The 48,114-nt window shown below is 60.0% G+C and carries 48 protein-coding genes; 18 read left to right on the top strand and 30 right to left on the bottom strand.

Translation table 11 applies throughout. From position 1 onward, the window contains the following. Positions 1-114: 114 nt before the first annotated feature. A complete protein-coding gene (locus tag AC07Y2_RS11310) occupies positions 115-1,179 on the bottom strand; it encodes an ABC transporter substrate-binding protein (RefSeq protein WP_039769868.1) in 1,065 nt (354 codons plus the stop codon). A gap of 352 nt (positions 1,180-1,531) precedes the next feature. On the opposite strand from AC07Y2_RS11310, the gene AC07Y2_RS11305 reads away from it, so the two are divergent. Then, the gene (locus AC07Y2_RS11305) at positions 1,532-2,245 is read left to right on the top strand and encodes a UTRA domain-containing protein (RefSeq protein WP_011333178.1); all 714 of its coding nucleotides are present in this window, start codon (positions 1,532-1,534) and stop codon (positions 2,243-2,245) included. A 408-nt stretch (positions 2,246-2,653) separates the two neighbouring features. On the opposite strand, the gene AC07Y2_RS11300 is transcribed toward AC07Y2_RS11305, so the two are convergent. The 8 genes from AC07Y2_RS11300 to minC form a co-directional block, all read right to left on the bottom strand. Next, a complete protein-coding gene (locus tag AC07Y2_RS11300; protein ID WP_039769872.1) occupies positions 2,654-4,813 on the bottom strand; it encodes a mechanosensitive ion channel family protein in 2,160 nt (719 codons plus the stop codon). 76 nt (positions 4,814-4,889) lie between these two features. Continuing rightward, positions 4,890-5,066, bottom strand: a complete 177-nt coding sequence (locus tag AC07Y2_RS11295) for a hypothetical protein (protein ID WP_165369545.1) — start codon at positions 5,064-5,066, stop codon at positions 4,890-4,892. A 131-nt stretch (positions 5,067-5,197) separates the two neighbouring features. Then, positions 5,198-6,487: a M18 family aminopeptidase gene (locus AC07Y2_RS11290; RefSeq protein ID WP_103387061.1), complete on the bottom strand. Its 1,290-nt coding sequence runs from the start codon at positions 6,485-6,487 to the stop codon at positions 5,198-5,200. A 76-nt stretch (positions 6,488-6,563) separates the two neighbouring features. After that, positions 6,564-7,664, bottom strand: coding sequence for a hypothetical protein (locus tag AC07Y2_RS11285; RefSeq protein ID WP_103387060.1), 1,101 nt, complete (start codon positions 7,662-7,664; stop codon positions 6,564-6,566). 46 nt (positions 7,665-7,710) lie between these two features. Continuing rightward, a complete protein-coding gene (locus AC07Y2_RS11280; RefSeq protein WP_039769876.1) occupies positions 7,711-8,346 on the bottom strand; it encodes an RluA family pseudouridine synthase in 636 nt (211 codons plus the stop codon). 91 nt (positions 8,347-8,437) lie between these two features. Next, on the bottom strand, positions 8,438-8,692 hold the full coding sequence (gene minE / locus AC07Y2_RS11275) for a cell division topological specificity factor MinE (RefSeq protein ID WP_007960071.1): 255 nt from the start codon (positions 8,690-8,692) through the stop codon (positions 8,438-8,440). Next, positions 8,692-9,504, bottom strand: a complete 813-nt coding sequence (minD, locus tag AC07Y2_RS11270; protein ID WP_039769880.1) for a septum site-determining protein MinD — start codon at positions 9,502-9,504, stop codon at positions 8,692-8,694. Before minD ends, minE begins: the two co-directional genes overlap by 1 nt. Positions 9,505-9,673: 169 nt before the next feature. Then, complete coding sequence (gene minC, locus AC07Y2_RS11265) at positions 9,674-10,411, bottom strand: septum site-determining protein MinC (RefSeq protein ID WP_039769884.1); 738 nt, start codon at positions 10,409-10,411, stop codon at positions 9,674-9,676. A 117-nt stretch (positions 10,412-10,528) separates the two neighbouring features. Between minC and AC07Y2_RS11260 the strand changes: the two genes are divergently transcribed. Together AC07Y2_RS11260 and AC07Y2_RS11255 are read left to right on the top strand one after the other, a co-directional pair. Then, on the top strand, positions 10,529-11,461 hold the full coding sequence (locus AC07Y2_RS11260; protein ID WP_007960061.1) for a lipid A biosynthesis lauroyl acyltransferase: 933 nt from the start codon (positions 10,529-10,531) through the stop codon (positions 11,459-11,461). 36 nt (positions 11,462-11,497) lie between these two features. Beyond that, a complete protein-coding gene (locus AC07Y2_RS11255) occupies positions 11,498-12,670 on the top strand; it encodes a patatin-like phospholipase family protein (protein ID WP_103387059.1) in 1,173 nt (390 codons plus the stop codon). Positions 12,671-12,784: 114 nt separating this feature from the next. On the opposite strand, the gene AC07Y2_RS11250 is transcribed toward AC07Y2_RS11255, so the two are convergent. The 8 genes from AC07Y2_RS11250 to puuE all read right to left on the bottom strand — a co-directional run bounded on the left by AC07Y2_RS11250 (position 12,785) and on the right by puuE (position 20,877). Next, positions 12,785-13,570: an outer membrane protein OmpK gene (locus tag AC07Y2_RS11250; RefSeq protein WP_103387058.1), complete on the bottom strand. Its 786-nt coding sequence runs from the start codon at positions 13,568-13,570 to the stop codon at positions 12,785-12,787. A gap of 372 nt (positions 13,571-13,942) precedes the next feature. Then, positions 13,943-14,728 carry an outer membrane protein OmpK gene (locus tag AC07Y2_RS11245; protein ID WP_103387057.1) on the bottom strand — a complete coding sequence of 262 codons (786 nt, stop codon included), beginning with the start codon at positions 14,726-14,728 and terminating at the stop codon, positions 13,943-13,945. Between the two features lie 86 nt (positions 14,729-14,814). Beyond that, the gene (locus AC07Y2_RS11240; protein WP_039769891.1) at positions 14,815-16,173 is read right to left on the bottom strand and encodes a nucleobase:cation symporter-2 family protein; all 1,359 of its coding nucleotides are present in this window, start codon (positions 16,171-16,173) and stop codon (positions 14,815-14,817) included. A 169-nt stretch (positions 16,174-16,342) separates the two neighbouring features. After that, positions 16,343-17,656: a urate hydroxylase PuuD gene (locus AC07Y2_RS11235; RefSeq protein ID WP_074687595.1), complete on the bottom strand. Its 1,314-nt coding sequence runs from the start codon at positions 17,654-17,656 to the stop codon at positions 16,343-16,345. Between the two features lie 51 nt (positions 17,657-17,707). Beyond that, positions 17,708-18,211 (bottom strand): ureidoglycolate lyase, encoded by a 504-nt coding sequence (locus AC07Y2_RS11230; RefSeq protein WP_103387056.1) that lies wholly within the window; start codon positions 18,209-18,211, stop codon positions 17,708-17,710. A gap of 141 nt (positions 18,212-18,352) precedes the next feature. Then, positions 18,353-19,348, bottom strand: coding sequence for an allantoicase (gene alc / locus AC07Y2_RS11225; protein ID WP_007960036.1), 996 nt, complete (start codon positions 19,346-19,348; stop codon positions 18,353-18,355). Positions 19,349-19,438: 90 nt separating this feature from the next. Further along, positions 19,439-19,954 (bottom strand): 2-oxo-4-hydroxy-4-carboxy-5-ureidoimidazoline decarboxylase, encoded by a 516-nt coding sequence (uraD, locus tag AC07Y2_RS11220; protein WP_064594598.1) that lies wholly within the window; start codon positions 19,952-19,954, stop codon positions 19,439-19,441. After that, positions 19,951-20,877: an allantoinase PuuE gene (gene puuE, locus AC07Y2_RS11215; RefSeq protein ID WP_039769896.1), complete on the bottom strand. Its 927-nt coding sequence runs from the start codon at positions 20,875-20,877 to the stop codon at positions 19,951-19,953. Before puuE ends, uraD begins: the two co-directional genes overlap by 4 nt. Positions 20,878-21,306: 429 nt before the next feature. Here puuE and uraH point away from each other — a divergent pair, with 429 nt between their 5' ends. Next, the gene (gene uraH / locus AC07Y2_RS11210) at positions 21,307-21,660 is read left to right on the top strand and encodes a hydroxyisourate hydrolase (RefSeq protein ID WP_011333195.1); all 354 of its coding nucleotides are present in this window, start codon (positions 21,307-21,309) and stop codon (positions 21,658-21,660) included. Positions 21,661-21,791: 131 nt separating this feature from the next. Here uraH and AC07Y2_RS11205 read toward each other — a convergent pair whose 3' ends face one another. From AC07Y2_RS11205 to AC07Y2_RS11185, 5 genes are all read right to left on the bottom strand, one after another. Beyond that, on the bottom strand, positions 21,792-23,189 hold the full coding sequence (locus tag AC07Y2_RS11205; protein ID WP_103387054.1) for a hypothetical protein: 1,398 nt from the start codon (positions 23,187-23,189) through the stop codon (positions 21,792-21,794). Between the two features lie 483 nt (positions 23,190-23,672). Then, complete coding sequence (locus tag AC07Y2_RS11200; RefSeq protein WP_103387053.1) at positions 23,673-27,350, bottom strand: hypothetical protein; 3,678 nt, start codon at positions 27,348-27,350, stop codon at positions 23,673-23,675. Positions 27,351-27,546: 196 nt separating this feature from the next. Continuing rightward, positions 27,547-28,176, bottom strand: a complete 630-nt coding sequence (locus tag AC07Y2_RS11195) for a LysE family translocator (protein ID WP_074687599.1) — start codon at positions 28,174-28,176, stop codon at positions 27,547-27,549. Positions 28,177-28,263: 87 nt separating this feature from the next. Beyond that, on the bottom strand, positions 28,264-29,613 hold the full coding sequence (locus tag AC07Y2_RS11190; RefSeq protein WP_039769903.1) for an NCS2 family permease: 1,350 nt from the start codon (positions 29,611-29,613) through the stop codon (positions 28,264-28,266). A 196-nt stretch (positions 29,614-29,809) separates the two neighbouring features. Next, positions 29,810-30,253, bottom strand: a complete 444-nt coding sequence (locus AC07Y2_RS11185; protein WP_039769905.1) for a MarR family winged helix-turn-helix transcriptional regulator — start codon at positions 30,251-30,253, stop codon at positions 29,810-29,812. A gap of 82 nt (positions 30,254-30,335) precedes the next feature. Between AC07Y2_RS11185 and AC07Y2_RS11180 the strand changes: the two genes are divergently transcribed. After that, positions 30,336-31,502 carry an aminotransferase-like domain-containing protein gene (locus AC07Y2_RS11180; RefSeq protein WP_103387052.1) on the top strand — a complete coding sequence of 389 codons (1,167 nt, stop codon included), beginning with the start codon at positions 30,336-30,338 and terminating at the stop codon, positions 31,500-31,502. 32 nt (positions 31,503-31,534) lie between these two features. On the opposite strand, the gene AC07Y2_RS11175 is transcribed toward AC07Y2_RS11180, so the two are convergent. From AC07Y2_RS11175 to AC07Y2_RS11155, 5 genes are all read right to left on the bottom strand, one after another. Continuing rightward, a complete protein-coding gene (locus AC07Y2_RS11175; RefSeq protein ID WP_064594616.1) occupies positions 31,535-31,906 on the bottom strand; it encodes a glutaredoxin family protein in 372 nt (123 codons plus the stop codon). 101 nt (positions 31,907-32,007) lie between these two features. Then, positions 32,008-32,553, bottom strand: coding sequence for a GTP cyclohydrolase I FolE (gene folE / locus AC07Y2_RS11170; RefSeq protein ID WP_003204506.1), 546 nt, complete (start codon positions 32,551-32,553; stop codon positions 32,008-32,010). A 77-nt stretch (positions 32,554-32,630) separates the two neighbouring features. Next, entirely contained in the window at positions 32,631-33,188 is a 558-nt protein-coding gene (locus tag AC07Y2_RS11165) for a Smr/MutS family protein (protein WP_039769915.1), read from the bottom strand. Between the two features lie 73 nt (positions 33,189-33,261). Then, positions 33,262-33,582, bottom strand: a complete 321-nt coding sequence (locus tag AC07Y2_RS11160) for a hypothetical protein (RefSeq protein WP_007960009.1) — start codon at positions 33,580-33,582, stop codon at positions 33,262-33,264. A 131-nt stretch (positions 33,583-33,713) separates the two neighbouring features. Next, on the bottom strand, positions 33,714-34,304 hold the full coding sequence (locus tag AC07Y2_RS11155) for a cysteine hydrolase family protein (protein WP_011333204.1): 591 nt from the start codon (positions 34,302-34,304) through the stop codon (positions 33,714-33,716). A gap of 239 nt (positions 34,305-34,543) precedes the next feature. On the opposite strand from AC07Y2_RS11155, the gene prmB reads away from it, so the two are divergent. Beyond that, positions 34,544-35,452, top strand: a complete 909-nt coding sequence (gene prmB / locus AC07Y2_RS11150; RefSeq protein ID WP_103387051.1) for a 50S ribosomal protein L3 N(5)-glutamine methyltransferase — start codon at positions 34,544-34,546, stop codon at positions 35,450-35,452. 42 nt (positions 35,453-35,494) lie between these two features. On the opposite strand, the gene AC07Y2_RS11145 is transcribed toward prmB, so the two are convergent. Together AC07Y2_RS11145 and AC07Y2_RS11140 are read right to left on the bottom strand one after the other, a co-directional pair. Continuing rightward, the gene (locus AC07Y2_RS11145) at positions 35,495-36,286 is read right to left on the bottom strand and encodes a hypothetical protein (protein ID WP_039769917.1); all 792 of its coding nucleotides are present in this window, start codon (positions 36,284-36,286) and stop codon (positions 35,495-35,497) included. Positions 36,287-36,382: 96 nt separating this feature from the next. Beyond that, a complete protein-coding gene (locus tag AC07Y2_RS11140) occupies positions 36,383-37,336 on the bottom strand; it encodes an alpha/beta hydrolase (protein ID WP_039769918.1) in 954 nt (317 codons plus the stop codon). A gap of 130 nt (positions 37,337-37,466) precedes the next feature. Between AC07Y2_RS11140 and aroC the strand changes: the two genes are divergently transcribed. From aroC to mtnC, 5 genes are all read left to right on the top strand, one after another. Then, positions 37,467-38,558 (top strand): chorismate synthase, encoded by a 1,092-nt coding sequence (gene aroC / locus AC07Y2_RS11135; RefSeq protein WP_103387050.1) that lies wholly within the window; start codon positions 37,467-37,469, stop codon positions 38,556-38,558. A 31-nt stretch (positions 38,559-38,589) separates the two neighbouring features. Then, entirely contained in the window at positions 38,590-39,735 is a 1,146-nt protein-coding gene (locus tag AC07Y2_RS11130; RefSeq protein ID WP_011333208.1) for an MFS transporter, read from the top strand. Beyond that, complete coding sequence (locus AC07Y2_RS11125; RefSeq protein ID WP_007959997.1) at positions 39,732-40,358, top strand: methylthioribulose 1-phosphate dehydratase; 627 nt, start codon at positions 39,732-39,734, stop codon at positions 40,356-40,358. The genes AC07Y2_RS11130 and AC07Y2_RS11125 overlap by 4 nt, the downstream gene beginning before the upstream one ends. 91 nt (positions 40,359-40,449) lie before the next feature. After that, the gene (locus tag AC07Y2_RS11120) at positions 40,450-40,995 is read left to right on the top strand and encodes a 1,2-dihydroxy-3-keto-5-methylthiopentene dioxygenase (RefSeq protein WP_039770173.1); all 546 of its coding nucleotides are present in this window, start codon (positions 40,450-40,452) and stop codon (positions 40,993-40,995) included. A gap of 4 nt (positions 40,996-40,999) precedes the next feature. Beyond that, positions 41,000-41,683 (top strand): acireductone synthase, encoded by a 684-nt coding sequence (gene mtnC / locus AC07Y2_RS11115; protein ID WP_103387049.1) that lies wholly within the window; start codon positions 41,000-41,002, stop codon positions 41,681-41,683. Between the two features lie 78 nt (positions 41,684-41,761). Here mtnC and AC07Y2_RS11110 read toward each other — a convergent pair whose 3' ends face one another. Continuing rightward, complete coding sequence (locus tag AC07Y2_RS11110) at positions 41,762-42,040, bottom strand: DUF3509 domain-containing protein (protein WP_039769924.1); 279 nt, start codon at positions 42,038-42,040, stop codon at positions 41,762-41,764. 389 nt (positions 42,041-42,429) lie between these two features. Here AC07Y2_RS11110 and AC07Y2_RS11105 point away from each other — a divergent pair, with 389 nt between their 5' ends. The 7 genes from AC07Y2_RS11105 to AC07Y2_RS11075 all read left to right on the top strand — a co-directional run bounded on the left by AC07Y2_RS11105 (position 42,430) and on the right by AC07Y2_RS11075 (position 47,724). Next, positions 42,430-44,268, top strand: coding sequence for a long-chain-acyl-CoA synthetase (locus AC07Y2_RS11105; protein WP_103387048.1), 1,839 nt, complete (start codon positions 42,430-42,432; stop codon positions 44,266-44,268). Positions 44,269-44,364: 96 nt separating this feature from the next. Continuing rightward, positions 44,365-44,883 (top strand): ankyrin repeat domain-containing protein, encoded by a 519-nt coding sequence (locus AC07Y2_RS11100; protein WP_039769928.1) that lies wholly within the window; start codon positions 44,365-44,367, stop codon positions 44,881-44,883. Between the two features lie 90 nt (positions 44,884-44,973). Then, a complete protein-coding gene (locus tag AC07Y2_RS11095; protein WP_039769929.1) occupies positions 44,974-45,504 on the top strand; it encodes a hypothetical protein in 531 nt (176 codons plus the stop codon). Between the two features lie 70 nt (positions 45,505-45,574). Next, positions 45,575-45,766 (top strand): PLDc N-terminal domain-containing protein, encoded by a 192-nt coding sequence (locus tag AC07Y2_RS11090; protein ID WP_007959984.1) that lies wholly within the window; start codon positions 45,575-45,577, stop codon positions 45,764-45,766. Positions 45,767-45,900: 134 nt separating this feature from the next. After that, positions 45,901-46,776, top strand: coding sequence for a polyamine aminopropyltransferase (speE, locus tag AC07Y2_RS11085; protein ID WP_103387047.1), 876 nt, complete (start codon positions 45,901-45,903; stop codon positions 46,774-46,776). Positions 46,777-46,932: 156 nt separating this feature from the next. Beyond that, entirely contained in the window at positions 46,933-47,166 is a 234-nt protein-coding gene (locus AC07Y2_RS11080) for a hypothetical protein (RefSeq protein ID WP_074687606.1), read from the top strand. Positions 47,167-47,376: 210 nt separating this feature from the next. Then, positions 47,377-47,724: a ribonuclease E inhibitor RraB gene (locus tag AC07Y2_RS11075; RefSeq protein WP_007959978.1), complete on the top strand. Its 348-nt coding sequence runs from the start codon at positions 47,377-47,379 to the stop codon at positions 47,722-47,724. The last annotated feature ends 390 nt before the right edge of the window (positions 47,725-48,114 follow it).

Below are 48,114 nucleotides of genomic sequence, written 5' to 3'. Positions count from 1 at the left end.
CTCATGAAGAACCAGAGCGAATACCAACCGAATCTAAGATTGCAGGGTTCCCCTGCAACATAGAATCTCCCACATTTGGATCTCCAACAAATCACACAGCGGTGATTCGCCGGCTTACTTCATCTCGACGATGACTTCTTCATTCCACTTCTGCGGCAGGGCCTTGGAGGTTTTTTCCCAGGCATCGGCGTCCTTGATCGGCGTGACCTTTTTGTACTGCTCGTTCGGCAGCAGCTTGGCCTTCACGTCTTCCGGCAGTTGCAGGTGCTCGGCGCGGATCGGGCGAGCGTTGCCGCGGGCGAGGTTGGTCTGGCCGGCGTCGCTGAAGATGTATTCGCGAGTCAGCTTGGCGGCGTTCGGGTTCTTCGCGTATTTGTTGATGATTGTGGTGTAGCCGGAAATCACCGAGCCATCGGACGGGATCAGCACCACGTAGTCATCCGGGTTGGCCATCTTGGCCTTGTAGCTCAGACCGTTGAAGTCCCAGACCACGCCGACTTCAATCTCGCCTTTTTCCATGGTGGCGATGGTCGGGTTGGCCATCGACAGGCGCCCCTGCTTGGCGATGTCCGCGAACAGCAGCAGGGCCGGCTGGATGTTCTTCTCGTCGCCGCCGTTGGCCAGTGCAGCGGCGAGTACGCCGTTGGCAGCTTGCGCGGCAGTGCTCACGTCACCGATGGAAACCTTGTATTTGCCGCCCTTGAGGTCAGCCCATTTGGTCGGCACTTCGGAGCCGTGCAGCAGCTTCTTGTTGACGATGAAGGCGATGGTGCCGGTGTAGGCCAGTGCCCAGTTGCCGTCCTTGTCCTTGGCCCAGTCCGGCACTTGATCCCAGGTGCTCGGCTTGTACGGTTGCACCACGCCTTGCTTGACCGCGATCGGGCCGAAGGCCGCGCCGACGTCGCCGATGTCGGCGGTGGCGTTGTCTTTCTCGGCAGCGAACTTGGCGATTTCCTGGGCCGAGCTCATGTCGGTGTCGATGTGTTTCAGGCCGTATTTCCTGGCCAGGTCTTCCCAGGTGCCTTTCCAGTTGGCCCAGTCATCGGGCATGCCGACACTGTTGACGGCGCCTTCCGCTTTCGCAGCGGCTTCGAGGGTTTTCAGATCGTCAGCCGCCATGGCGGCGGTGCACATGGCAATGGTCGAGCCTAACAGTGATGCCAGGAAAAACTGTTTCATTCCAAAGCTCCTTGGGTCGTGTTCAACGCTGCGATTGCGGTTTGTGTTGGTCTAGGTCAGCAATACCTGAGCCAATTTAAGGGGACTCGATGACACTTTGATGTCGGCGATGGCTCACCCAGCCTTTTCTATCTCCGGTATCGGCGAGTGCCCGGTAAGCGTAGACCACCCGCCAAGTCCCGGTGGGCAAGGGACTTGGCCGATGTATTGCAAGTTGTCAGGGCGACCGTTCGGTAGTTTTGTCATCTCTCGGTCATCTGCACTGCCTAGGCTTGCAAAACGACCGGACGGCACGATTGCTGTGCGGTTTTGCCCCGAAACAGTGCTGGTCTAGTCCAGATAGGTAACGTTGATGCGCGATGAGGCAACAAAAGCGGTGACAGCGATTGGCCAGATCCTTCAGGAGCAACTCGACCATGGGTTGCTGGCGGCGGGGAGCAAGTTGCCGGCCGAGCGCAAGCTCAGTGAGCTGTTCGGCACGACGCGAATTACGGTACGCGAAGCCTTGTTGCAGCTGGAGGCGCAAGGGCAGATTTATCGCGAGGAGCGGCGTGGCTGGTTCGTGTCGCCACCGCGTCTGGCTTACAACCTGATGCAGCGCAGTCACTTTCACGCGATGGTCAGTGCGCAGGGGCGGGTGCCGTCGACCGAGGTGATTTCGGCGCGGTTGCAGCCGGCTTCAGCGGCGGTCTGTGCGTGGTTGCAGTTGCCGGCGTTGTCGAGCGTGATCCAGATTTGCCGGTCGCGGCGGATCGATGGGCGGCTGGTGTTGTATGTGGAGCATTATCTGAATCCGCAGTTTTTTCCGGGGATTCTGGAGTTTGATCTGAATCAGTCGATTACCGAGCTGTATGCGCGGCATTACGATTTGCACTATGGGCGGGTGCGGTTCGAGATTGTGCCTACGTCTTTATCGGTCGATGCGGCGGCGGCGTTGCGGGTTTCGGTGGGGAGTCCGGGGTTGAGGATTGCTCGGGTTAATTATGATCAGTTTGGGCGGTTGATTGATTGTGATCTGGAGTTTTGGCGGCATGATGCGATTCACGTTGGGGTTGATGTTGTTTGACCTTGGCGGCCGCTGGGCCGACCAGGTTTTGGGTTGACTGTGTACATATCCGTTTCTTCGGGTGCTGCCGCTGACGGTTTCGCCCTTACGGCGAGTCACTTTGGCAAACGCCCCAAAGTAACCAAAACGCTGGGCCCCGGCGTTCGGCCCCTCGCTTTGGCTCGGGGTTCCTTCGTTCCGGGATTGATCCGGGGGCATCGCCTACGGTTTGCTTCGCTGCACCTCCTCTCGATGCATGCGGCTTCGCCGCACGGTCGCTGCGCTCCCACCCCCGGATAAATCCCTCCACTCAGCCTTCCGATGGGGCCAAAAGATCAAAAGCTTTACTCGAGCTAACGCTCATCGTGGTGAGTGGTGGGAGTTGGCTTGCCAGCGATGGTGGCCTGAAGTCGGTCAGATTCTTCGGGTCTATTCTTGAGTTTGGCCGCCACCGCCTGCGGTGATCACTTGCACATTCATCCTTGGCGTCGCCAGGTCCAGGCCGGCTTCATCCAGATGTCGTTTGAGCGACAAATTGAACGCCCGTGAAACTTCCCACTGTTTGATCGGTGCTGTCTTGAATCTTGCTCGCAATATCGCGTTGCCGGATTCAAAGCTTTCCACGCCCTGAAATTCCAGGGGTGACCAGATGTTGCGCCGCTGCAGCGGGTCGGTGCGCATTTTCTGGCCGACGTCGCGCATCAGTTTGATCGCTTCGTCGATGCTCATGTTGAACGGCACGGCCACGCGGAAGATCGCGTAGCCGAATTCGCGGGAGTAGTTTTTGATGCTTTTGATTTCGCTGAACGGGATGGTGTGGACGATGCCGTCGATGTCCCGCAGGCGTACGGTGCGGATGGTCAGGCCTTCGACGGTGCCCAGGTGCCCGCCGACGTCGACGTAGTCGTCGATGGCCAGGGAGTCTTCGATGATGATGAACAGGCCGGTGATGAGGTCGGCCACGAGCGACTGGGCGCCGAAGCCGATGGCCAGGCCGATCACGCCGGCACCGGCCAGCAGGGGCGTGACGTTCATGCCCATGTTTGCCAGGGCGACGATCAGGGCGATGATGAAGATCGCCACGAACAGCACGTTGCGGATCAGCGGCATCATGGTTTGTGCGCGGGCGTTGGCCAGGCCTTTGCGTGAGCGGGTGAGGGCGTGGTGCACGGCGGTGTCGCTGAGGATCCAGATCAGCCAGGCGAAGATCAGCGTGCCGATCAGGCTGAACAGTTTGACGCTGACGTCGTGGCCTTCGCCTTCGGTGAAGCCGATCAGTGACATGCCCCAGACCCGCAGGCCGAGTTCGATGAAGGCCAGCCACACCAGCAAATGGGCGAGGGTGTAGAAGAAGCTTTTCAGGCGTTCGGAATACAGCGCGTGGCGTTTCGGGCCGCGTTGGGGTTTGAGGGCGTGGCGGCGGACGAGGCCGTTGATGACCATGCACAACACCAGCAGCACGGTGCAGATCAGCGACTGGCGCAGGGCGGTGCTGGTGTCGCCGGCGGAGACGAAGGTGGCGAACAGCGAAATGCCCACCAGCACCAGCGCCGGGACGTACCAGAAGGTGCCGAGGATTTCGATGGTGTCGCTGAGGGCGCGGCGGGTCAGGCGGCGGGACAATGGCTGGTTGCGGATCAGGTGGGCGATCGGCCGGCGGAAACGCAGGATGAACAGACCGGTCGACAGCGCCGCGAGGACGTTGGCGACGGTGGCGGCGGTGTGGGCCAGGTGTACGCCGAGGCCGGCTATCAGTCGCGGATCGCTCAGGGCTTCCCCGAACGCGGCGAAGCTGCCGATCAGCCACAGCGGGCGGAAGGCCTGGTGGCGCAGGATGTACAGCGCCCGGTGGCGGTGCGGGCCGTCGAGTACGGAAAAGGCAATCACGCAGATGGCCGAGAAGCAGGTGCCGACCACCAGCGCATAGGCCAACACCATCGCCAGGCTTTTGCCCAGCGACGATGGCAGCGCGTAACTCATGTACACGGTGATGACCAGGGCGATCATCCACGGCCCGAGCTTGCGCAGGGCGAAGCGCAGCATGTCGAGGGCTCGGGGATGTTGCGGCAGTTCTTCGGTCAGACCGAAGCGCATGCGTACCCGATGACCAAGCCAGATCAGCGCGGCGGCGAGCAGGCTCCAGACCGCGAGGATCACGGCGAAGGCGAAGATGATCGGCAGCCATTCGCTGGCCGGCAGCATCAGGCCTTTGAGCTCGTCCTTGGCCATGTCGAATTCGGCGGACCAGCGATTGAGTGGGCTGTCGGCACCGGAGAACTGTTTTTCGAAAGTGGCGAGGGTGCCGCCGATCAGTCCCAGCACCCCTTCTTCCGGGGTGGCCTGGGCTTTTTTCGTGGCGTCGCGCAGTTTTTTCAGGTCGGTCAGCAACTGGGCACGTTGCTTGTCGTTTTCCAGCGACTTGATGACTTCGTCCAGGGACTGGCCGAGCGGTTCCTGAGCTTCGGGCTGAGCCTTGCCGGCGCCCGTGAGCAATCCCGGCAGACCGGCGGCGTCGGCAGGCGCCGGCGACACCAGGATCATCAGGCAAACGAGAAACAGGCAGGGCAGGGCAAAAAGACGAGCAAACACTAGGCGGTCAACCTCGCAAGGGGCGGATCGGGCGAGTGTACGAGCCCGCCAGATTCAATGCGAGCCGGGCGCGGATTTATTCGTTGAGTTTGGCGAGGATCTTGTAGACCACGGTGGCCAGGATCATCAGCATGCCGATCCACATGGCGAACACACCGGCGTTCTTGTCACGGAAGTTGAAACCGATGGCCAGCAGAATCATTCCGCCGAGGATGGGAATGAGCATGGAGTGAAACGCAGACATCGAGATCATGGCGACAGCCTTGTCGAAGGGGATTATTCAAGTCTAGGTGGGTTTTCGATGGACGGTGCTGATGTGTATCAGAAATGAGCCGGTTCTAAAGGCCGGGGATCGCAGCTCGACGCTGCGATCCCGGCTGTTTCCTATGGCAGTTCGCGACTGGCGTAGAACGCGCTCAGCACTTTGACCAGGTGAGCCAGGTCGTGGCTGCCGCACAGTTCGCGGATCGAGTGCATGGCGAACGTTGGCAGGCCGATGTCGACGGTGCGCACGCCCAGGTGGCTGGCGGTGATCGGGCCGATGGTCGAGCCGCAGCCCATGTCGCTGCGCACCACGAAGCTTTGCACCGGCACTTCTTCGGCCATGCACAGATGGCGGAAGAACCCGGCGGTTTCGCTGTTGGTGGCGTAGCGCTGGTTGCTGTTGACCTTGATCACCGGGCCGGCGTTGAGTTTCGGGCCGTGGTTGGCGTCGTGCTTGTCGGCGTAGTTCGGGTGTACGCCGTGGGCGTTGTCGGCCGAGACCAGCAGGGATTTCTGGATGGTGCGTACGAACTCTTCACCTTCCGGCAGCAGGCGGCGCAGGGTCTGTTCCAGCATCGGGCCATCAGCGCCACACGCCGAGCAGGAGCCGACTTCTTCGTGGTCGTTGCACACCAGCACGCAGGTTTCTTCGGTGTCGGCGGTCAGCAGGGCTTGCAGGCCGGCGTAACACGACAGCAGGTTGTCCAGGCGCGCGCCGGCGATGAAGTCGCCATGCAGGCCGATGACCGCAGCGCTTTGGGTGTCGTAGAAACTCAGTTCGTAATCCAGCACCACGTCAGCATTCAGGCCGTGCTCGCGGGCCAGTTGATCGGTCAGCACCGCGCGGAAGTCCACACGCTCGTCACCGGCGAACTGCGCGAGAATCGGCGGCAGTTCGGTCTGGGCATTGATCGCCCAGCCCTGATTGGCTTCACGGTTGAGGTGGATCGCGAGGTTGGGAAGGATCGCGATCGGGGCCTTGAAGTCGATCAGCTGGCTTTCAACCTTGCCGTCGCGGCGGAAGGTGACGCGGCCGGCCAGTGACAGGTCGCGGTCGAACCACGGCGCCAGCAGCGCGCCGCCGTAGACTTCGACGCCGAGCTGCCAGAAGCCCTGGCGCTGCAATTCAGGTTGTGGCTTGACCCGCAGGCACGGGCTGTCGGTGTGGGCTCCGACCAGACGGATGCCGTCGTGCAGCGGCGAGTTGCGGCCCATCTTGATCGCGACAATCGAGGAATCGTTACGGGTGACGTAGTAACGACCATTGGCTTCGGTGTGCCAGGTTTCGCGCTCGTCGAGGCGCACATAACCGGCGGCCTCAAGGCGTTGAACAAGGCTGGCGGTGGCGTGGAACGGGGTAGGGGAGGCCTTGAGGAAGTCGATCAGGCCTTGGTTCAACTCTTCGCGCATAAGAAGCTCCAGACAGCAATGGGCGGGAGTTTAACGCATCGGCCTGATGCTTGGGACATGACATGTGCCGCTCGCGTCAACGAGCGGCGGCCACGCGTTTTTTCAGGTAGTTCATGATCGCTTTTTCGTCTTCAGGCTTGTCCGGGCGAGGCAACTGTTTTGGCCAGCGACTCTGTTCCAGAAGCTTTTTCTGACGGCTCTCGTCCCAGCGCAGAATCTCCCGCGAGGCGCATTCCCACCACTCATGACGACAGGCGCTGTAGTACGGGTGATCCGGCGCGGCGCTGCCGTACAACAGATCCCGACCCACCTTGCGCATGGCGCCGCTCTGGTTGCGCAGCTTCCACTTGATCTTCAGACGCTGCCAGGCGGACGGAAAGGGTTTGACGCGCGGCACATCGGCACACAGGTCCACCAGTCGCTGGCTGAATTTCTCGCCGTGCTGGGCGAAGAAAAACGCCTGCATCGCGTGGAAGAAACGTTTTTCCGCGAAGTAGTGGTAGATGTGTTTGCGCGCTTCCACCACCGGCCGTTCGCGCATCGCGTAGGACAGGGCGATCTGCTCGATGGTGTGAATCTCGAATCCGCCGGCCGTCCACTCGTCGATCAGCCTGATCGACTCTTCGAACAATGCCGAGTCGCGGTCGGTGATACCGCACAGGCCGCTGTTGTAGAGCTTGAAACCGTTCTGTGGGGAAACACCGTGGACACTGAGGTCGCGAGCGAGCTTCAGGTAGTCCGGCCGTTCGAAGACGTCTTTCCAGTCGTATTCGAAGCGATCCATCACCGACCGATTTGCATCGATGTATTGGAACAGGCTGTTCGGGTGGCTGGTGAACAGTGTGTCGGTGTCGACGAACAGGGTTTTCTCGGCCAGTTGCAAACCGGCGGCAATCGCGCAGGCCTTGCGCCGGTGGTGGTAACCGTTCTGTCCTTGCCAGCGGGTCAGGGTCGCTTCGTCGAGCAGTACGGTGTCGACTGGCCAGCCTTCGTAGTCTTGCGGCCGGTCGGTGAGAATCCTGATCGCCGGGCGTTTGCCGTTCTTGGCCTGGGACAGGACGGTCAGGATGCTGAACTTGGCTTCGCGCCGGTAGACATCCTGATTGCCGTAAATCAGGTAGAGCAGTTGATGACGGGTCTTCTTGACGGGTGTTGCAAGGGAATCAGTACAACTCATCCGGAACAAAATCCTATAAATCGGGCAGCTGTCGGTCCAACAGTGCTTAAAACGGTGCCGGGCATTCGAAGCGCAAGCGTTCGCCGGACTGTGGATGGGTGAAGCTGAGCATGCTCGCGTGCAGGCACAGGCGTGGCCAGGCCGCCAGGGCTTGCTCGTGGGCATAGAGACCGTCACCGAGCAACGGATGACCGATCGACAGCATGTGCACCCGCAACTGGTGCGAACGACCAGTGATTGGTGTCAGTTCGACGCGGCACCAGTCGCCGCAGCGCTCCAGCACACGCCAGAAGGTCAGGGCGTGCTTGCCGTGTTCGTGATCGACCACGTGGCGCGGTTTGGTCGGCGGGTCGTAGCGCAACGGCAGATCGATGCTGCCGCTGTCCAGTTCCGGCTGACCCCAGCAGAGCGCAGTGTAGGCTTTCTCTGTTTCACGATCGTGAAACTGGCGCGACAGTTCGCGGTGGGTGTCGGCGTCGCGGGCCAGCAGAATGATCCCCGAGGTTTCCCAGTCCAGGCGATGGACGATGCGTGCTTCCGGGTAGCCGTTTTCCTGCAGACGGGTGATCAGACAGTCCTTGTTGTCATCGGCCCGGCCGGGGACGGAGAGCAACAGGGTCGGTTTGTTCACCACCAGAACGGCGGCGTCCTGATGAATGATTTGGACGTTGGACAACGGCATTAAAACAGCCTCGTAACAAATGCCAACGGCGGCTCAGGGCCCCTCCGGTGTCGGAAGGGCCCTGAGCCGCCGTCGTTCCTGCCGGATCGACTCAGCGGTCTGGCAGGGTGATGTTGAGTTCCAGAATCGAGCAGCTGCCCTGGCTCTCCAGTGCCACATGCACGTCGTCGTTGCCGATGTTGACGTACTTGCGGATCACTTCCACCAGTTCCTTCTGCAAGGAGGGCAGGTAGTCCGGGGTGCTGCGCTGGCCGCGTTCATGCGCCACGATGATCTGTAGACGCTCTTTCGCGACCGAGGCGGTACTTGGCTTTTTGTTGGCACGAAAGAAGTCAAAAAGGTTCATTACCTACCTCCAAACAGACGCTCGAAGAATCCCTTCTTCTCGACATTCAGGAACCGGTGTTCTTTTTCCTTGCCCAGCAGGCGATCAACAGTATCGCTGTAGGCCTGGCCGGCGTCGCTTTGATCATCGAGGATCACAGGTACGCCCTGGTTGGAGGCCTTGAGTACGGCCTGGGATTCCGGGATGACGCCCAGCAGGCGTACGGCGAGGATTTCCTTGACGTCTTCGACGCCGAGCATTTCGCCTTTTTCGACGCGCTCCGGGTGATAGCGGGTGATCAGCAGGTGTTCCTGGATCGGCTCTTCGCCGCGTTCGGCGCGACGGGACTTGCTGGCCAGCAGGCCGAGCATGCGGTCCGAGTCACGTACCGAGGAGACTTCCGGGTTGGTCACGACGATCGCTTCGTCAGCGAAGTACATGGCCAGGTGCGCGCCTTTCTCGATACCCGCCGGGGAGTCGCAGACGACGAAGTCGAATTGTTCCTTGAGCTCCATCAGGACTTTTTCCACGCCTTCGACGGTCAGCGCGTCTTTGTCGCGGGTCTGGCTGGCGGCCAGTACATAGAGGTTTTCCAGGCGTTTGTCTTTGATCAGGGCCTGTTGCAGGTTGGCTTCGCCGTTCACGACGTTGACGAAGTCATACACCACGCGGCGCTCGCAACCCATGATCAGGTCGAGGTTACGCAAGCCCACGTCGAAGTCGACGATCACTGTTTTGTGGCCGCGCAGAGCGAGGCCGGTACCGATAGCGGCGCTGGTGGTGGTCTTACCCACACCACCCTTGCCGGATGTAACCACGAGAATCTTGGCCAAGGTGTTTCACCCCTAAGGAAGAAGGACTGTTCAGCCCCTGAAAAACATCTCTAGAAAACTACTGCAGTCGGACAGCCTTGGCTGGAATCCGGCTTTTGGCCTTTTTCCTACTTCGTTTGAGCCGTTTTCGCTACGTTTTAGAGATGCTTGGAAAATGCGGCAGTATCCGTTAAAGCCGAATGATGTTCAACACGTCGCCCGACAGGCTGACCTGTACGCCCGAACCCCACATCGGATCGCGACGCAGGTCTTCGGAAACCTTGTAATGGCCTGCGATGGAGATCAGTTCAGCGCTCAATTGCTGACAGAAAATCCGCGCCTTGGTGTCGCCCTTGACCCCGGCCAGCGCACGACCGCGCATCGGGCCGTATACATGGATGTTGCCATCGGCGAGAAGTTCCGCCCCCGGGCTGACCGAGGAAACCACCACCAGATCGCCACCTTGCGCATATATCTGTTGGCCACCACGTACTGGCGTGGTGATGACGCGGGTCGGTTTGACGGCCGGCTCCGACGGCTTTTCCGGCTTTTTCGGGGCGACGGGTTCGGCTGCTTCCAGCGGTCGTTCGCGGGCGCCGGACGGCGGCAGCACCGGGATGTCGATGGCGATGGCGGCAGCGATGTCTTCGATGCGGCTGGCGCGGATCGCCAGGGTGCGCAGGCCGTGCTGACGGCACACGCGCATCAGGCCCGGCAGATCGACGGCGCCTTCGCTTGGCGGCAGTTTGTCCAGCGCCAGAACCAGCGGCGCGTTGCTGAAGAAATTCGGTGCCTGGGCGACTTTGGCGGCCAATTGCCGATCGAGGCTGTCCAGGTCGTTGCGGGACAGCTCCAGCACTGTAATGGCAAGCATGCTGCCCTTCAGCTGGAACACGGGATCTTGGTCTTTCGGTTCGGTTTGGCTCATGTCGGCATACAACGGCTTGTCACTAAAAGTGCCGAGACTTATAACGAGAACGCCCGCAGGCCGCAAGCCGGGTCGAACGATGTAGAATGCGCGGCCACTGTATTTACGGAAGCTTTAATGGATCGCCCGCGTTTTCGAAAAGCATTTCTTGCCCCACGCTTCTGGCCGCTCTGGTGCGGCCTCGGGCTGTTGTGGCTGATCGTGCAGCTGCCGTATCCGGCATTGCTGGCCATCGGTCGTTTTCTCGGTGCCCTGATGTATCGCTTCGCCGGCGACCGACGGCGCATCGCCAAGCGCAATCTGGAACTGTGTTTCCCGGAAAAGTCCGCCGCCGAGCGCAAGCGTCTGCTCAAGGAAAACTTCGCCTCCACCGGCATCGCTTTTTTTGAGATGGCGATGAGCTGGTGGTGGTCGCGTCAGCGTCTGGCGAAACTGGCCCACGTCGAAGGCCTGGAGCATTTGCAAAAGGCCCAGCGCGAAGGCAAGGGCGTGATTCTGATGGCGGTGCATTTCACCACCCTGGAAATCGGCGCGGCGCTGCTCGGCCAGCAGCACACCATCGACGGCATGTACCGCGAACACAAGAACCCGCTGTTCGACTTCGTCCAGCGTCAGGGCCGCGAGCGGCACAATCTTGATTCGCTGGCGGTGGAGCGTGACGACGTGCGCGGCATGCTCAAGCTGCTGCGCGCAGGCCGGGCAATCTGGTACGCACCGGATCAGGACTACGGCGCCAAGCAAAGCATCTTCGTGCCGCTATTCGGCATTCAGGCCGCAACGGTCACCGCCACCAGCAAGTTCGCCCGGCTGGGCAAGGCGCTGGTGGTGCCGTTCACCCAGGAGCGTCTGGCGGACGGCAGCGGTTATCGTCTGGTGATTCATCCGCCGCTGGAAGGTTTCCCGGGCGAGACCGAAGAAGAAGATTGCATCCGCATCAATCAGTGGGTCGAAGGCGTGTTGCGGGAGTGCCCCGAGCAATACCTGTGGGCACACCGGCGTTTCAAGAGCCGGCCACCGGGCGAGCCGAAGCTGTACGCCAAACGCGGTTGATTCGACCCATTTCCATAAGCACCACGGAGCGTTGCGATGAGCCCAGCTGAACCGGTCACAGGTTTGATTCTTTCCGGCGGCGGGGCTCGGGCGGCGTATCAGGTGGGGGTGCTGGCGGCGATTGCCGAATTGTTGCCGCTGGGGGCGGACAATCCGTTTCCGGTGATTGTCGGCACGTCGGCCGGGGCGATCAACGCGGTCAGTCTGGCCAGCGGTGCGACGGATTTTCGCGCTGCCATCGAACGCCTGACCCTGTTCTGGCAAGGCTTTCGCAGCCATCGGGTGTTGCGCAGCGACTGGCCGGGGGTGATCCGTCAGGCCAGTCGTTTCGTCAGTCACAGCCTGCTGGGCATGGGCCGGCAGCTGCCGGTAGCGCTGCTCGACAGCTCGCCGCTGCGTCATCTTCTCAACGAAAAACTGCACCTGCCCGGCATCGCCGAGTCCATCGCGCGCAAGCAATTGCACGCGGTGGCAGTGACGGCGTTCGGCTACGAGTCCGGGCAAGCCGTGACCTTCTATCAGGGCGGCGGGACCATCGATTCCTGGTTGCGTCATCGGCGCATCGGTGTGCCGACGCAGTTATCGGTGGAGCACTTGCTGGCCAGTTCGGCGATCCCGCTGTTGTTCGCGCCAGTGAAGATCGGCGATGAATATTTCGGCGATGGCGCGGTGCGGCAATCGGCACCGATCAGTCCGGCGCTGCACCTGGGCGCGAGCCGGGTGCTGGTGGTGGGCGTCAGCGGCAACCCGCGCGGTTTCGATCCGGCGCAACCGCTGGAGCGTGCTTACACCGGGCAGCAACCGACGCTGGCGCAGATCGGCGGGCACATGCTCAACAGCACCTTCATTGATAGCCTGGAAAGCGACATCGAGTTGCTTCAGCGTCTCAACCAGTTCAGCCGTCTGATGCCTGAAGGCACGCCGACGCGCGCGTTGGGTGTGGCGCCGGTGGACGTTCTGGTGATTTCACCCAGCCAGCCGATCGATGAAATTGCGGCGCGGCATCGCCAGGAATTGCCCGCGGCGTTGCGTCTGTTTCTGCGTGGGCCGGGGGCGACCAAAACGAGCGGGGCAGGGGTGTTGAGTTACTTGCTGTTCGAGGCGGGGTATTGCAGCGAATTGATCGATCTGGGCAGGCGCGATGCCTTGGCCAAGCGCGATGAGCTGTGCCGGTTTCTCGGGATTGGCGAGTCGCTGGTTCCGGCCTGAGTTTTGTTGTGCAGCAATCGCTGGCAAGCCAGCTCCCACAGGGATTTGTGTCGTGCACAGAGCCAATGTGAGAGCGAGCCTGCTCGCGAAGGCGCCCGTGAGGACGCCGCCGGATCAGAAGTGGAACTTCACCAGGAAGCTCGTGGTGCTCTGATCGGTCTTGAAATACTGGCTGTCCTTGATCCCGTACTTGTCCGACCAGTAGTCGTACTCGACACCCACATACAACTGCTTCTCGCCAATGTTCAGCGCCTTGCCCAGGTCGTATTTGACCTGTGGGTTGAAGTGCAGGTTGGCGTGGTAATCGCCTTTGGAGTTGGAGTCGTTGTCGACCACCCAGTCCATGAAGCCGTCAATCAGGATGTTCGAGTCGCCGACCGGAATCGTGTAGGACCAGACCGGGGTGATCTGCCAGACGTTGTCACCGGCGCGGGAGCCTTCGGTGTGGCGCTGGTAGAAGTTCAGCTGGAAGTAGTCGAAGCCCGGGATCGCCAGGTCAAAGCCTGGACCGATCAGGTATGACTCGGTATCACCTTCACCGAATTCGTAGGTCATGGCCAGCAGTACGTCGGTGACCGGACCGAAAGCCAGTTTCTGATCGAAGATCTTGCCGAACGACAGACGCGGGCTGATTTCGCCGTAGTAGGTGTTCGAACCCACACCGCCGTCATCCTTGCCGTTGTAGAAGATCTTGTCGACGAACACGAAGTTGTCGCCGTACTTCCAGGCATCGGCGTGCTCGAAGGTGACGGTCTGCTGAATGCGCGGGTTGACCTGGAAGTCCTTGCCATAGAGGTAGGTCAGACTGTTGTTCTGCCATTGCAGCAGGCCGTCGGCCATGGCCTGACCCCCTGCCAGCAGCGATCCCGCAAGCATCAGGCTGGTGCACATACGTTTCATTCGGTTGCTCCCAAAGTAGGTGTTCCACGTTTATTTTTTTGAGTCGGCGCTCTGGTGTGGCGCCTTTTTTCATTGCTGCAAAAGTCATCCATCCGGTCAGCTTTCATGCTGTTAGCAAGAGCTGAGCCAAGGCTTTTCGAAAAGCAAAAAAAAGCCCGTCGGCTGCTGAAAAACAGTCGATTGAGCGTGTTTTCGGGATGCCTCGGTACTGACCGAAGCCTGGATAAGCTGGCTTTTCGGTCAGGAATTAAATTCGGGCTTTTTTTTAGACCGAATTCAGGAGGCCGCGGAGAATACTGACTCAACGGCCAGGCCTCAAGTGCCCCGCAACAGAGCACCGACGACAGGTAGGGGGCACGGTTGCGGGCCATCTTAGAAGTGCACCTTGACCAGCAGGCTGGCGGTGTTCTGGTTGGTGTCGAAACTGTGGGTGCTTTCGACGCCGTATTTGTTTTTCCAGTAGCTGTATTCGGTGCCGACGTACACCTGCTTTTCACCCCAGCCGAGGGCTTTGCCCAGGTCGTATTTGATCTGCGGGTTGATGTGCAGGTTGGCGTGATAGGTGCCGCGCGAGTTCTGATCGTTGTCGACCACCCAGTCCAGATAGCCGTCGATCAACAGGTCGGAATTGCCCACGGGAATGCTGTAGGACCAGCCGGGGGTGATCTGCCAGACGCCGTCGCCGGGGCGCGGGCCTTCGGTCTGGCGGCGGTAGAAGTTCAGGGTGAAATAGTTGAAGCCCGGCACCTTGAGGTCGAAGCCGGGGCCGATCAGGTAGGCCTCGCTGTCGCCTTCGCCGTACTCGTAGGTCATGGCCAGCAGTACGTCTTTTATCGGGCCGAACTCCAGCTTCCTGTCGAAGATCTTGCCGAACGACAGGCGCGGGCTGAATTCGCCGTAGAACGCATGGGGCCCTTTGTTGCGGTCTTCCTGGCCGTTGTAGAAAATCTTGTCGATGAACAGGAAGTTGTCGCCGTACTTCCACTTGTCAGCGTGCTCGAACGTCACCGTCTGCTGGATTGACGGGTTGATCGCGAAATTCTTGCCGTACAGGTAGCTCAGGCTGTTGGTCTGCCATAGCAGTAAATCGCCGGCCATGGCTTGCGAGGCGGCCAGCAGGCCGCCGCCCAACAACACGCTGGTTTGAGTCCGGATCATCTGTTGCTCCCTCTTGTTTTTATTGTTTGAGGCAAAGCTGTCGCGAGGGGGCAGGCTTGGGCGAGCCCCCTTTTTTACTCTTCGGATCAGTGCGGGTGTGCGTGGCAGTCGTTGATCGCGGCGCGTTCGGCGCCACCGAGGATGTTGAACAACAGGTTCAGCGTCAGCGCGCTGAGGGTGGCCATGGCGATCCCGCTGTGGGTGATCGGGCTCATCCACAGTGGCAGGTGAGCGAAGAATTCCGGACGCACCACCGGGATCAGCCCCATGCCGATGCTCACCGCCACCAGCAATTGGTTGCGACGGTCGCCGATATCGGCTTCCTGCAGAATCTTGATGCCGGTGGCCGCGACCATGCCGAACATCGCAATCGCCGCGCCACCCAGCACCGCCGGTGGAATCGATGCCACCAGAAACGCCGCTTTTGGCAGCAGGCTCAGGACGATCAGCAGACCGCCGGCGACGATGGTCACCGAACGGCAGCGCACGCCGGTCATCTGCACCAGGCCGATGTTCTGCGCGAAGGAGGAGTGGGTGAAGGTGTTGAAGAAACCGGCGAAGAACGACGCACCGGCATCACACAGCAGGCCGCGACGCAGCATGCGCGGGCAGACTTCCTGACCGGTGATCTTGCCCAGCGCGAGGAACATCCCGGTGGACTCGACGAAGATGATCACCACCACCAGACACATCGACAGAATCGGTGCCAGTTCGAACTTCGGCATGCCGAAATGCAGCGGGGTGACGAACTGAACCCACGGCGCGTTGGCCATGCCGCTCAGGTCGACCATGCCGATGGCGCCGCAGAGCACGTAGCCCAGGCACATGCCGATCAGCACGGAAATGTTGACCCAGAAACCGCGCATGAAGCGGTGGATCAACAGAATGGTGGCCAGCACCAGTGCGGCGATGGCCAGGTAAATCGGTGAACCGAATTGCGCAGCGGCGGCGCCGCCACCGGCCCAGTTCACGGCCACGGGAAACAGCGACAGACCGATCGAGGTGATGACCGTGCCGGTCACCAGCGGAGGGAAGAAGCGTACGACCCTGGACATGAATGGCGCGATGAGCATGCCGAAGAACCCGGCGGCGATGGTCGCGCCGAAGATTCCCTGCAGACCGATGCCGGGCATGCCGGCCATGGCGACCATGCTACCGACGGCGGCGAAACTGGCGCCCATCATCACCGGCATGCGGATGCCCATCGGGCCGATCCCCAGGGACTGCACAATGGTGGCGATGCCGGCGACCAGCAGGTCGGCGTTGATCAGGAAGGCGATTTCTTCACGACTCAGGCCAGCGGCCTGTCCGATGATCAGCGGTACCGCGATGGCGCCGCCGTACATCAGCAGTACATGTTGCAAACCGACCAGGATCAGTTGCAAAAGGGGCAAACGCTGAATGGCGGGTGCGTCGGGGATGCGCGCTTTGGACAGCTCGGACATGCAACACCTCGGATCTTTTTTATTCTTGTGATTGAACAGCTGCCGGGTTGCTCACAGCTGTTTCTTTGCATCAGGTAAACCGCGTGGCGGCTAATCGCTGGCAAGCCAGCTCCCGCACAGGCAGTGCAAAACCCTGTGGGAGCTGGCTTGCCAGCGATGCTTTTACTGCTTAGTTGGTCTGGGCTCCCTGGGCGATCCATGCACCGATCAGGTCACGTTCCTGCTGGGTCATCTGCGTGATGTTGCCCAGTGGCATGATCTGCGTGGTGATGGCTTGCGCCTGGATCCGCGCCGCGTTCTGGCGGATCTGCTCGGGGGTGTCGAACATCACACCGGCCGGTGCAGCGCTGAACAGCGGGCTGGTCGGTTTGGCCGAGTGGCAGACCGCGCAGCGTTCCTGGATCACCGTGTGCACCTTGTCGAACGCAGGGCCGGCGTTGGACGCCTGAGCGGGAGCGGCGGCAGGTGCAGCAGGGGCGGCCGGTTGCGCAGCTTCAGCCGGTTTCGCGCCACCACCCAAAGCCGTTTCCGGCAGCGGCTGGTACTCGATTTTCGCAGGGGCCTTGGCCACGTCCGGCGCGGTCGACATCGGCGCCGGGCCGGTGACGTACGCCAGACTGATCATGCCCACCGCTGCAACCGGCAGGGTCCAGGCAAACTTGTGGCTGTCGTGACGGGTGTTGAAGTAGTGACGCACCAACACCGCCAACACCGCAATCCCGGCCAGGATCAGCCAGTTGTACTGGCTGCCGTAGGTGCTCGGGAAGTGGTTGCTGATCATGATGAACAGCACCGGCAGGGTGAAGTAGTTGTTGTGACGCGAACGCAGCAGGCCTTTGGCCGGCAGGGCCGGATCCGGCGTGCGGTTCTCGGCGATCGCGGCGACCAGGGCGCGCTGCGCCGGCATGATGATGCGGAACACGTTGCCGACCATGATGGTGCCGATGATCGCGCCGACGTGCAGGTACGCACCACGACCGCTGAACACCTTGCTGAAGCCATACGCCGCGCCGATGATCAGCACGAACAGGATGAAGCCGAGCAAGGCAGGTTTTTTGCCCAGAGGCGAATCGCAGAGGAAGTCGTAGATGAACCAGCCGGCGATCAGCGAACCGATGCCGATGGCCACGCCTTCAGGGCCGGTCAGGCCGCTGCCGGGTGCCACGAGGTAGAGCACGGGGTTGGAGTAGAACACCACGCACAGCAGCGCGATCCCCGACATCCAGGTGAAGTAGGCTTCCCATTTGAACCAGTGCAGGTTCTCCGGCATCGACGGAGGGGCCAGTTTGTATTTTTCCAGGTGATAGATACCGCCGCCGTGGATCGCCCACAGATCACCGGCCAGACCGGTTTTCGGATTGACGCGGTTGAGGTTGTTCTCCAGCCAGACGAAGTAGAACGACGCGCCGATCCAGGCCACGCCAGTGATCATGTGAACCCAGCGCACGCTCAGGTTCAGCCATTCCAACAGATGTGCTTCCACAGTCTTTACCTCTCGCCCGTCACTCTTGTTGTCGAGTGATCGGACCTTCTCTTATTGGTGGGGGGCGAGGATCAAACGCTCATCCTCTTTGAAAAAATGCTCATCGCAGTTGTTGCCTGTGCCACTGCGATCAACCACCAGGAAGTCATCCCGCTTTTCGATCGTCAGCACCGGGTGGTGCCAGACGCCGCGATGGTAATTGATGCCCTGCCTGCCGTTGGTGACGAAGGCGCGGACCAAGCCTGATACAGGTACATCGCCAAGTGGCGCGACCACGATCAGAAAGGGGTTGCCGAGCAGCGGAATGAAAGCCTGGCTGCCCAGCGGATGGCGTTCCAGCATGCTGACGGTCAGCGGCATCTCCTGCGCGTCGGCGCGGAAGATGCTGATGATCGCGTTGTCCTCAGGCGTCGCGGTTTCGACCGTCGCCAGTTTGTGGAAGCGCATGGTCGAACCGTTGTTGATCATGAAGTGATCGCTGCCGTCGGTTTCGATCACGTCACCGAAAGGGGCGAAGGCTTCTTTGGTCAGCGGTTCAATCGTCAGTGTGCGCATGCTGTTCTTCTTTTCGTTGAGTGATCGTTCCCACGCTCCGCGTGGGAATGCAGCCCGTGACGCTCCGCGTCACATCCAAAGCGGACGCAGAGCGTCCAGTGATGCATTCCCACGCAGAGCGTGGGAACGATCATTGCGGTGTTATTTAGCGACCTTGCCGAGAACGCGCAGGCGGCTCACACCACCATCCGGGAACACGTTCAGACGGATGTGGGTGATCGGGCCCAGTGCCTTGATCTGCTCGACGAAGGTGTGTTCGGCGTGCATTTCCAGCTTCTGGCTTGGCAGCAGTTCACGCCAGAACAGCGACTGGGTTTCGATCTGGCTGTCGGTGCCGCCCTTGACGAACGCGCCCTGGATCGAGCAGGTGTCCGGGTAGTTGCCCTTGAAGTGCAGGGTGTCGACGATGATTTTTTCGATCTCGCCCGGGTGGCCCAGCGCGACGATCACCCAGTCATTGCCTGGCGTACGACGACGTGCGGTTTCCCAGCCGTCGCCCATGTTGATGCCACGGCCCGGGTTGAGGATGTTGCTCATGCGGCCGAAGTGTTCGTCGGAGCAGGCGAGGGCGCGGCCACCGTTGAGGGCTGCGGCGAGGTCGACTTGCTCGTTGTCACCAACAGCGGACCAGTCGCGGAACGGAATGCCGTACACGCGCAGACGGGCCACGCCGCCATCCGGGTAGATGTTGAAGCGCAGGTGGCTGAACGCCTTGTCGTTGCTGATTTCGTGGTAGTGGTGGCTGTTGCCTTGCAGTTCGACGGCCGACAGCACTTCAGTCCACTGGGTGTTTTCGTCCGGCTCGCCCGACGCCAGGAAGCAGGCTTCCAGCGAGGCCGATGGCGGGAAGTTGCCGGTGAAGAATGAAGTGTCGATGTCCACGCCTTTGATCGAGCCCGGTACGCCCAGGCGGATCACCGCGCTGTCGTAGCCTTCGAAGCGCTTGCGGCGCGACTCCCAGCCGTCCATCCACTTGCCGTTGTCATCGAACACGCCCTCCTTCCACACGGCCGGGGTCGGCTGAAACAGACGATTGGCGTCTGCGAACCAGTCATCGGTGACCGAGATGATTTTGGTGCCCAGGCGGGCATCGGCCAGGTTGACGAACTTCTCGAAAGGTACGGCGTAAGCTTTCATTCTTCTTGTCTGCCTTTAAATAAGTGGCTTGGGATGCTTGCAGGGCCCTGGGAAACACAAGCGTTCTAGAGGTTTCTCGGGCCAGGCTCGCTAGAGAGTCAGTAATCGGAACAGGGCGATCTTGTTGATCTCCGCCAGCGCGCATTTGAACTCGGTGTCGACCGGGTTGTGAATGCGCGTTTCGAACGCCGCGAGGATCTGATGCCGGTTGCTGCCTTTTACCGCCATGATGAAGGGAAACTTGAACTTGGCTTTGTAGGCGTCGTTCAGCTCGGTGAAGCGCTGGAACTCTTCGGCCGTGCATTGGTGAATACCGGCGCCAGCCTGTTCATGGGTGCTGGCTTCGGTCAACTCGCCCTGGACGGCAGCTTTGCCGGCCAGGTCCGGGTGAGCGTTGATCAGTGCCAGCTGACTGGCGTGATCGGCGCTCAACAGGATGTCGCTCATGCGCTGGTGCAGGGTTTCGATCTGGTCGATCGACGCATCCTGGCCCAGGTCGAAGGCCTTCTCGGCCACCCATGGCGAATGTTCGTAGATGTCGGCGAAGGCTTTGACGAAGGCGTCGCGGCTCAGGGTCGACGGTTGCAGGGTTTGAAAGGTGCTCATTTGGCAGCCCCTTGGTACGGGTGGGTTTCGTGCCAGTGACGTGCGATGTCGACGCGGCGGCTGAACCACACCTGTTCATGACTTTTAGCGTATTCGATAAAGCGCTTGAGCGAAGCCAGACGCGCCGGACGGCCGATCAGACGGCAGTGCAGACCGATCGACAGCATCTTCGGCGCTTCGGCGCCTTCGGCATAAAGCACGTCGAACGCATCTTTGAGGTATTCGAAGAAATCGTCGCCCTTGTTGAAACCCTGGACCTGGGTGAAGCGCATGTCGTTGGTGTCCAGGGTGTACGGGATCACCAGGTGCGGCTTGCCGGTCGGGTTGTTCGGTTCCCAATAGGGCAGGTCGTCGTCGTAGGTGTCGCAGTCGTAGAGGAAACCGCCTTCTTCCATCACCAGACGGCGGGTGTTCGGGCCGGTGCGACCGGTGTACCAGCCCAGCGGGCGCTCGCCGGTAAGTTCGGTGAGGATGCGGATCGCTTCGAGCATGTGCTCGCGTTCCTGCGCCTCGTCCATGTACTGGTAGTCGATCCAGCGGTAGCCGTGGCTGCAGATCTCGTGACCGGCCTCGACCATCGCGCGGATCACGTCCGGGTGACGCTGGGCGGCCATGGCCACGGCGAAGATGGTCAGCGGAATGTCGAATTCCTTGAACAGTTTCAGGATCCGCCAGACGCCGGCGCGGCTGCCATACTCGTAAAGCGATTCCATGCTCATGTTGCGCGCGCCTTGCAGAGGCTGGGCCGCGACCATTTCCGAGAGGAAGGCTTCCGATTCTTTGTCGCCATGCAGGATGTTGCGCTCGCCACCTTCTTCGTAATTGAGTACGAAGGACAGGGCGATCCGGGCATTGCCCGGCCAGTGTGGGTGAGGAGGGTTACTGCCGTAACCGATCAGGTCGCGTGGGTAGTCAGCGCTCACTGCAGTCTTCCTTCTTATTCGTTGACAGATTGTGTGGCGCCTTGAAGATGGGATGGCAGCTGGCGTCACAGCGATGGGCTGATTGTATACAACTTTATTCTCAATTTGTAAGCCTGAATTTTCGCATTTTTCACCGGCCGTCCTCTTTTGCTGATAACGGTGAGAGCCTGCAAGAAATCTGCCTGATCAGTCAGCTAATGGATCAGAGGTTCAATGAATGCATGGTTCGAGGGCTGAGCAGCGGAAAATCGGCGGAGGCTGGGGGCGGGAGGAAAAATGTCGTTTTTATTGTGTACAATTTTTTTGAAAAGTGTCTTAATCAGTCGCTCGCCGCAGCTTTTCGTGCTCCGAAACGGTGCGGTCTCCTTTTCAACTGACTTCGGGAGGCGCGAGGTCTGACTGCTCCACGCAGGCAGGCGCGCAGAATCAATGGGACGTTTGACAACACACGTTTTGGACGCTGCACACGGTTGCCCGGGCAGCTCGATCAAGGTCGAGCTGTACCGCGTTGAAGGTTCGCACCTGGAATTGGTCGCCAGTGCGCTTACCAACAGCGATGGCCGGGTCGATGCGCCGCTGCTGCAAGGCGATGACTACCGTACCGGTGTCTATCAGGTTCAGTTCCACGCCGGCGATTACTACCGCGCCCGTGGCGTCCAGTTGCCGGAGCCGGCATTTCTGGACGTGGTGGTGCTGCGGTTCGGCATCTCTGCCGAACAGGATCACTACCACGTGCCGTTGCTGATCTCGCCTTACAGCTATTCCACCTATCGGGGCAGCTGACCCCCAAGCAGCTGCCCCCACCGGGAAGCGACTGCGCATATAGCTTCTTTGGTCTTTCGCCCGCTCACACTGCGGGCTTTTTTTGCTTGAAATTCGCCGCAGGCTGGCCTTTGGTCTGACGAAGTTTCATTTTAGAGTCTGGAATTTTCGTCCCTGACAATCACGAAAGTTTGCGGATAAGTCGCCAGCGTTTGCGGTCCTCCTCTGAGCCAGACGACCCTTTTTTCGGCATTTGCCTGAATGACTGCCTGTGCCGCCGATGTGCCGACCTGTTCGCCCAGAGAGACACCCCAGCTCTTCGGGTCGAGATTCAAGGGGAGATGGATTTTTTGACCTCTGATGCGGTGCAGGCTCAAAAAGAACAGAAAATCATGTCCTGGCCGATTGAATACGACGGCGGGAAATGACGTCGAAGGGCTGATGTCGAAGACGTTGTATCCGTTGCGTTTCAGCAGTGCCGCAGTGAAACGTTTCAAGTCCTGGCCCGATTGACTGGGCATGAAGTGACTCCATTCCAGTTTGAATCGGTTGGGGTCGAAATCGAGGCGTTGCAGCGACCCCTCTCCATCAGGTAGCGGCAGCGCCATGAAGCGCGCGTTTTCCGGCTCGAGGGTGATCATCGAGGGCAGCATCAATAACGGGTCCGCAAGCTCGGCTCGCGGGTAGGTGTTGCCGGCTTTCCAGTCGTTGAAGGTTTGGCGCAAGAGAGTCAGTCCGGTGCCGGTTATCCTGTCGGAGCCATTGGCAAGTTCGAACTGACGCTTTGCCACCTGCTGCAGGCAGGTGGCCGACAACTCCGGAAAATGCACGGCAACATAACCTGCAAGCGGTTGCAGGAAGGGCAGTGTGGGATCGATCTCCCAGTGACCGGCGGGAGGTACGCGGATTGCACCGCGAGGCTGTTGCAACAGGTCCGAAGCGAGAACCCTTTCCAGTGATGAATAGTTGTGAATCAGGTGTGTGGGGTTGGTGATGTAAACAATGGGTGTGTCCTCTGCAGGCCCTTGAGGCAACACCATGTATCGTTTGCCATTGATCTGTATATCGTGGGTTGTTCCGGGCGGTGCGTCGATTGCCCACTGCTCCCAGTGGTCGATTGGAGCATCGGGTAGCGGCGCGGGTGAACGAGGAACTGTTGCCGTTGCATCGTCTTTTTCAACGGCAGGCGTTCCTTCGCTCTCTGGTCCAATGTCTTCTTCACGGCGCGCCCGTTTTTCCGGAATGGCAGGCGATTCATCCTGGATATGGCGAGTGAGGATCAGTTGCGAGGGTTCCGCACCAGTACCGCTCTGCGCCTGGACCTGGCGCCACTGAACAGTGCCTTCGATACGCTCCAGAAGCGGGCCGGAAGCGATGAGTTCGTTGGGTAGGCGTGCCCGTATCCGGTTCTGCGTATCCGTACCGACCAGAACCGTTGCACCGTCGATCAGGTCGACATAGTGATAACGTCCGGATGAGCGCAGCCCGGTTTGTACGTCGGGCTGCGGCAGGCGGTCGACAAGTCGGGGAGCCAGAAAATAGGTGGACATGGGGGGCTCTACATTCAGTCGCGTTATCTGCGTATCGCCGGGCAGGTCAATGATCTCGACCGTGGGTGGCTGAGGCTCCGGCAAGTGCACGGAGCGGTCCGAGCGATGGTCAGGCAAAGGCAGTGCATTGTGGCCGTCCGCATGAATGCGGGGTCCCGGAAGCAGATCCGGTGCCGGAATGCGTGAAGTCGGAGGACTGTCGTGGGAGGCTGTGTCTTTGGCGCGGATAGGGCGTTTGGGGCTCATTGATGGATGTGCTCTTGAAATGAACGAGGCGATTGGAAGACCGACAGTGCGGATCATTGAGGGGAAATGATCGTCAGCCCAGACCCGTTCCGGGTAATACATATGTCTATGCGCACGCATTCGTGATGCCGGATCTTTCCAGTGACGTCAGCGCCAATGACTGACCCGAAACGGCCGGAGGTCGCGACCCCCCGGCCGGTCTGTCATGAACGCTGCACACTGATGGAGGCAAAGCCTTCAATTGACGCTGGATTGTCCGGCCAGAAGCCAGGCCAGGTTCTTCGCTCGCTCCAGCCTTGTCGCGTCATCAAGGGACAGATCTCCCCTCAGCTTCGCGCATTGCGCTCGAAGCGTGTGCAGACCCTGGGCGCTGATCGGAGGGGAGTAATCGAGGGCAATCTTTGCTACCACTTCGAACACATTCATCTGATGGGTACAGTGGTTGATCGTCTTCAGGTCGTCGACGTCCACAAGGCGGGAAACATCGGTATCCAATACCCAGCGACGTTGACTCAGGTGATATGAGAGCGCTCCCGGTGTGCCGTCTTTCATCGATATATTGCGCACGGGGAGTTGAGCGCTCGTCGCGGTGGACCATTCGGCAGGCAGAGGTGTGTCGGGATCGTCGGGGGGGATGAAGAACCTGGCATCGATCGATTCTATATAGATGGCCTCAAAGATCAGATCGACTGCATGCACAATCCCCGAAGCCGTGATCACACGTATCTGATCCACCAGATCTTCGCTGTTGTCGTATTCAGGCAGGTGCACGGTGCATTTCCCAATCAGTAACTGATTGTTGGAGAGCGTTATGTCGACGTGACCCAGGGCTGTCGCGTCCAGCTCCCAGGTCGAGGAGAAGGCGAGCCGTTCAGTCGCCGAGGCCATGGCACCGGGAGTGGACAGGCGCAAGGACATGTCATTGCTGAGGTGAACGAGATAGGTCGATCCATTTCCGCTCAGGGTTTCGATGGCGGTCTGGGCGGTCGGGAGCGAGAACCTGACACACCGTGCCTGGTCGCCCAGCGGGTGTGGGGTATTGTCGAGGGGACGCAAATAGAGATGCTCTCCTTCCCGAGGTGTCAGGGTAATCGCCTTCGCCCTTTGCGAATGACCGATACCGTAATTCGATAGATGGTCGTCCGCGATGGGAGGCACGTGCAGGCGATAAGAAACCCCATCGTTCAGGATCAGCACGAATGAGTGATTGAGCATCATGAGAGGGCGGGTCAGGCCATTGTTTATCCGTCCAGGGCTGCGCCACCAGGAGCTGGCAAGATTGTTGATCGACAGGCTTTTCTCACCGAAAAAAAGCTTCAGGTTGCAATTCCTGTACATGATGTTTTTGAGTTCACCTTCCGCGAGGACTTCGATGTTGTAAGTCGCCAGGACATTCGAAAGTTCCGCGCTGGAGAAATCAAGGTACACAGTGGTCAGAAAACTGTTCTTTTGTTCTGTGACCGTCAGAGTGGTGTGCTGGTTGTTTCGTGAAATCCAATAGTGGGTGTTTTTATCCTGAGGGACGGTAATGTCCGAGGAGTGGAGGATGGCCGGGAGCTCGCGCGTGCCTTGCTGCAACATGGAAACCTGAATCTGTGAAGCAGGCGCGTATTGCGAGTCAATAATGATTTCCGGGAGTTCAGGTATCCAGCGGAAGCCATCCCTGGTGATGAACGTCAGCTTTCCCCCCCTCAGTTTTTGTGTTCGATTGTCAGTCCAGTCGTAAAGATTGGTCAGGCGCACGTATCTTTTTTTGTCGTCATCGAGATCGAACCCCGAAGTGACGATCAAGTCTGCATTTTTGATTTCCCAGCTTTCAATCAGATCCGATCGCCAGTCCAGCACGATGAAACTCTCGTCTGTACCTTCCTCGTGAATCACTACGTTGCCGGGTAAATGGGAAAGCGCATAAGTGTCTTTGCCGGGGCCGCCACGAATTGATGCAAAGGGGCTGAGCACGTAGATCTGGTCATCGCCGGCTCCGGCATCGACATGATCCTTGCCACGAGCCTTGATGATGTTTGGCCCGTCGGTACCGATCACCTCGTTGTTCGATCCTGCAAGGGTGTCGATGTTCTCGATATTGCGCAGCATGCTGTGCAGAATCAGTCCGTCTGCTTTATCCGGTTCGACCTTTACAAACATCTCGCCTTGCTTCAGATCGATTTTGTAGCCAAAGCGCTCTTCGTGTCCGGCAGGAAACGTTCCGGTCAGTTTCAGGCTGTCGCTTCCCGCGCCTCCATCCAGTTCGCCGATCAGGCCGGAATGGTCTTTTGTTTGCAGCAGATCGGCGGCCCCCTCAAAGACGAATTCGTCATCCTGTTTGCCTCCGTCCAGAAACTTCGGACCCAGCCTGTAATAGAAGTTGTTGGGTTTATTCGTCACTCCCTGCACGGTGTCGAAACCTCCACCGAGAAACCAAAGAATGTTCTTGAGTTCCGATGACGCTCCGAGGACGGAGCCTTTGGTCTTTTCCGTGACGCCGGCACGTGCATCGATAGTGTCGTTGTCATCGACGATTCTAGGGCGCTTGATGGTTTTGTACTGCGGGTTTTCCGGGGTCGAGTGGTAGGTGGGGATCTGAATCGACTCGACTTCGACGTGAAATCTGCCGTTGATGACAGCCTCGGTATGGTCTTTCAGATCTTCGTCGAGCAATTTTCTGGCGGAGGCTTGCAGCTGCCGGGCATGTTGAGCGGCGGCCCTGGCAATGATATGGCGATTTTCGACGCTTTCATCCGGGCTGATTCCCCAGAATGCAAACCAGCCTGTGCGCAATCGTTCTTCGGTTGTCAGGGTGATGTAATCGTCGATGTCATCGACCACGTTGATGGCCGCCCAGATACGCGAACCGGCGACCAGCAGCAGGCCAGCCACCAGCCCTATAGGGCCGGCAGAGGAAAAACCGGCCAGAGCCGCGGTGCCCAGCAGTACGGTCATCGCCGCGCTGGTCACACTCAAGCCAGCGTTTACGTAATGATTGACAGCCTCTTTACCCGTGGCTTTGGCTGCTGCATTGAATGAATCCACCGCGCTGATGATATCGAAAGGGAGGGTCAAGGCTCCGCCGATCAAGCCGCCCCCCCGGCCCAGTTTCAATGCAAAGCTGGTGTGTGCGAAGCCCTTGTAGGCGCTTTGTCCGGCCTTGAGCATCTGGGTGGCTTTGTGAGTGACCGCCAGGTCCACTGCAATCGAAGTGATATCTGCTGTATAGGCAGCGCTGTTGAAGATGATCCCGTAGGAATCCTTGTTTTTCACTGCATCCTGGAGCCCGCAAAGTCCACTGTAGATACCAAACGCCTGGAGGCCAATGCCGGTGCCGGCCATGGTGCGGCTTGCGGTACGGTTTGCCCATTTAGGAAGGGGCTCGGACATATGCGCATGTCGAATGTCCAGTTTCTGTGCAGAGACTAGAAGTTGCTTCAACTTGGTCAGATAACCATCGGTGTCGGCGTGGATATCGATATTGTTATTCAGCAGCGTGGGCGACGTCAGCGGTCGTCGGCTGGCAATTTCAAACAGCAGCGCAGTCAGCGAGTAATCATCATCGCTGACGGACGTTTTCATGCGAGCGTTGATTTTAACTGGATCAAACTGCAAACCATCGATGAACTTTCTACTTGGAGTGCGGAAAAAAGTGTTTTTTCCATCCAGAACTTGGCCGTCAAGGGTGGCACCCAATGCGTCGAGAGATCTTCGGGTTATGTAGAAGTTGCCGATCCGAAGAGGACCATATACTTGGTCGACAACTTTTAACTCTGATGTTTTGCGTTTTGATTCAGAAGGTTTCCCGGTATTGCTTTGGTGTTCTTCGAAATCAATCGTGGAGGCGGGTTTGGGGTAGGAAGTTAGTTCAATGTCCGAAATGTCTACTGAATTATGGTTGATGGTGGAGTCGAGTATTAGCGTTGCCATAGAACATCCTTGTTCTTGCGTGGTTATGTATTTACTGCTCCATGGTAGTTAAAGAAATTCAATTTTGTATATCCGCAGGCTATTGCGGTGTGTTGCAGATGGCTTGAGTTGTTGTACTCGAATCAACCGTCGTTTTTTGCTGCCATCCAGAAATTCAATTTATGGTCCTGGATGGCATTATCGATCACTGTGTTATTCAGTGCCCGCTCAACAGTGAAGCAGCTCCGGCACCGCCGAACAATCCGGCGCTGATGCGGTTGAACCAACTCTGGCCCTTGCCGCTGCGCAGATACCGCGCGGCGCCGTGGGCACCGAGGCCGTAGGTCAATTTGCACAGCAGGTCGAGCAACGTCCAGGTGGCGATCATCACCAGCAGTTGCGGCAGGAACGGTTGCTCGGCGCTGAGGAATTGCGGCAGAAATGCGGCGAAAAACAAAATGTCTTTCGGATTGCTCGCGCCCAGCACGAAGGCCCGGCTGAACAATGCGCGGAATTTCGGAACCGGTGCGGCCTGAGGCACTTCGGCCCCCACCGACGGCTGACGCGATTGCTGCCAGCTCTGCCAGGCGAGGTAGAACAGGTAGATCGCGCCGATGATTTTCAGGGCGCTGAACAGTTTTTCGGATGCCAGCAACAGGGCGCCCAGCCCCAGCGCCGAGGCACTGAGCAGGCAGATCGAGGCGAACACGCCGCCAAGGAACGCCGGGTACGAACGGCGCAGACCGTAATTCAGACTGTTGCTGATCATCAGCAACGACAGTGGCCCCGGAATCAGGATCACCACCAGCGCAGCGCCGCTGAACAGCAGCCAGGTTTCCAGACTCATCACTTGCTCCTTTTTATGGTTATCAAGAATGTGCAAAAGCCCCACCCGGTGGGGTGAGGCTGTTTTGAAGCGTAAACCGCGTAGCGCTTACAGGAAGATGAACTTGGCGATGAAGATCGCGCAGAGCACCCACAGGCTGACGGAGATTTCCTTGTATTTACCGGTGCCGGCCTTCAGCGCGACATAGGTAATGAAGCCCAGCGCGATACCGTCGGCGACCGAGAAGGTCAGCGGCATCATGATCGCGGTGACGATGGCCGGAATGCTGTCGGTCGCTTCGTCCCATTCAATGTGCGCCATGCCGCCCATCATCAGCATCGCTACGTAAATCAGTGCGCCGGCGGTGGCATAGGCGGGAATCATGCCGGCCAGCGGTGCAAAGAACATCGCGGCTATAAATAGCACACCCACGGTGACGGCGGTAAGACCAGTCCGACCACCAGCCGCTACACCGGCGGCACTTTCCACGTAGCTGGTGACCGGCGGAACACCGACGACCGCGCCGAAAACGCTGGAGGCGGAGTCGGCTTTCATCGCGCGGGAGAGGTTTTCGATACGCCCGTCAGCGTTCACCAGATTGGCGCGCTGGGCGACGCCCATCAGGGTGCCGGCGGTGTCGAACATGTGTACGAAGAGGAAGGCCAGTACCACGCTGATCATGCTGACGTTGAAGACGCCGGCGACGTTCATGGCCATGAAGGTTGGCGCCAGGCTTGGCGGGGCGGACATGATGCCCTCGTAGTGCACCAGACCAATCCCCCAGCCCGCGAGGGTCACAGTGATGATGCTGATGAGGATCGCGCCGAATACTTTGTGGTAGCTGAGGATCGCGATCATCAGGAAGCAGATGGCGGCGAGCAGCGGGCCGGGTTCACGCAGCGAGCCGAGCTTGATCAGAGTCGCCGGACTATCGACGACGATGCCGGCGGTTTTCAGGCCGATCAGCCCGAGGAACAGACCCACACCGGCGCCCATCGCATAGCGCAGGCTGACCGGGATGCTGTTGAGCAGCCATTCGCGGATCCGCGAAAAGGTCAGGATCATGAACAGCACGCCCGAGACGAACACCGCACCGAGCGCGGTTTCCCAGTTGTAGCCCATGGTGCCGACCACGGTGTAGGTGAAGAACGCGTTGAGGCCCATGCCTGGCGCCAGGCCCACCGGCCAGTTGGCGTAGAGGCCCATCAGCAGGCAGCCCAGCGCGGCGGCGATACAGGTGGCGACGAAGGCTGCACCGTGATCGATCCCGGCATCGGCCATGATGTTCGGGTTGACGAAGATGATGTAGGCCATGGTGATGAAGGTTGTCAGACCGGCAATCAGCTCGGTCTTCACCGTGGTGCCATGCAAGCTGAGTTTGAAGATGCGCTCAAGCAGGCCAGTGCGTAACGGCGGCGAGAGTTCCAGCGTCGATGCTTCGGATTTGCGGCTTTCCACAGCGAGTACTCCTCAAGAGTTTTATTGTTATTTCCAGGACCGGACCCATGAGGGGTGGCAGCAGTCCTTTGAGGCATACGCGAATTTGTTGACCATGCGGTCAGGAACTCGCACGCTGTGGATTATGCTTTTGTGTACAAATAAAGCAAATATTGTTTTTGGTTTTGTAGACGAAAAGACTGGCGATCAAGCTATATCACTCGGTTGGGCGATTGGTTCCCAACGCCAGATTCACCGCCAGCCAGCCGTTGACCGCCGTTTCGCCGGCTTCGGCAAAGACGCGCTCGAGCAATTTCACCTGTTCACGACGCAGCGCCTGTTCAAATTTCGCACCTTCGACGGTCAGCTCCAGCAGGCGTTTACGTTTATCGGTCTCGGACGCAACGCTGTTCACCAGGTGCATTTCCTGCAATTGCCGCAACGGCATGTTCAGCGCCTGCTTGCTGACGCCGAGCAGCGCGAGCAACTCCTTGACGCTCAGGTTCGGATAGCGGGCGATGAAAAACACAATGCGTTGATGCACTCGGGACAAGCCACGACGCTCGAGCATTTCGTCGGCCTTGGCGGTGAACGCCTGATAACCGAAGAAAAACGCTTCCATGGCTTGTTGTTGGCTGGCGCAGTTTTTAAGGTCAAGCATATTGACGTTTCCAGAGAAGGTGTCGTAATTTCAGTCAACAAGTTTGACTCATTTTTCCCATGCCTCGCTAGCGGTGACTTCCATGGCTTTTTCCGAACGTGTCTCGCGCCTCAAAAGTTCTCTGATCCGTGAAATCCTTGCCGCGGCCCAGCGCCCGGAGGTCATGTCCTTCGCCGGGGGCCTGCCTGCTGAAGTCATGTTGCCGAAGGTCGAGTGGGCCGACATGCCGCTGTCTCTCGGCCAGTACGGCATGAGCGAAGGTGAGCCGGCATTGCGCGAAGCGCTGGCAGCAGAGGCGAGGGCGCTGGGTTTGCCGTGTGAGGCGAGTCAGGTGCTGGTAGTCAGTGGTTCCCAGCAGACTCTGGACCTGGCGGCCAAGCTGTACATCGATAAGGGCACCGAAATCCTGCTTGAAGCGCCAACGTATCTGGCGGCGTTGCAGATTTTCCAGCTGTTCGGCGCCGATTGCCTGACCGTGCCGCTGGAGGCTGACGGTCCGAACCTTGCGCAATTGCGTCAGCGTGTGGAGCAGCACCGCCCGGCGTTCATCTATTTGATTCCGACCTTCCAGAACCCGTCCGCTGTGCGCTACAGCGAAGCCAAACGCGCGGCCGTTGCGGCATTGCTCGACGAATTCGGCGTGACCCTGATCGAAGACGAGCCCTATCGCGAGCTGACCTTCGACGGCGGCAGCGCCCAGCCGATTGCCGGACGCCTGAAGAAATCCAGCTGGATCTACACCGGCACCGTGTCGAAAACCCTGTTGCCGGGCCTGCGTGTCGGCTACCTGATCGCCAGCCCGGATCTGTTCCCGCATCTGCTCAAACTCAAGCAGTCGGCGGATCTGCACACCAACCGCATCGGACAGTGGCAGGCATTGCAGTGGATCGGCAGTGAGAAATATCAGCAGCACTTGAGTGAATTGCGCGGCTTCTACCGTCAGCGCCGCGACGCCTTTCAAGCGGCGCTGGAAACCCATTTCGCCGATCTGGCGGACTGGAACACGCCGCAGGGCGGGCTGTTTTTCTGGCTGACTCTGAAGCAACCGCTGGACACCCGCACGTTGCTGAACACCGCGCTGGCCAACGATGTGGCGTTCATGCCCGGGGAGCCGTTCTTCCCCGAGCCGGATCGCAATCCCGGGCATCTGCGCCTGAACTTCAGTCACATCGACCCGGCCCGCCTGGACGAAGGGCTCAAACGCCTGGCAGCGGTGGTGCGCCAGGCCCAGGCCGCGCAGGCGGCATAAAAAAACCGGCCTCAGGCCGGTTTTTTTTTGGTTCAGACCGCGGCGAACCGCTGGTTCAGATATTCGATGATCGTGTTGGACTCATACATCCAGGTGGTCTGGCCGTTCTCTTCGATGCGCAGGCACGGCACTTTGATCTTGCCGCCCTGTTCCAGCAGGGTCTGGCGATCCTGCTCGTTGTTCTTCGCATCCTTCAGGGCCACCGGAACGTTCAGGCGACGCAGGCTGCGGCGGGTCTTCACGCAGAACGGGCAGGCGTGGAACTGATACAGGGTCAGGTTCCTGGCGGCGGCATCAACCTGAGCCTGGGCAGCGGCGGGGCGCTGCTTCTTGCCCGGGCGGGTCAGAAAGTCCACGAAGATGATCAGTTGGCCGAGGCCGACACGAAGCGCTTTGACGAACACGTTACAAGCCTCACAGGGACATTGAAGAAGGCGCGCAGCTTACCCGATTTTTCACGGACGAAAAAAACCCGGCGATCAACGCCGGTTTTTTCTGTCACGCATTACTTGATCAGGCTGAGAAACTCGCTGCGGGTCGCCGCGTTTTCACGGAACTCACCGAGCATCACCGAAGTGATCATCGACGAATTCTGTTTCTCCACACCGCGCATCATCATGCACATGTGCTTGGCCTCGATCACCACGGCCACGCCCAGCGCGCCGGTGACCTGCTGGACCGCATCGGCGATCTGGCGGCTGAGGTTTTCCTGAATCTGCAGGCGACGGGCGTACATGTCGACGATCCGCGCGACCTTCGACAGGCCCAACACTTTGCCGCTCGGGATGTACGCGACGTGGGCCTTGCCGATGAACGGCAGCAGGTGGTGTTCGCACAACGAGTACAGCTCGATGTCCTTGACCAGCACCATTTCGCTGTTGTCGGAGCTGAACAGGGCACCGTTGGTGACCTCTTCGAGCGTCTGTTCATAACCGCGGCAGAGGTACTGCATGGCTTTGGCGGCACGCTTTGGCGTGTCGAGCAGGCCCTCGCGGGAGACGTCCTCGCCCAGTTGGCCGAGAATCGCGGTGTAATTCTGTTCCAGGGACATGAAACTACCTGTGGGGATTTTCGCAAAGGGCAAGGGTACGGTGGCGGACACGACCCTGCAAGTTCGGTGTGACGGGATTATTCGTCGCGGCCTTCCATCATGGTGCGTTTGAGCATCACATACACGGCGCCGGCGCCGCCATGTTTAGCCTGGCACGAGCAGAAACCCAGCACTTGCGCATGCTGGCGCAGCCAGGTGTTGACGTGGCTTTTGATCATCGGCCGCTTGCCGTCCAGGCGCACAGCCTTGCCGTGAGTAACGCGCACGCAGCGGATTTCGAATTTGGTCGCTTCGGCGAGAAACGCCCAGAGGGTTTCGCGGGCTTTTTCTACGCTCATGCCGTGCAGGTCGAGGCTGCCTTCGAACGGGATCTGCCCGATCTTGAGCTTGCGCATCTGGCTTTCCTGCACGCCGTCGCGGGCCCACATCAGCTCGTCTTCGGGACCTACGTCAATCACGAACTGATCGGACAGGCCGTCAACGGTGGTGGTGTCGGTGCGCACGGTGGCGGACTGGCGCAGCTTGGCGATCCGGTCTCGGTCAGCCTTGGGTTTGCCGGTGTCGGCGCGGTCGTGCTTGATCGGCTTGACGCCTTGGATCGCACTTTTGAACAGGGAAAAATCGTCGTCTTGCATGTCAGCCTCCGCGAAGGGCGGCCAGTTTACCCAAACAGACACAAAACGGCCCGGCAAAAAGCCAGGCCGTCGATCAATCGTGTTTTTTCATCAGGTGCGGGGACATGTTCAATTCCCGCGATTGCCGTGCGCGACGCCGGCAACGACGCCACAGGGCCACGCCGAAATACAGGAACAGCAGGCCGACTGCGAGAATGATCGCCGAGCCGAGCGGTGTTGCGTTCAGGTCGCCGAGCGCCGGTGGGCGCCCCAGCAGGCTGGCGGCCCCGGCCATCGCCAGCAGCACGCCGAACGTCGCCAGTATGGCCGCGATCGCCGCGCCGAATCGAAATCGCCAGTTGCTTTGGCCTTTGGGCCGCAAGCGGCGTGCGTCAAATCCATCGGATAACTTCATTCCGACCTTCCTCAATGGGTATCGGCCCTTCGACCGGGAGTTGACCGGGTTGTTCCTGAGGCTAGGGTAATTGAAGCAAATGCGAGGTTTTTGCAGATGAGCGGCGGGCTGAGCCGCTCATTTACGGAAGATCAGATCAGATCCTGGGTCAGGGCGAGGGTAGCGAAGTTGTCAGCCATGATCGCCATTTCCGCTTCCTGCACCTGTTCGGCGCTGAGCACGCGGCCCTTGAATGGCAGATCGCGGGTGGCACAGGCATCTTCGACGAGGGTGCAGCGGAAACCCAGGTTCTTCGCCGCGCGCACGGTGGTGCTGACGCTGGAATGGCTCATGAAACCGCAGACGATCAGGTCCAGCGAGCCGATGGTTTGCAGACGATCGTAGAGTTCGGTGCCGTGAAAGGCGCTCGGCAGCAACTTGCCGATGATGGTTTCATCGCCCTGGGGTTCCAGGCCGGGGATGAACTCGCCGCGTTCGCCCTGCGGGTCGAACAGACCGCCGACGGTGCCGAGGTGGCGCACGTGCACGATCGGCCGGCCGGCCGCGCGGGCGGCGGCAACCAGTTGTTTGATGTTCGCGACAGCCGCGTCCATGCCGCTCAGGGCCAGCGGGCCGCTGAGGTACTCTTTCTGGGCATCGATGATGACCACGGTGGCATGGCTCAACGTGGCCGCTGCGTAACCGCGACCGCTGAGTTGAAACATCGTTTTTGGAACGGACATTCTGGGGCTCCTTCGGGTGGGGCTTTTGCGACATTGTCCTCTGGCTGAGCGGTTCTGTGAATCGCTACCATCGTAGACACCGTCGTTGCTGGCCTGCAGCCTTGTCAAGTTACACGATCTGTTCAATAGCCGAGGGGAAAATCGGAAGAGTCCTACCGTCGCCCCGGAATCTTTCCTGCGTCGTCGCGGCGCGTTTTGGCTGCTAGAATCGCCAGTCGTTTTTTCTGGAGTTCTGCCCCGTGATCACTTCCCGACTTCGTACCCTGCGCGACCACATTCGTTGGGCCGTCAGCCGCTTCCATGGGGAGGATCTGTTTTTCGGCCATGGCACCGACAATGCCTGGGACGAAGCCCGGCAGCTAGTGCTCGGTGCCTTGCACCTGCCGTGGGAAATCGCCGACAGCTATCTGGATTGCGCGCTGGAGGACGACGAGCTGGTCAATCTTCAGCGCCTGCTCAAGCGCCGCATCGAAGAGCGCATTCCGACCGCTTATCTGCTGGGCGAAGCCTGGTTCTGCGGCATGTCGTTCATCGTCGATGAGCGCGTGCTGATCCCGCGCTCGCCGATTGGCGAACTGATCGAAAACCGTTTTGCCCCATGGATCGGCGACGAGCCGGCGCGGATTCTCGACCTGTGCACCGGCTCCGGTTGCATCGGCATCGCGTGCGCCTACGAGTTCCAGAACGCCGAAGTGGTGCTGGCGGATCTGTCGTTCGAAGCGCTGGAAGTGGCGAACCAGAACATCGAGCGTCATGGCGTCGATGAGCGGGTGTTCACGGTGCAGGGCGATGGTTTCGATGGTCTGCCGGGTCAACGTTTCGACCTGATCGTGTCGAACCCGCCCTACGTCGATGCGGAAGATTTCGCCGACATGCCGGACGAATATCAGCACGAGCCGGAACTGGGCCTGGCCTGCGGCGATGACGGTTTGAACCTGGTACGCCGGATGCTCGCCGAAGCGGCGGCTCACCTGACCGAGAAGGGTTTGCTGATTGTCGAGGTGGGCAACAGCCAGGTCCACGTCGAGGCGCTGTACCCGGAAGTCGATTTCGCCTGGCTGGAGTTCGAGCGCGGCGGGCACGGCGTGTTCATGCTGACCGCCGAACAGTGCCGCGCCCATCAGGCACTGTTCGCTTCCCGCGTCTGACCTGAACCGATCGTTCCCACCTCGGTGGGAACGATCATGGTCTTAGCGGTGCGTTGCAATCCAGATCAGCAACCCGGCCTGAAACACCGCAAACGCCACCAGACAGGTAATGGTGAAACGCAACCCGGCGTCTTCACGTTTGAACTTGCTGACCTTGTCTTCCTGCTTCTTCAGCTTCACTTCCTGCTCGGCCAGATTCTGCTCGGCCTGCTGCAGCATTTGCGCAGCTTCGAGAATTTCGACGATCTGCAGCTTTTCGCTGTTCCAGTCGCCCAGCAAGTCACCGACCTTTACTTCCTTGACGCTGCCCTTCAAATGCTGGGCGTCGGCGTAAACCACATCAAAGCCGTGCACCCGCAGAAAGTGATCGCGGCGCAGGCGAGTGTCTTCGTTCAGCGCGTCCTTGTTGTTCAAGTCCATGCCGTCGACGGTGTAGGTGGGCCAGCGTTTTTTCGCCCAGTTGATGCCCTGGGCAGCCATGAAACGGCCGATGCCACGGTTCATAGGTTCGATCTGCAAACCGCTGTCCGGGCCGAAGTGCACGCGTTTGGTCGTGTGATCGACCCACACGTCCAGGTGATTCTGTTCTTTACGCACGCGCTGAGCGGGCAACTTGATCGCCATGCGCATCAGGCTGTGTTCTTTGCCGTTGCGCTCGGCGTAACCGAATTCAACGAAGCGCAGTGGCCGCCCGCCGGTATTGCGGTCGGTCTGCAACGGCGCCAGGCGGAGCATCTTGTGGTGCTCGACGTGGACATCCGCCCATGGCAGCTCGACCGCTGGCGGTGCGTCTTTTTCAGCGGTGGTGTCGGTTGAAGTCTGGGTATCAGTCATAACGGCGAGATCCTGTCCAAGCTGCTTGCCGCCAGCCAGTACGCTGGCGACAAAGGCTTATCGGCCGTTTTCTACAGGACTAGAGGGTAAAAGAGCTCAACGGGTGCGAAGTCCGTCAATAAACTCAAGCACGCGTGTCCCCAGTTCCGCCGCCAAGGGCAAATTCGGGTCCTTGTAGGAGGCCAGTTGCCGCTTCACGTCATTGGGCACGATGCGCAACACGTGGTTCATGCCTTCGATCAGCGCCAGTTGCGCATCCGGTTTGGCGGCCTTGAGCAATTTCGCATCATCGACCTGGACCTGAATATCGTTGCTGCCTTGCACGATCAGCGCCGGCATTTGCAGTTGAGCGAAGGCCGCCGCCGGATCCTGACGGAACAGCGAAATCAGATACGGCTGCACACTCGGACGGAAAATCACCTGCAACGGCGCCGGCACATTGTCGTCGGTGCGCCCGGCCTTGAGGCTGTCGAGCAATTCGTTGCTGCGCAGCATCAAAGGAGGAGGGAGGCTGCGGGCCAGTTGCCGGCGCAGCACCTGATCAATGGGCCGGGCTGTGCCAGAGAGAGAGATCACCGCAGCGGCGTCCACCTTCGGCGCCGCCAGGCTGGCGATCAATGCACCTTCGCTGTGGCCCAGCAAAATCAATGGACCGAAGCGCGGATCGGCTTTCAGCTTCTGACCCCAGGCCACGGCGTCCGCCACGTAGGCTTCCACCGACAGGTTTCGCTCGTCCGGAGTCGCCGCCAGGCTGGCGGCCACGCCGCGCTTGTCGAAGCGCACACTGGCGATATTGTGTTTGGCCAGCACCCAGGCCAGTCGCTTGAGGCTGTCATTGCGTCCACCGTCGGGGTTGTTTCCGTCACGATCGGTAGGACCCGAGCCGGAAAGGATCAGGACAACCGGCACGGGGTTGTCGGATTTCGGCAGCAACAGCGAACCGAAAAGTTCGCCGTTGTCAGTCGTCAACGTGACCGGTCGTTGCAGGACAGTCGCCTGGACGAAGCCGGTAAACAGGGAAAGGCTCAAGATCAAAACTCGCAGCATCATCACGCCATCATTTGCCAAGGTGCCGGTTGGACTCACCCACACCGCTAAGGTTCGAGGATGAACTACTCGGTTAGCCTGCGTATACTGGCGCGCATCACGAATCTGGGTTCGATTTCACGGAGCGTCCTGCATGTCCGGCAATACCTACGGCAAGCTGTTCACTGTCACCACCGCGGGCGAAAGCCATGGTCCGGCGTTGGTCGCCATTGTCGACGGCTGCCCGCCGGGCCTGGAGATTTCCCTTGAAGACCTGCAACGCGACCTTGACCGTCGCAAGCCGGGCACCAGCCGCCACACCACCCAGCGCCAGGAAGCCGACGAAGTCGAAATCCTCTCCGGCGTGTTCGAGGGCCGCACCACCGGTTGCTCCATCGGCCTGCTGATCCGCAACACCGACCAGAAGTCCAAGGACTACTCGGCGATCAAGGACCTGTTCCGCCCGGCCCACGCCGACTACACCTACCACCACAAATACGGCGAGCGCGACTATCGCGGCGGCGGTCGCAGCTCCGCGCGGGAAACCGCCATGCGCGTCGCGGCCGGCGCCATCGCCAAGAAGTACCTGGCCAGCCAGGGCATCGTCATTCGCGGCTACATGAGCCAGCTCGGCCCGATCGAAATCCCGTTCAAGACCTGGGAATCGGTCGAGCAGAACGCCTTCTTCAGCCCGGACCCCGACAAAGTGCCGGAGCTGGAAGCCTACATGGACCAGTTGCGCCGCGATCAGGACTCCGTCGGCGCCAGGATCACCGTGGTTGCCGAAGGTGTGATGCCGGGCCTGGGCGAGCCGATCTTCGACCGTCTCGACGCCGAACTGGCCCATGCGCTGATGAGCATCAACGCGGTCAAAGGCGTGGAAATCGGCGCCGGTTTCGCCTGCGTCGCCCAGCGTGGCACCGAGCACCGCGATGAAATGGCTCCGGAAGGCTTCCTCAGCAACAACGCCGGCGGCATTCTCGGCGGGATCTCCTCGGGTCAGCCGATCGTTGCGCACCTGGCGTTGAAGCCGACTTCGAGCATCACCACCCCGGGCCGTTCGATCGACATCGACGGCAATCCGGTCGACGTGATCACCAAGGGCCGTCACGATCCGTGCGTCGGCATCCGCGCCACGCCGATTGCCGAGGCGATGATGGCCATCGTGCTGATGGATCACCTGCTGCGTCACCGTGGCCAGAATGCCGATGTGCGCGTGAGCACCCCGGTGCTGGGCCAGCTCTGATGGGTCAACTCACTGCCGCTGCGGTCTGAGCGTGGCGGCGCTCCCGTACTGGCGGCTGTCCAGTTTCTATCTGTTCTATTTCGCCTTGCTCGGTTCGACGGCGCCGTTTCTGGCGCTGTACTTCGATCACCTCGGTTTCAGTGCCGCTCGGATCGGCGAGCTGGTGGCGATCCCAATGCTGATGCGCTGCGTGGCGCCGAACATCTGGGGCTGGCTCGGCGATTACACCGGCAGGCGCCTGGCCATCGTGCGCTTTGGCGCGGTGTGCACGCTGCTGACGTTCTCATTGATTTTCGTCAGCAAGACCTACGCCTGGCTGGCGATGGTCATGGCCTTGCATGCGTTCTTCTGGCACGCGGTGCTGCCGCAGTTCGAAGTCATCACCCTCGCGCATTTGCAGGGCCAGACCTCCCGCTACAGTCAGATTCGCCTGTGGGGCTCGATCGGTTTCATCATCACCGTGGTCGCCCTCGGTCGCCTGTTCGAGTGGCTCAGCCTCGATATCTACCCGGCGGCGCTGGTGTTGATCATGGCCGGCATCGTCCTCAGCAGCCTGTGGGTGCCGAATGCGCAGCCACCTCAGGGCAACCGGCCGACAGGCGAGGGCTTTCTCAAGCAGTTGCGCAATCCTGGGGTGTTGGCGTTCTACGGTTGCGTGGCGCTGATGCAGATGAGCCACGGGCCGTATTACACGTTTTTGACCCTGCACCTCGAGCGACTGGGCTACAGCCGTGGCGTGATCGGCATGCTCTGGGCGGTCGGCGTGGTGGCGGAAGTGCTGATGTTCATGGCCATGAGCCGGATCCTCGCGCGTTTTTCCCTGCGGCGGGTGCTGATGGCGAGTTTTCTGCTGGCGGCGCTGCGCTGGTTGCTGCTAGGTTCGTTCGCCGAGTTCCTGTGGGTCTTGCTGTTTGCCCAGGTGCTGCACGCGGCGACGTTCGGCAGCTTTCATGCGGCTGCCATCGCGTTCGTGCAACGTAGCTTCGGCGCGCGCCAGCAAGGGCAGGGCCAGGCGTTGTATGCCGCGCTGGCCGGCACCGGCGGTGCGCTCGGCGCTTTGTATTCCGGTTACAGCTGGAATGCCCTCGGCGCGACATTGACCTTTAGTATTGCCAGTCTCGCAGCGCTCGCCGCTGCCGTTATCATTGCCATTCGAATGCAAGAGGACAGGCCATGAGCCTTACCCGTGAACAGCTTGCCCAGCAAATTGTCGACGCCGGGCGTTTTCTTTATGGTCGCGGCTGGTCGCCGGCCACCAGCAGCAATTACTCGACGCGCCTGTCGCCGAGCGAAGCGCTGCTGACCGTGTCCGGCAAGCACAAGGGCCAGTTGGGCCTGGACGACGTGCTCGCCACCGACCTGTCCGGCAACAGTCTTGAGCCCGGCAAAAAACCGTCCGCCGAAACCCTGCTGCACACCCAGCTCTACAGCTGGCGTCCGGAAATCGGCGCGGTGCTGCACACCCACTCGGTGAACGCCACGGTGCTGTCGCGCCTGACGCCGCAAGATTTCATCGAGTTCGAAGACTACGAACTGCAAAAAGCCTTCAGCGGCATTTCGACCCACGAGTCCCGGGTGCGCGTGCCGATCTTCGACAACGATCAGGACATTGCGCGCCTCGCCGCCAAGGTGCAGCCTTGGCTCGACGCCCATCCCGATTGCGTCGGTTATCTGATTCGCGGCCACGGCCTCTACACTTGGGGCGCGCAGATGAGCGACGCGTTGCGCCAGATCGAGGCCTTTGAATTCCTGTTTGAATGCGAGTTGAAGACCCGCAGCGTCATGAACCGCCAAGGCTGACTTCACCAGAACCAGCCCATTTGCCTGATGAATGCAGTGCCCGACCGGTCTCGAAGAACCGGACGGCAAGGCCGATACCGAGGAATGCCCCATGAGCAGCCTGTCCGTCTATCACGTTTCCAGCCCCGAAATTCCGAACAAGGTGCTGACCCATTTCGAAGACATCGCCTCGACCCTGGCCGAGCAGGGCGTGCGCTTCGACCGCTGGCAAGCCGCCGCGAAGATCCAGCCCGGCGCCAGCCAGGAAGAAGTGATCGGTGCCTATAAAGAGCAGATCGACAAACTGATGACCGAGCGCGGTTACATCACGGTCGACGTGATCAGCCTCAACAGCGACCACCCGCAAAAAGCCGAATTGCGCGCCAAGTTCCTCGAAGAACATCGCCATGGCGAAGACGAAGTACGCTTCTTCGTCGCCGGTCGTGGCCTGTTTACCCTGCACATCGATGATTACGTCTACGCCGTGCTGTGCGAGAAGAACGACCTGATTTCGGTGCCGGCCGGCACCAAACACTGGTTTGACATGGGCGAGAACCCGCACTTCGTGGCGATCCGCCTGTTCAACAACCCTGAAGGCTGGGTCGCCAACTTCACCGGCGAAGACATCGCCGGCCGCTTCCCGCGTCTGGAGGACTGAGCCAATGTCGATCAAGGTCATTCTCACCGACATCGAAGGCACCACCAGCGCGGTGAGTTTTGTGTTCGACGTGCTGTTTCCGTATGCGGCGAAACATCTGCCGGACTTCGTTCGCCAGAACGCTCAGCGCGCGGATGTTGCCGAGCAACTGGACGCCGTGCGCCGCTACAGCAACGAACCGCAGGCTGACGTCGAGCGGGTCGTGGAAATTCTGCTGGCCTGGATCGCCGAAGACCGGAAAGCCACGCCGCTGAAAGCGTTGCAGGGCATGGTTTGGGAACAGGGCTATCAGGCCGGGCAGTTGAAAGGCCATGTTTATCCGGATGCCGTTGAAGCGCTGCAGCGCTGGCATCAGGCCGGTTATCAACTGTTTGTGTATTCATCCGGTTCGATCCAGGCGCAGAAGCTGATTTTCGGCTGCTCGGAAGCAGGGGATCTGACGCCGCTGTTCAGCGGCTATTTCGACACTACCTCCGGGCCGAAGCGCGAAGCGCAGTCGTACAGCAACATCCAGCAGGCCATCGGTGTCGAACCGCAGGAGATCCTGTTCCTGTCCGATATCGTGCAGGAACTCGATGCCGCCCAAGCCGCCAGCTTGCAAACCTGCGGGCTGGCCCGTGAGGGTGGGGAGTTGGCAGGGCATGTGACCGTCGACAGTTTTACCGGGATCGAACCGGAAGCGTTCTGAGTTCACCCAATCGACGCGCAAAAAAAACAGGCCGTGAAGCGAAAGCTCCACGGCCTGTCTGTTTATACGGTGTTCGAATTACATCGAGTGATAAGTCGGCAGGGCGAAACGCTGCTGGCTTTGCAGCATGCCGATCTGCGGCAGCTCGCTGGCTTGTTCTGCCAGATCACGACGGATCGCGCTGATCGCCCACGACAGTTGGTCGCCGGTATGCAATTGCTGATAGGTGAGCGCACGCTTGAACACTTTGCCGTCGGCACTCTTCAGCGTCAGCAGGATCCCGCCATCGGGACGTGGCTGGGTGGTGACGGCGAAGTTGGAGAACAGGGAGGTAAATTTTTCTTGGATCAGGTTCATGTCTTTCAGCTCCGTATGCACTTGAATGGCAAGCATGTATAGGGAGTTGCAGCGATTGTGCCAGTATTTCTGTTTATAAAAATCGTTGTAAATCAGTAAGTTATAAAGTCAGGTCGTTTCATCTGTCGTGCAATCTGCATGAATTGCCATCGTGCATCCTGCATTTTGCGGGATCACTGTCGATCCGATGGAACCAATATCTCCGGCCGGAATCCCGCTGTGCGTTGCAGCGCCGGGCGGATACAAAACATTGCAAAAACCGCGTGTACAGCCCGCGAAGCCCTGACGTATTTTCGGCCTCGACCCTCGCTCGAGAAGCGCCGGTTGCCTCACCCGATTGCCCGACAATAAAAATCCGGCCTGCACGTCAAGGTCGAACGGGAGCTGCCATGCGCCACGCGCCTAGCGACACGATTACCTGGGGCATGATGCTCCGCAAACTGCCGATGATTGCCAAAGCCATCCCCCGGGTGGTGAAAGGCATGAAGGTGGCCAACGTCAAGGATCCGACCCAAACCTGTGGCCTGGGCTGGACTTTCGAGCAAGCGACCCTGCGCAATCCCGAGGGCCCCGCGCTGCTGTCGGGCGAGGTGGTGCTGAGTTATTCACAGGTCAACCAGTGGGCCAACCGCATCGCCCACTATCTGATCGGGCAGGGCATCGGTAAAGGCGATGTGGTGGCGGTGTTCATCGAGAACCGCCCGGAACTGCTGGTGACGATTCTGGCCCTGGCCAAGGTCGGCGCCGTCAGCGCGCTGCTCAATACCTCGCAGACCCGCGATACGCTGATCCACAGCATCAATCTGGTGACGCCGGCGGCGATTGTCGTCGGTGAGGAACTGCTGCCGGCATTTGCGGCGGTACGCGAGCAAGTGTCGATCCCGGCAGTGCGCGCCTGGTTCGTTGCCGATCAGGATACCTTCAGCCATCCGGGCATCGCGCCCGAGGGCTACATCAACCTGATCAGCGCCAGCGCCGACGCCTCGGGCGACAACCCGGCCAGCAGCCGGCAGATTTTCTTCGACGACCCCTGTTTCTATATCTACACCTCCGGCACCACCGGTTTGCCGAAAGCCGGCGTGTTCAAGCACGGCCGCTGGATGCGCAGTTCGGCGAGCTTCGGCATGATCGCCCTCGACATGCGCCCGGACGACATCGTCTATTGCACCTTGCCGCTGTACCACGCCACCGGGCTTTGCGTGTGCTGGGGTTCGGCGGTCAATGGCGCTTCGGGTTTCGCCATTCGCCGCAAGTTCAGCGCCCGCCAGTTCTGGAGCGACGTGCGCCGCTACCGCGCCACCACCATCGGTTACGTCGGCGAGTTGTGCCGGTATCTGGTGGATCAGCCGCTCAGTGCCGACGACAGTCGTCATGATGTGCGCAAGATGATCGGCAACGGCCTGCGGCCCGGTGCGTGGGCCGAGTTCAAGACCCGCTTCGGCGTGGATCACATTTGCGAGCTGTACGCCGCCAGCGACGGCAATATCGGCTTCACCAACATCCTCAATTTCGACAACACCATCGGTTTCTCGCTGATGGCCTGGGAGTTGGTGGCCTACGACCAGGACAGCGGCGAGCCGATTCGCGGTGACGACGGGTTCATGCGCAAGGTCGACCGGGGCGAGCGGGGGCTGTTGCTGGCGCGGATCGACGACAAGGCGCCGCTGGACGGCTACACCGATCCACAGAAAACCGCGAAAGTCGTGCTACAGGACGTGTTCACCAAGGGCGATCGCTTCTTCAACACCGGCGATCTGCTGCGCAACATCGGTTTCGGCCACGCACAGTTTGTCGACCGCCTCGGCGACACCTATCGCTGGAAGGGCGAGAACGTCTCGACCACCGAGGTCGAAAACCTGCTGCTCCAGCATCCGCACATTTCCGAAGCGGTGGCCTATGGTGTGGAAATCCCCAACACCAACGGTCGCGCCGGGATGGCGGCGATCACCCCGGCCGAGTCGCTGGCGACCCTGGATTTCGCCGAATTGCTGGCCTTCGCCCGCCAACGCATGCCGGCCTATGCGGTGCCGCTGTTCTTGCGGGTCAAGGTGAAAATGGAAACCACCGGCACCTTCAAATACCAGAAAACCCGCCTGAAAAACGAAGGCTTCGACCCCGGCCTGACGGCGGATGATCCGATTTACGCCTGGCTGCCGGGGAGCGAAACCTACGTGCAGGTCACGGATGAAATCCTTGCCGACATCCGGGCAGGCAAGTACCGCTATTGATATTGGCTATCGGCGGTCTTGGAAAAAAGGGGATGACAGCTATCGCTGCGCTCGGGAAACTGTCGGCTTTCCGATTGACCGAAAGTGGAGTGAACCATGTCTGACCAAAGCCGCCAGATGACCCCCGAGGAAGCAGCCGAATTCACTGAACAGGTGTTCAACAAGGCGCGCGAGGGCGATGCGGTGATGCTCGATCGCCTGATCACTGCCGGTCTGCCGGTGAACCTGACCAACAGCAAGGGCGACACCCTGCTGATGCTCGCCAGCTATTACGGTCACGTGGACGCGGTGCAAGTGCTGCTAAAGCACAAGGCCGACCCGGAACAACGCAATGGCAACGGCCAGAGCCCGATTGCCGGCGCGGCGTTCAAGGGTGATCTGGCCGTGGTCAAGGCCTTGGTCGAGGGCGGGGCGCAGATTGAAGGCGCCTCCTTCGATGGCCGCACGGCGCTGATGATGGCGGCGATGTTCAACCGCGTTGAAATCGTCGACTACTTGATCGACCAGGGCGCCGACCCGAAAGCCAAAGATGCCAATGGCGTCACCGCGCTGGACGCGGCCCGCACCATGGGCGCTGTGGACACCACCGCGCAGCTGGAAAAACTGCTGGGCTGAGGCCGCTGGCCGCAACCCGCTCTGTGGCGAAGGCGAGAATGCGCTATCCTTCGCGCCCTCAAAATTCCCTTCGCCACAGGATCCGCCCCCATGAAAGCCGCACTCGCCGAACTCATCAGCAAAATCAGCTCCGGCTGCATGGGCGAAGACGAGATCCTGAAAGTCGCTGACGAAGCGGCGCAGGCCTACGCCGATGCCGACGCTTTTCTGACCGCCAACCCGGACATTAACTACGACGAGACTTTCCCGATTCCGCTGGGCGAGTGGGTCGTGGTCGGCAGCCTGCCGGAGACCGTGCTGTTCCAGGCCGACACCTACGCCGACCTGTTCGCGCAGATCGTTGCTTCGTTCGGCCCGGGCGTGGAGTTCAACCTCAAGCCCAAGCAACTGGCCAAGACCGAAGCGCTGACCGCGCTCAACCGCATCCAGGTGCAGATGAGCAGCCTGAACAAGGAAAACGGCGGTTACACGTTGATGAACTTCAGCCAGTTGCTCGACGACGAGCTGCAAGTGGTGCTGGTCTACGGCAACGACGTGCCGCGCGTGCTGGATCTGTGCGCCGAAGTCGGCATTGCCGCCGCGCCGTCGCTGGAAGCCTTGAAGGTCGCCGTTCACGTCTGACGCAATAAAAGGGAACCCTGAGCGCGACCGTCTATCCTAAAAGTGCATGCCACTATTCTGGAGCGACACCATGGGTTCCACGTTCAACGGCCTGGTCGGCCTGATCATTCTTGCGCTCGACATCTGGGCGATCATCAATGTGCTGAAAAGCGGCGCCGAGACCGGGATGAAAATCCTCTGGGTGCTGCTGATCATCCTCCTGCCGGTGCTGGGCCTGATCATCTGGGCGATTGCCGGGCCGCGGGGCAACGTGCGGATCTGACCGTTCGCACCCTGATCGGGTCGGGCCGATGAACTGAGGTTCGACCTGTCATCTTCGGCAACGTAGAATGCGCGCCTTTCCCGGGCAATCGAACCTGACGATTGGCGCCCGCGCATTCATCGGAGCACTTCACCATGACCGTCACCAAGACCAGCGAATACCTGGAAACCCTCTACGAAGGCTACGGCCAGCGTTTTCGCATGGAAAAACTGCTGCACGAAGTGCGCACCGAACACCAGCACCTGGTGATTTTCCAGAACCCGCGCATGGGCCGGGTGATGGCGCTGGACGGCGTGATCCAGACCACCGAAGCCGATGAATTCATCTACCACGAAATGCTCACCCACGTGCCGATCCTCGCCCACGGCACCGCCAAGCGCGTGCTGATCATCGGCGGTGGCGACGGCGGCATGCTGCGCGAAGTGACCAAACACGCCAGCATCGAGCACATCACCATGGTCGAGATCGACGGCACCGTGGTCGACATGTGCAAAGAGTTTCTACCGAACCACTCCAAGGGCGCCTACGACGATCCACGCCTGAATCTGGTGATCGACGACGGCATGCGTTTCGTCGCCACCACCACTGAAAAGTTCGACGTGATCATTTCCGACTCCACCGACCCGATCGGCCCGGGCGAAGTACTGTTCTCGGAAAACTTCTACCAGGCCTGCCACCGCTGCCTGAACGAGGGCGGCATCCTCGTGACCCAGAACGGCACGCCGTTCATGCAGATCGAAGAAGTGAAAACCACTGCCGGGCGCCTGCGCAGCCTGTTCCCGGACTGGCACTTCTATCAGGCGGCCGTGCCGACCTACATCGGCGGTTCGATGACCTTCGCCTGGGGCTCGACCAACCCGGCCTACCGCAAGCTGACCCGCGAAGTGCTGCAACAGCGCTTCATCGGCAGCGGCATCGTCACCCGCTACTACAACCCGGAAATCCACATCGGTGCTTTCGCCTTGCCGCAGTACGTGCTGCAAGCGGTGAACAAGCCAAGCAACGACTGATCGTTCGCGGGTCAGAAAAAGCCGAGGCCGGTGTGCGAAAACACACCGGCCTGGGCTTTTTTCATGTTGCATCGGTGTAAACCTTTTGAACGATCAATCCTGACAAAAGTCGAGATAGGTGTAAGCCCATTTGCGGGTTTGATCGAGGAGGCTCCGATGTCAAAGTGGAAAGTCACTTTCGTGGACGATCATGGTGAAACGATCGACGAAGTCTTCGAGTGCGAGGAATGCCCCAGCCATGAACGGGCAGCCCGCCTCATCAAGGAACGATTCCTGCCAGTCGCCGCCGAGCTTGACCTGAACGATCTGGAAGGGCGCACCGCCGATGCCGGCGTAAAAAGCCTGAAAACCCAGAACAGCATCGAAATCCGCAGCATCACCCCAATCTGAATCTTCATTTTCTTCATGTACCAGGCCTTGGCAGCGGCTCTATCTTGGGGCTACTCTGCAAGCGAGATCAGCGAACGGATCGCTAAGGTCTGGTCTTGTCAGCTACATGCTTGTTTCCCGCCGGCAACGCGGTTGCCGTGAGCACCCGGGCCCTGTGGGCCAGTGCAGGGAATACGGAAAGTCTATCCATCTATGCGAGGGGGACGATTCATGAGCACAGCCTATCAAGAAGACATCAGCAGCAGCGTGCTGCGCCGCATGAAAGAAGGCGGTTTCGATTTTTCCCGATTCCATCCCATCGAGTTCTACGCCATTTTCCCGGACGAGGAGCGGGCGCGCAGGGCGGCAGGCAAATTTCGCGGTGAATCCATCAATGCCCAGGTCAGTGCGCGCGACGACGGCGCCTGGTCTCTGGAATTGAGCAAGGTGATGTACGCAACCTACGACGACATTGGCGATTTCGAGCAGGGCTTCTCGGCGGTGGTCGAGCCCTTGGGCGGCATCATCGAAGGCTGGGGCGTGAAACAGGAGATCCGCAACCGGCATCGTTTGAACTGATCACTCTCGCAACACGTCGAGCTACGGCTGACCTTCGGGTCGGCCGTTGTCGTTTCTACGGCCCCGAAAGCGCATGGCAAAACCCTGAAACAAGAAACCGGTGCAAAAAAAAGCCACCTGAAAAGGTGGCTAAAAGGGAAGACCGCAAGGAGAGGAAACCGGTCAGGGTTACGGCCGGGAGGGCTGCCGAGGCAAGCCGGATCAGTGAGGCTGCGTACTTCGTCAGCGACGTTTTTGCAGCGGATGCGCGGATTATCCGCAGTGGCCTGCGGGCAGTGAAATCAACTCTGACTATGCTGGTGATAGGCGACGGGATTGCGTCGCAATGAAGCGGGGGCGATCAGGTTGGAGCATTTGCCGCACAGGAATGGTGCGGCGCGTGTGGCGTGA

It is taken from the genome of Pseudomonas sp. GW456-12-1-14-TSB6, assembly GCF_059424205.1.
This window is presented reverse-complemented; position numbering and strand designations above follow the sequence as displayed.

Coding starts and splice junctions, on each gene's coding strand:
- AC07Y2_RS11310 (WP_039769868.1), bottom strand. CDS start 1,179: ATGAAACAGTTTTTCCTGGCATCACTGTTAGGCTCGACCATTGCCATG.
- AC07Y2_RS11305 (WP_011333178.1), top strand. CDS start 1,532: ATGCGCGATGAGGCAACAAAAGCGGTGACAGCGATTGGCCAGATCCTT.
- AC07Y2_RS11295 (WP_165369545.1), bottom strand. CDS start 5,066: ATGATCTCGATGTCTGCGTTTCACTCCATGCTCATTCCCATCCTCGGC.
- AC07Y2_RS11290 (WP_103387061.1), bottom strand. CDS start 6,487: ATGCGCGAAGAGTTGAACCAAGGCCTGATCGACTTCCTCAAGGCCTCC.
- AC07Y2_RS11285 (WP_103387060.1), bottom strand. CDS start 7,664: ATGAGTTGTACTGATTCCCTTGCAACACCCGTCAAGAAGACCCGTCAT.
- AC07Y2_RS11280 (WP_039769876.1), bottom strand. CDS start 8,346: ATGCCGTTGTCCAACGTCCAAATCATTCATCAGGACGCCGCCGTTCTG.
- minE (WP_007960071.1), bottom strand. CDS start 8,692: ATGAACCTTTTTGACTTCTTTCGTGCCAACAAAAAGCCAAGTACCGCC.
- minC (WP_039769884.1), bottom strand. CDS start 10,411: ATGAGCCAAACCGAACCGAAAGACCAAGATCCCGTGTTCCAGCTGAAG.
- AC07Y2_RS11260 (WP_007960061.1), top strand. CDS start 10,529: ATGGATCGCCCGCGTTTTCGAAAAGCATTTCTTGCCCCACGCTTCTGG.
- AC07Y2_RS11255 (WP_103387059.1), top strand. CDS start 11,498: ATGAGCCCAGCTGAACCGGTCACAGGTTTGATTCTTTCCGGCGGCGGG.
- AC07Y2_RS11250 (WP_103387058.1), bottom strand. CDS start 13,570: ATGAAACGTATGTGCACCAGCCTGATGCTTGCGGGATCGCTGCTGGCA.
- AC07Y2_RS11245 (WP_103387057.1), bottom strand. CDS start 14,728: ATGATCCGGACTCAAACCAGCGTGTTGTTGGGCGGCGGCCTGCTGGCC.
- AC07Y2_RS11240 (WP_039769891.1), bottom strand. CDS start 16,173: ATGTCCGAGCTGTCCAAAGCGCGCATCCCCGACGCACCCGCCATTCAG.
- AC07Y2_RS11230 (WP_103387056.1), bottom strand. CDS start 18,211: ATGCGCACACTGACGATTGAACCGCTGACCAAAGAAGCCTTCGCCCCT.
- alc (WP_007960036.1), bottom strand. CDS start 19,348: ATGAAAGCTTACGCCGTACCTTTCGAGAAGTTCGTCAACCTGGCCGAT.
- uraD (WP_064594598.1), bottom strand. CDS start 19,954: ATGAGCACCTTTCAAACCCTGCAACCGTCGACCCTGAGCCGCGACGCC.
- uraH (WP_011333195.1), top strand. CDS start 21,307: ATGGGACGTTTGACAACACACGTTTTGGACGCTGCACACGGTTGCCCG.
- AC07Y2_RS11205 (WP_103387054.1), bottom strand. CDS start 23,189: ATGTCCACCTATTTTCTGGCTCCCCGACTTGTCGACCGCCTGCCGCAG.
- AC07Y2_RS11200 (WP_103387053.1), bottom strand. CDS start 27,350: ATGGCAACGCTAATACTCGACTCCACCATCAACCATAATTCAGTAGAC.
- AC07Y2_RS11195 (WP_074687599.1), bottom strand. CDS start 28,176: ATGAGTCTGGAAACCTGGCTGCTGTTCAGCGGCGCTGCGCTGGTGGTG.
- AC07Y2_RS11185 (WP_039769905.1), bottom strand. CDS start 30,253: ATGCTTGACCTTAAAAACTGCGCCAGCCAACAACAAGCCATGGAAGCG.
- AC07Y2_RS11180 (WP_103387052.1), top strand. CDS start 30,336: ATGGCTTTTTCCGAACGTGTCTCGCGCCTCAAAAGTTCTCTGATCCGT.
- folE (WP_003204506.1), bottom strand. CDS start 32,553: ATGTCCCTGGAACAGAATTACACCGCGATTCTCGGCCAACTGGGCGAG.
- AC07Y2_RS11165 (WP_039769915.1), bottom strand. CDS start 33,188: ATGCAAGACGACGATTTTTCCCTGTTCAAAAGTGCGATCCAAGGCGTC.
- AC07Y2_RS11160 (WP_007960009.1), bottom strand. CDS start 33,582: ATGAAGTTATCCGATGGATTTGACGCACGCCGCTTGCGGCCCAAAGGC.
- AC07Y2_RS11155 (WP_011333204.1), bottom strand. CDS start 34,304: ATGTCCGTTCCAAAAACGATGTTTCAACTCAGCGGTCGCGGTTACGCA.
- AC07Y2_RS11145 (WP_039769917.1), bottom strand. CDS start 36,286: ATGACTGATACCCAGACTTCAACCGACACCACCGCTGAAAAAGACGCA.
- AC07Y2_RS11140 (WP_039769918.1), bottom strand. CDS start 37,336: ATGATGCTGCGAGTTTTGATCTTGAGCCTTTCCCTGTTTACCGGCTTC.
- aroC (WP_103387050.1), top strand. CDS start 37,467: ATGTCCGGCAATACCTACGGCAAGCTGTTCACTGTCACCACCGCGGGC.
- AC07Y2_RS11125 (WP_007959997.1), top strand. CDS start 39,732: ATGAGCCTTACCCGTGAACAGCTTGCCCAGCAAATTGTCGACGCCGGG.
- AC07Y2_RS11120 (WP_039770173.1), top strand. CDS start 40,450: ATGAGCAGCCTGTCCGTCTATCACGTTTCCAGCCCCGAAATTCCGAAC.
- mtnC (WP_103387049.1), top strand. CDS start 41,000: ATGTCGATCAAGGTCATTCTCACCGACATCGAAGGCACCACCAGCGCG.
- AC07Y2_RS11110 (WP_039769924.1), bottom strand. CDS start 42,040: ATGAACCTGATCCAAGAAAAATTTACCTCCCTGTTCTCCAACTTCGCC.
- AC07Y2_RS11105 (WP_103387048.1), top strand. CDS start 42,430: ATGCGCCACGCGCCTAGCGACACGATTACCTGGGGCATGATGCTCCGC.
- AC07Y2_RS11100 (WP_039769928.1), top strand. CDS start 44,365: ATGTCTGACCAAAGCCGCCAGATGACCCCCGAGGAAGCAGCCGAATTC.
- AC07Y2_RS11095 (WP_039769929.1), top strand. CDS start 44,974: ATGAAAGCCGCACTCGCCGAACTCATCAGCAAAATCAGCTCCGGCTGC.
- AC07Y2_RS11090 (WP_007959984.1), top strand. CDS start 45,575: ATGGGTTCCACGTTCAACGGCCTGGTCGGCCTGATCATTCTTGCGCTC.
- speE (WP_103387047.1), top strand. CDS start 45,901: ATGACCGTCACCAAGACCAGCGAATACCTGGAAACCCTCTACGAAGGC.
- AC07Y2_RS11080 (WP_074687606.1), top strand. CDS start 46,933: ATGTCAAAGTGGAAAGTCACTTTCGTGGACGATCATGGTGAAACGATC.
- AC07Y2_RS11075 (WP_007959978.1), top strand. CDS start 47,377: ATGAGCACAGCCTATCAAGAAGACATCAGCAGCAGCGTGCTGCGCCGC.